Consider the following 55,705-nt stretch of genomic DNA (forward strand, 5'->3'; position numbering starts at 1 on the left):
ACCCGGCCGCCGTCGAGGCCGCCGGCAAGTCGCCGATCTCGCCGATCGTCGCCCTGGAGGCCTCGCCCGAGTCGCTCGACGACGCCGTGGAGAGCGGCGAGGTCGCGGTCGGCGACGCCCTGTTCAGCTGGCGCTGACCCCTTTATTACCGACACACCCGCCCCGCGGCACTCGACGGGGCGGCCCGGCACAGCGGTACCCGCGGGGCCGCTTCTCTCAGCGGAGACATGAGACATGGAGAAGACGCTGCGCGGCGTGGGTGTCAGCCACGGGGTCGCGATCGGCCAGGTGCGGCACATGGGCACGGCCGTGCTGGAGCCGCCGGCCACCCAGATCCCGACCGAGGATGCGCCGCGCGAGCAGGCCCGCGCCCAGGCCGCCGTCGAGGCGGTCGCCGCGGACCTGACCGCCCGCGGCAACCTGGCCGGCGGCGAGGCCCAGGCGGTGCTGGAGGCGCAGGCGCTCATGGCACAGGACCCGGAGCTGATGGCGGACGTCGCGCGCCGGATCGCCGTCGGCAGCAGCGCCGAGCGCGGCATCTACGACGCCTTCGCCGCCTACCGCGCGCTGCTCGCCTCGGCCGGGGACTATCTGGCGGGCCGGGTCGCCGACCTGGACGACGTGCGCAACCGCATCGTGGCGCGGCTGCTGGGCGTGCCGATGCCGGGTGTGCCGGACAGCGACGAGCCGTACGTGCTGTTCGCCCGCGACCTCGCGCCCGCGGACACCGCGTTGCTCGACCCGACGCTGGTGCTCGGCTTCGTGACCGAGGAGGGTGGGCCGACCAGCCACAGCGCGATTCTGGCCCGGGCCATGGGCGTGCCGGCCGTGGTCGCGCTCCCCGGGGCGACCGACGTCGCCGAGGGCACGGTGGTCGCGGTGGACGGCAGCTCCGGTGACGTGCTGGTGGAGCCGTCCGCGCAGAAGCAGGAGGAGCTGCGTCGGGTCGCCGCCGAGCGCAAGGCCGCGCTCGCCGCCTCCTCCGGCCCGGGGCAGACCTCGGACGGACACCGGGTTCCGCTGCTGGCCAACGTGGGCGGTCCGGCCGACCTACCGGCCGCGCTGGAGGCCGGTGCGGAGGGCGTCGGCCTGTTCCGGACGGAGTTCCTCTTCCTGGACGACTCGGCGACGGCGCCCGGTGAGGACAAGCAGGTCGAGGCCTACCGGAAGGTCCTGGAGGCCTTCCCGGAGAGCCGGGTCGTGGTGCGGGTGCTGGACGCGGGCGCGGACAAGCCGCTGGACTTCCTGACCCCGGCGGACGAGCCGAACCCCGCTCTGGGCGTGCGAGGTCTGCGGACGCTGCTGGAGCACCCCGACGTCCTGCAGACCCAGCTGCGTGCGCTGGCGAAGGCCGCCGAGGGGCTGCCGGTGCACCTCGAGGTGATGGCCCCGATGGTGGCCGACCGCAAGGACGCCCGGGACTTCGCGGACGCGTGCCGCGAGGCCGGTCTGGACGCCAAGTTCGGCGCCATGGTGGAGATCCCCTCCGCTGCTCTGCGGGCACGCTCGATCCTCCAGGAGGTCGAGTTCCTCTCACTGGGGACCAACGACCTCGCCCAGTACACCTTCGCCGCCGACCGGCAGGTCGGCGCGCTGGCCCGGCTGCAGGACCCGTGGCAGCCCGCCCTGCTGGACCTGGTCGCGAGCTCCGCCGAGGCCGCGCAGGCCGTCGGCAAGAGCTGCGGCGTCTGCGGCGAGGCGGCGTCCGACCCGCTGCTGGCCGTCGTGCTGACCGGTCTCGGCGTCACCAGCCTCTCCATGGGCGCGGCGTCGATCCCGTACGTGCGGACCACGCTGGCCAAGTACACGCTGGCGCAGTGCCGTCGGGCGGCCGAGGCGGCCCGGGCGGCGGACAGCGCCGAGGCGGCGCGGGCCGCGGCGCAGCAGGTGCTCTCGGGCGAGTAGCCGTCGATCGCAGGTGTCGAAGAGGGCGCCCCCACCGCCGGTGGGGGCGCCCTTCGCCGTGTCCGGGGGCCGACACGCCCCGGGCGGGGGCCGGGTCAGCCCCGGGCGGCCTGGCGGTCGAGCCGGAGCTGCTCGAAGAACCGCAGGTGGTCGAGGTTGTCGACGGAGCCGGGGTTGACGGCCTGCTCCAGCGGGGTTCCGGAGAGCAGGCGCTTGACCGGGACCTCGATGCGCTTGCCGGTGAGGGTGTGCGGGAGGCCTCGGACGGCGATGACCTCGTCGGGGACGTGGCGCGGGGAGAGCTCGGTGCGCAGCGAGGTGCGGATGCGGCCGATGAGGTCGTCGTCGAGGGCGGCGCCGGGGGCGAGGACGACGAAGAGCGGCATCCAGTAGCCGCCGTCGGGCTCCTCCAGACCGATGACCAGCGATTCGGCGATCTCGGGGAGCCGCTCGACGACCTCGTAGATGTCCGAGGAGCCCATCCGGACGCCCTGGCGGTTGAGGGTGGAGTCGGAGCGGCCGTGGATGACGACGGTGCCCCGGGAGGTGACCGTGATCCAGTCGCCGTGGCGCCAGATGCCGGGGTACGTGTCGAAGTAGCTGTCGTGGTAGCGGGTGCCGTCGGGGTCGTTCCAGAAGCCTGTGGGCATCGACGGGATGGGCTTGGTGACGACGAGTTCGCCGACGGTGTCGGTGTGCGGGCGGCCCTGGACGTCCCAGGACTCGACGGCGGCGCCGAGGCACGGGGCCTGGATCTCGCCGAGGTAGACCGGCAGGGTGGGGACGCCGCCGACGAAGCAGGAGCAGACGTCGGTGCCGCCGCTGACGGAGGCGAGCCAGACGTCCTCCTTGACCTCGTCGTAGATCCAGCGGAAGCCGTCGGGCGGGAGCGGGGAGCCGGTGGTGCCGATGCAGCGGACGGCGGAGAGGTCGAGGTCCCGGCCGGGGTGGAGGTCGGCCTTGCGGCTGGCGATCACGTAGGCGGCGGAGGTGCCGAGGACCGTGGCGCGGGTGCGGGCGGCCACGGACCAGAGGGCGCCGGTGTCGGGGTGGCCCGGGCTGCCGTCGTAGGTGACGATCGTGGACCCGGTGAGCAGGCCGGCGAGGAGGAAGTTCCACATCATCCAGCCGGTGGAGGTGTACCAGAGGAAGCGGTCGGCCGGGCCGAGGTCGAGGTGGAGGCCGGCCTGCTTGAGGTGTTCGAGCAGGATGCCGCCCTGGCTCTGGATGATGGCCTTGGGCAGGCCGGTGGTGCCGGAGGAGTAGAGGACCCAGAGCGGGTGGTCGAAGGGGACGGGCTCGAAGACCGGCGCGGCGTCGCCGGCGACGAGGTCGTCCCAGTGCAGGGCGCCTTCGGGGGCGGGGGCGCCGAGCAGGGGGACGTGCACCACGGTGCGCAGCGTGGGGAGTTCGCGGCGCAGCTCGGCGACGACCTCGGTGCGGTCGTGGTCCTTGCCGCCGTAGTGGTAGCCGTCGACGGCGAAGAGGACGGCGGGCTCGATCTGCTGGAGGCGGTCGAGGACGCTGCGGGCGCCGAAGTCGGGGGCGCAACTGGTCCAGACGGCGCCGACGGCGGCGGTGGCGAGGAGGGCGACGGCGGCCTGCGGGATGTTGGGCAGGTAGGCGCTGACGCGGTCACCGGGGCCGATGCCCCGGTCGCGCAGGGCGGCGGCGAGCGAGCCGACCTGGCGACGGAGTTCGGACCAGGTGAGGGCGGTCGGTTGCTCGGTGGTCTCGTCGAGGTGGAGGATGGCCGGCTTGTCGGCGTTGGCCTCGTCCTCGGCTGCGCGCAGGGCGTGCTCGGCGTAGTTGAGGCGGGCGCCGGGGAACCAGCGGGCGCCGGGCATGGCCGGGTCGGCGAGGACGGCGTCGGGGGCCCGGGTGAAGCGGACGTCGAACCACTGGGTGACGGCGGTCCAGAAGCGGTCGAGGTCCTCGGTGGACCAGGCGTGCAGGTCGGCGTAGCGCCGCTCGGCCTGCTGGTCGTCGTCGGCGGGGGCGAGCGGTGCGGCCGGGGCGCCGTGGTGCCGGGCCGCCCAGGCCTGGAAGGCGACGATCCCGGTGCTGGCGGCGCGGGCGGGATGCGGGCGCCAGAGCGGCTGGTCCTGGGGTGGGGTGCTCACGGTGGTGGTCTCCCGGCCGGTGGAGGGACGGGCGCGCTTGTGGCAGGGCCCGTCCGGTTGGGGCTGTCGGTGCAGACCCTGCCACGTGATCGCCTGGTGCGCCAGGGGCTGCTCCGGGGGCGCGCGCCTGGTCAGCCCGGGGGCCGGGGGTGGTCAGCGGGGGGTGAACTCGCCGCTGAACCAGGCCCGGGAGACACGGGTGTGGAAGCCGAAGGCGAGTGGGGTCTCCGGGGTGGCGAGCAGCCAGCCGTCGGTCTCCTCGGTGGGCCTGGAGGGCGGGAGGTCGGCCAGCGGGCGGGCGGGGAGCAGGCCGAAGAGACAGAGGAAGCCGCCGCCGGTGTCGGAGTCGGTGGCGACCAGGGTGATGTCCGCGGCGTCGGCCAGGATTCCCGTCTCCTCGCGGAGTTCGCGCACGCACGCCTGCTGCCAGCTCTCGCCGTAGTCGACGTAGCCGCCGGGCATGGCGAGTAGGCCGTAGCCGGGTTCGATGGTGCGGCGGATGACGACGAGGGTGGGCTCGGCGTCCTCCTGGGTGACCGGGAGGAGGGTGACCACGACGGGCAGCGGGTTGCGGTAGCTGATCTCGGAGCAGCCTGGGCAGGTGCGCGGCCAGGCCTCGGTTCCGGGCGGGTAGGGCACGCCGCACCAGTGGCAGTGGGAGTTGGGCCGGTTGCTCGTCCTGCTCACCTCTTGAGTGGTCATGGCCGGATGGTAGTGCGCCGGGGTGCGGCCGAGGAGGCCGGTCAGCGGATCTCGTCCTCGCGGGTGGGGCGCAGCAGTGCGGGGTGGAGGAGGCGGGCGTCGCCGGCGCGGTAGGTACGGGCGCGCGGGCCGCCGCGGGTACCGCCGCGTTCTGTGGTGGTGCCCGTGCTGTCGACGAAGCCGGGGACGGAGAGCACCTTGCGGTGGAAGTTGCCGGGGTGGAGCCTCTCGTCCCAGACGGCCTCGTAGACGGCGCGCAGCTCGGGGATGGTGAAGTCGTGCTGGAGGAAGGCGGTGGCCAGCGGGCTGTATTCGATCTTCGCGCGGGCACGGTCGAGGCCGTCGGCGAGGATGCGCGCATGGTCGAAGGCCAGCGCGGTCGGTGCGGGGCCGGTCTCCGCGGCGTGCGGGGCGGCCACGGTGGGCTCGGTGGCGGGACCGGTGTGCCCCCCGACGCCACCCCCGTGGGTGTCGGCGGGCACACCGGTGGCTGGTGACCGGCCGCTGCGGGGCCGGAGGTCGAGGGCGGTGACGGGGTGCCAGGCCGCGGTGGCCGCGTCGGAGCCGGCCTCGGGGTCGGGCAGGTCGGGGGCGAAGGCCAGGTAGGCGACCGAGACGACGTGCATCCGCGGGTCGCGGTCCGGGTTCCCGTAGGTGCCGAGCTGTTCGAGGTGGATGCGGCTGAGGGCCGCCTCGGCGTCGGCGGTGCCGTGCAGGCCGGTCTCCTCGGCGAGCTCGCGCACCGCGGCCTCGTCGAGGTCCTCCTTCCCCGCCCGCAGGAATCCGCCGGGCAGCGCCCAGGCGCCCTGGTACGGCGGGGCGGCGCGCTCGACGAGCAGGACGTGCAGGCTGCCGTGGCGCAGGGTCAGGGCGACGACGTCGACGGTGACGGCGACGGGCGTGTAGGCGCGCGGGTCGTAGGCCGCGAGCCACGCGCTCTCGTCGGTGCCGGTGTCGGCGGGGCGCTGCTCCGCGGCCATGGTCGGCTCCTCTCCGTGCGTGGTCGTCGTTCTCGGACTGAGCACAACGTAGCGACCCCCGGGGGTCGCGGCAAATGATTTCGCAGGGGGCGGGCGCCGGGACGCTCCCTAAGCTGTGGAGCAGGGGGTTTCGGTTCGGGAAGGGGCTCGTGGTGGCCGGGGACGACTTCGCGGCGGCGCTGGCCGCCGGTCCGCTGGTGCTGGACGGCGGGATGTCGAACCGGCTGGCGGAGGCCGGGCACGACCTGTCCGACGCGCTCTGGTCGGCGCGGCTGCTCGCGGACGATCCGGCGGCGGTCGTGGCCGTGCACCGGGCGTACTTCGACGCGGGGGCGGACGTGGCGATCACCGCGAGCTACCAGGCGAGCTTCGAGGGGTTCGCCCGGCGCGGGGTGGGCCGGGTGCGGGCGTCGCGGCTGCTGGCGAGCGCGGTGGAGCTGGCGCGGGAGGCGGCCGGGCGGCCGGCGGCGGGCCGGCGGCGCTGGGTGGCCGCGTCGGTGGGGCCGTACGGCGCGGTGCTGGCGGACGGCTCGGAGTACCGGGGGCGGTACGGGCTGTCGGTGGCCCAGCTGGAGGCGTTCCACCGGCCGCGGCTGGAGGTGCTGGCGGCGGCCGGGCCCGACGTGCTGGCGCTGGAGACGGTCCCGGACGCGGACGAGGCACGGGCGCTGCTGCGGGCGGTGCGCGGGCTGGGGGTGCCGGCCTGGCTGTCGTACAGCATCGCGGGCGGGCGGACCCGGGCCGGCCAGCCGCTGGCGGAGGCGTTCGCGCTCGCGGCGGAGGCCGAGGAGGTGGTGGCGGTCGGGGTGAACTGCTGCACGCCGGCGGACGCGGAACGGGCGGTGGCGCTGGCGGCTCGGGTGACGGGCAAGCCGGTGGTGGTGTACCCCAACAGCGGGGAGGGCTGGGACTCCGGGGCACGGGACTGGCGCGGTGCGCCGACCTTCCGTCCGGCGCAGGTGGCCGGGTGGCTGGGCGAGGGCGCCCGGCTGGTGGGCGGCTGCTGCCGGGTGGGCCCGCGGGAGATCGCCGCGCTGGCCGCCGAGGTGGCGCGCGTCCGGCGCTGAGGTGAACGCGGGGAGGGTGATTACCGAGGGGGAAGGTGCACGGACCGGGGGCGGCCTGGCAGACTCGTCCCGTTACCACTGCGGTCGACAATGTCGACCGCCTGTCAGCCCGGAGGTACCGAATGCCCGGCCCGATCCAGTCGCTCTCCCGGGCCGCCGCGATCATGCGCCTGCTGGCCGGCGGTGAGCGCCGCCTGGGCCTGTCCGAGGTCGCGACGGCGCTGGACCTCGCCAAGGGCACGGCGCACGGCATCCTGCGCACCCTCCAGCAGGAGGGGTTCGTCGAGCAGGACCCGGAGAGCGGCAAGTACCAGCTGGGCGCGGAGCTGCTGCGGCTCGGCCAGAGCTACCTGGACGTGCACGAGCTGCGCGCCCGGGCGCTGGTCTGGGCGGACGACCTGGCCCGGGCGGCCGGCGAGACCGTCTACCTCGGGGTGCTGCACCAGCAGGGCGTGCTGATCGTGCATCACGTGTTCCGGCCGGACGACACCCGGCAGGTGCTGGAGGTCGGCTCGATGCAGCCGCTGCACTCCACCGCACTGGGCAAGGTGCTGCTGGCCTACGACCCGGTGGCCCGGGGCGAGCTGGGCGAGGGCCCGTTCGAGCCGTACACCGCGCGGACGCTGACCGAGGCCGCGGACGTGGACGCGGAGGCGGCGCTGACCCGCGAGCGCGGCTGGGCGGACTCGATCGAGGAGACCTGGGAGGGCGTCGCCTCGATCGGCGCCCTGATCCAGGACCGGCGGCGCAATCCGGTGGGCGCGGTCTGCATCAGCGGCTCGGTCGAGCGGGTCTGCGAGGACGGCTTCGTCAAGCCCTCGCTGGTCGCCTCGGTGCGCAGCGCCGCGCGGGCGATCTCCCGCGACCTCGGGGCCGGGCGGTTCTGAGGCCCGGCCCCTCCGGCCGGTCCGGCGGCCGTTCCCCGGGCGCGCGAGCGCACCGGTAACACCGTGTTCACGCCGAGGCGCGGACGGGCGTCACGCCTGTCCGCGCCTTGGCGTTTTGTCCGCATTCGGCCATATCCGCTCGGTAACTTCGCGTGAAGGGTCACAGCTGCGTAACCCGACCTTGACGCGAAGGCGGCACGGGGAGGAAGCTTCCGCATGACGGTCGACATTGTCGAACGATGGCCGAGCAGACCACTCCCACAGAGCGCTCACCCGCACAGCGGTCGATCGGCCACCTGCCCCCACCCGCACCTCCGGGCCAAATGGACAAGGGAGTCTTTGTGTCCGCGTTCTCCAACGGCGACATCTTCGTCGGCGAAACCCTCGGCACCGCCGCCCTCATACTCCTCGGCGGCGGCGTGTGCGCCGCTGTGACGCTCAAGAAGTCGAAGGCCATCAACGCCGGCTGGCTGGCGATCACCTTCGGCTGGGGCTTCGCGGTGATGATCGCCGCCTACATGTCGGCCTCCAAGTCCGGCGCGCACCTCAACCCGGCCGTCACCCTCGCCCTCGCCGTCAAGAGCGGCGAATGGGGCGACGTTCCGCTCTACCTCGGCTCGCAGATGCTCGGCGCGATGATCGGCGCCGTCCTCGTCTGGGCCACCTACCTCGGCCAGTTCCAGGAGAACGAGGAACCGACCCTGGGCATCTTCTCGACCGGTCCCGAGATCCGGAACCCGATCCAGAACATGCTCACCGAGATCATCGGCACCTTCGTGCTCTGCTTCGCGATCCTCACCCAGGCGGGCAACGAGGGCCTCGGCAAGTCCGGCCTCGGCATCCTGATCGTCGCGTTCACCGTCGTCGGCATCGGCCTCTCGCTCGGCGGCCCGACCGGCTACGCCATCAACCCGGTCCGCGACCTGGGCCCGCGCATCGTCCACTCGCTGCTGCCGATCCCGAACAAGGGCGGCTCCGACTGGTCCTACGCCTGGATCCCCGTGACCGGCCCGCTCGTCGGCGGTCTGCTGGCCGGTGGCCTCTACAACATCGTCTTCTGAAGCCGGCCATCTTTCCGGAACAGGGCTTCACCCAGCCCGAGCACGGGGACTGACCCGACAGTCGGACCCACCCACCCCCGAACCCCCGAATGAGCCGAGGACCCTCATGACCTCCACTGGCACCGGCAACTACATCGCCGCGATCGACCAGGGCACCACCTCCAGCCGCTGCATCATCTTCGGCGCGGACGGCCGGATCGTCGCCGTCGACCAGCAGGAGCACCGCCAGATCTTCCCCCAGCCCGGCTACGTCGAGCACGACGCCGCCGAGATCTGGACCCGGGTGCAGTCCGTCATCCGCGGCGCCCTGGAGAAGGCCGGCCTGACCAGGGACGACATCCGCGCGATCGGCATCACCAACCAGCGCGAGACCACCGTCCTGTGGGACCGGAACACCGGTGAGCCGGTGCACAACGCGCTCGTGTGGCAGGACACCCGCACCGAGGGCCTCTGCCGCGAGCTGGGCCGCAACGTCGGCCAGGACCGCTTCCGCCGCGAGACCGGCCTGCCGCTGGCCAGCTACTTCGCCGGCCCGAAGATCCGCTGGCTGCTGGACAACGTCGAGGGCCTGCGGGAGCGCGCCGAGGCCGGCGACATCCTGTTCGGCACCATGGACACCTGGGTGATCTGGAACCTCACCGGCGGCGTGAACGGCGGCAAGCACGTCACCGACGTGACCAACGCCAGCCGCACCATGCTGATGAACCTCAAGACCCTGGCCTGGGACGAGAGCATCGCCGAGTCGATGGGCGTGCCGATGGCCGTCCTGCCGGAGATCCGCTCCTCCGCCGAGGTGTACGGCGAGGCCGTCGGCGACCTGGCCGGCGTCCCGGTCGCCTCCGCGCTGGGCGACCAGCAGGCCGCGCTGTTCGGCCAGACCTGCTTCAACGAGGGCGAGGCCAAGTCCACCTACGGCACCGGCACCTTCCTGCTGCTCAACACCGGCGAGAAGATCGTCAACTCGTACCACGGCCTGCTGACCACCGTCGGCTACCGGATCGGCGACCAGGCCCCGGTGTACGCGCTGGAAGGCTCGATCGCCGTCACCGGCTCGCTGGTCCAGTGGCTGCGCGACCAGCTCGGCATCATCTCCACCGCCGCCGAGATCGAGACCCTCGCCAACACCGTCGAGGACAACGGCGGCGCCTACTTCGTCCCGGCCTTCTCCGGCCTGTTCGCCCCGTACTGGCGCTCCGACGCCCGCGGTGTGATCGCCGGCCTGACCCGGTACGTCACCAAGGGCCACCTGGCCCGGGCCGTACTGGAGGCCACCGCCTGGCAGACCCGCGAGGTCGTCGACGCCATGCAGAAGGACTCCGGCGTCGAGCTCACCGCGCTCAAGGTCGACGGCGGCATGACCAGCAACAACCTGCTCATGCAGAACATCGCCGACGTCCTGGACGCCCCGGTCGAGCGCCCGTACGTGGCCGAGACCACCGCGCTGGGCGCCGCCTACGCGGCCGGCCTGGCCGTCGGCTTCTGGAACGACCTCGACACCCTGCGGGCCAACTGGCACCGCGCCGCCGAGTGGACCCCGCGCATGGACGAGGCCACCCGGGAGCGCGAGTACAAGAAGTGGCTCAAGGCCGTGGAGCGCACCATGGGCTGGGTGGAGGAGGACGAGCAGAACTGACCGCAGAGCCGGTCAGGGGCCCCGGGGCCCCGACCGGCTCGCCCCCGTTTCACCGGCCCGCCGCACCGGGCCGACCGGCCTCTCAGCAGGGGCCGCACCGCACACCGAGAGGAGTAACGGCGCCGCCCGACCCGCGGCGCCGTAACACACACCATGGCAACCATCCCGACCCTGGGCGCCGAGCGCACCGCCGGCCGCACCGCCTCCCGCGCCGAGACCCGCGAGCTGCTGGGCAAGGCCACCTACGACCTGCTGGTGATCGGGGGCGGCATCCTCGGCACGGCCGTCGCGTGGACCGCCTCCCAGGCCGGCCTCAAGGTCGCCATGGTGGACGCCGGCGACTTCGCTGGAGCCACCTCCAGCGCCTCCTCCAAGCTCGTCCACGGCGGCCTGCGCTACCTGCAGACCGGTGCCGTCAAGCTCGTCGCCGAGAACCACAAGGAGCGCCGCGCGCTCTCCACCGACGTCGCCCCGCACCTGGTCAACCCGCTGACCTTCTTCGTGCCGGTCTACAAGGGCGGCCCGCACAGCGCCCCCAAGCTCGGTGCCGGCGTCTTCCTCTACTCCGCGCTCTCCGCCTTCCGCGACGGCATGGGCCGCGTCTCCACCGCCGCGCACGCCGCCCAGCAGGTGCCCGCGCTGCGCACCGAGGGCCTGCGCTCGGTCGCCGTCTACGGCGACCACCAGATGAACGACTCGCGCGTCGCCGTGATGACCGTGCGCGCCGCCGTCGACGCCGGCGCCGTGGTGCTCAACCACGCCGAGGTCACCGGTCTGCGCTTCACCGGCGGCCGGGTCACCGGCGCCGAGCTGAAGGACCGTCTGGACGGCACCGAGTTCGGCGTCGACGCCCGCCTGGTCCTCAACGCCACCGGCCCCTGGGTCGACCACCTGCGCCGGATGGAGGACGCGGGCGCCGCGCCGTCGATCCGCCTCTCCAAGGGCGCGCACGTGGTGGTGAAGCGCCGCGCCCCGTGGCGCGCCGCCCTCACCATCCCGATCGACAAGTACCGCGTCTCCTTCGCCATCCCCTGGGAGGACCACGTCCTGCTCGGCACCACCGACGAGGAGTACACCGGCGACCCGCAGGACGTCCGGGCCACCGAGGCCGACATCGACCAGATCATGGGCGAGGCCGCGCACGCCATCCGCGACGAGCACCTCGACCGCGACCTGATCACCTACTCCTTCGCCGGCCTTCGGGTCCTCCCCGGCGGCCCCGGCGACACCGCCGCCGCCAAGCGCGAGACCGTCGTCACCGAGGGCAAGGGCGGCATGCTGTCGGTCGCCGGCGGCAAGTGGACCACCTACCGGCACATCGGCCGGACCGTGCTGGAGAAGCTGGCCCACGTGCCCGGCACCAGCCTCGGCGAGGACATGTCCCCGATCGCCCCGACCGTCCCGCTGCCCGGCGTCGGCGCCCCGAACGCCGTCGCGCACCGGCTGCTGATCGACCGCGAGCCGGGCTCCCGCATGGAGCCGCTGGTCGCCAAGCACCTGGCCAGCCACTACGGCACGCTCTCCTTCGAGATCGCCCGCCTGATCGACGAGAACCCGGAGCTGGGCCGGCCGATCCACGAGGACGGTCCGGACGTCTGGGCGCAGGTCGCCTACGCCGCCGACAACGAGTGGGCGTACACCACGGACGACGTGCTGCGCCGCCGCACCACGATGACCGTACGCGGCCTGGACACGCCGGAGATCCGTGCGCAGGTCGACGCCTTCCTCGCGAAGCGCGGAACCAAGTAGGCACCGCCCCGCGCAGCGCACCGGTGCTCATCGGTGGGGAACGGGCGGGCGTCCGGGAAGTCCGGGCGGCCGCCCGTTCGTGCTGCCGCGGTCGTGGCGCGGTCACACCGCCACGCCGTCACACCGGCACGCCGGCCTTGATCACATGGCGCAGGTGGCGCTCCGGCCGGGTGAGCACGGCGAGGTCGGCCAGGGGGTCGCCGTCGACCACCAGCAGGTCCGCGTGGGCGCCCGGGGTGAGGGTGCCGATCTCCCCCGCCATCCCGAGCAGCCGCGCCGCCGTGACGGTGGCCGAGCGGATGACGTCCGCGGCCGGTTGCACCTCGGCGCGGAGCCGGAACTCCTCCAGCTGCGCCGGGTGCAGCGGGCCGAGCAGGTCGCTGCCGTAGACCAGGTTCACGCCCGCGCGGTGGGCGCGCTCCAAGGCGGCCAGCCCCTGGTCCCGGACCTCGGCGAGTTTGCCGATCGAGGCGGGCGGCAGGCCCGAGGCCGCGCCGAGCTTCGCCGTCTGCTCGTAGGCGACCAGGGTGGGGACCAGGAAGGCGTCCCGCTCCCGCAGCAGCGCGGCATTGGCGTCGTCCAACAGGTTGCCGTGCTCCACGCAGCGCACCCCGGCCCGCAGCGCCCGGTCGATGGCGCGCGGGTGGTAGGCGTGCACGGTGACGTAGCGGTTGTGGTTCTCCGCCTCCTCGACGGCCGCGCGGATCTCCTCCTCGCTGTACTGGACGGCCGCGATCTCGTCGTGCGGCGAGGCGACGCCCCCGGAGAGCAGCACCTTGAGGTGCGCGGCGCCCTTGCGGAACTCGTCCCTGGCGGCGGCCCGGACGGCGTCGACGCCGTCGGCGATCCGGCCGAAGTGCGGGCGGGCCTCGCAGCAGGGCAGCGCGTCCTCGCCGAGGGGGCGCAGGTCACCGTGTCCACCGGTCTGGGAGAGCGCCTTGCCGCCGTGGACGAGCCGGGGGCCGGGCACGAGGCCCTCGGCGAGGGCGCGGGCCATGCCGTGGTCGGCGCCCCCGACGTCCCGGACGGTGGTGAAGCCCCGGCGCAGCATGCGCTCGGCTTCGGCGAGGGCGCGGACGGTCGCGTAGCCGGGGGTCCAGTCGGCGACGTCCCGCAGATCGAGGCTGGTGACTAGCAGGTGGACGTGCGCGTCGATCAGGCCGGGCAGCACGGTGGCGCCGCGGACGTCGATCACCCGCGCGTCCTCGCCGGCTGCCGGCGGGCGTCCGGTGCCGGCGGCGGCGATCCGGCCGTCGGCGACCTCCAGCCAGGACGGCTCGGTGCGGGTGCCGTCCTCGGGGTGCAGCAGGTGGGCGTGGGTGATCAGCAGTCGGCTCATGGCGCGGTCCCCTCCGGTTCGACGCGACCCGCGCTCGGTACGGGTCCACGTTCCATACGACTCGAATTCAATACGACCCGTATTGAATACACCATGTATCGTACTGGTGTGAACCCTCCCCCGGTCCGACCCACCGATCCCCGGCCGCCGCGCCGCCGTACCCACACCAGGGCCCGGCTGCTCACCGCGGCGAGCGAGCTCTTCCTCACCGTCGGCTTCGCCCGGACGAGCATCGAGGACGTCTGCGCCGCCGCCGGGTACACCCGCGGCGCCTTCTACTCGAACTTCGGCAGCAAGGAGGACCTGCTGCTGGCGCTGTTCGACGCGCAGGCCGCGGGCCGGATGGCCGAGCTGGAGCGGCTGGCAGCCGCCTGCGAGGCGCTCGCGCCGCAGGAGCGCGCCCGCCGCCTGGTCGACGCGCTGCTGCGGGTCGAACCGGACGAAGCCGGCTGGATCCTGCTCTTCCTGGAGTTCCGGCTGCTCGCCGCCCGCACCGCCGGGCTGGCCGACCGGGTCGCCGCGCACGACCGCACGGTGTCCGGGGCGCTCGCCGCCGTGCTGGCGCGGGCGCTGCCGGAGCTGGTGCCGCCGGGCGCCTCCGCGGCGCAGGCCGCCGCGGTGATCCTGGCCGCGCGGGAAGGGCTCCTGGCCCGGACCGCGGCCGGCGGCGAGACGGCGGAGGAGCTGCTGGCCGCGACGGCCGCCGTCCTGGGCGGAATGCTCGGCTGAGCACCCCGGAACGCACCGCGGGGCGGCACCCGGTCGATTCGGGTGCCGCCCCGCGGGGTGACGTGCGGTGCGGTGCAGGCCGGTGGGGGCCTGAGGCCGGGACGGCCGTCGGGCCTGTCCGGCCGGTCTTGCCGGACAGGGCTCAGATGACTCAGACGACCAGACTGAGCGGCAGGATCAGGACGATCGCGACCACGGATATCACCGTCTCCATCACCGACCAGGACTTCAGCGTCTGACCGACGCTCATCCCGAAGTACTCCTTCACCAGCCAGAAACCCGCGTCGTTCACGTGCGAGAAGAAGAGCGATCCGGCGCCGATCGCCAGCACCAGCAGGGCCGCGTGGGTGGAGGACATGCCGGCCGCGAGGGGCGCCACGATCCCGGCCGCGGTGATGGTGGCGACCGTGGCCGAGCCGGTGGCCAACCGGATCAGGACGGCGATCAGCCAGCCGAGCAGCAGCGCCGAGATGTGCCACTTGCTCGACCACGTGCTGACCGCGCTGCCCACGCCGACGTCGATCAGCGTCTGCTTGAAGCCGCCGCCCGCGCCGACGATGAAGACGATGCCCGCGATCGGGCCGAGCGACGAGCCGACGGTGGCGGAGATCCGTTCCTTGGAGAATCCGGCCGCCCGGCCGAGCGTCACCATGCCGAGCAGGGTCGCTGCGAGCAGCGCGATCAGCGGCGAGCCGATGAAGTCGAACACGCGCTGGAGCAGGGCCTTCGGGTCGTCGATGACCACGTCGGCGAGCGCCTTGCCGAGCATCAGGACCACCGGCAGCAGGATGGTCGCCAGGACCGCGCCGAAGGACGGGGTGCGCTCGTGCTTCACGGTCTCCACCGGCGTGGTCGTGGCCGGGACCTCCAGCGGGCCCACCCAGCGCTCGGCCAGGCGGGCGAACAGCGGGCCGGCGACGATCAGCGTCGGGACGGCGATGAGCAGGCCGAGGGCCAGGGTGATGCCGAGGTCGGCCTTGAGCGCGTCGACGGCGACCAGCGGGCCCGGATGCGGCGGGACGAGGCCGTGCAGCACCGAGAGCCCGGCCAGGGCGGGGACGCCGATCCGCATCAGCGGGACGCCGCCGCGGCGCGCCACCAGCAGCACGATCGGGATCAGCAGGACCACGCCGACCTCGAAGAACAACGGCAGGCCCAGCACGGCCGCGATCAGCGCCATCGCCCAGGGCAGTGCACGGGCGCCGGAGCGCGCCAGCACGGTGTCCGCGATGGTGTTGGCCCCGCCGGAGTCGGCGAGCAGCTTGCCGAGCATGGCGCCGAGGCCGATCAGCAGGCCGACGCCCGCGACGGTGGCACCGAAGCCGGTGGAGAAGCTGGCGAGCAGCCTGTCGAACGGGGCGCCGGCGACCGCGGCCAGCAGCCCGGAGCCGAGCGTGAGCGCGAGGAACGGGTGCAGCTTCAGCTTGGTGATCAGCACGACGATCGCGCCGATGCTGAGCAGCACCGCGACCAGCAACCGGGTGTCGCTGCTGGTGTGCGGCAGGGCGGCCGGTGGGGCGGCCGCCAGCAGGGTGAGGGACAGGCTCACGCGAGGTCTCCATTGACGGGCCGCAGCAGCGCCACGGCCAGCTCGACGAGTTCTTCGGGGGACGGGCCGACGTCCAGGACGGCGCCGCGCTCGTCCGCCCCGAGAGGTTCCAGGGCGGCGTACTGCGAGGCGAGCAGCGACGGCGGCATGAAGTGGCCGGTGCGATGGGCGAGCCGGTCCTCGACCAGCTCGGTACCGCCGCTGAGGTGCAGGAAGAAGGCACCCGGGCAGGCCGCGCGCAGGATGTCGCGATAGCGGTGCTTGAGCGCCGAGCAGGTGACCACCCCGCCGGTACCGGCCTCCGCCCGCTCCCGGAGCCAGCCGCCGAGGGCGCGCAGCCAGGGGGCGCGGTCCTCGTCGTCGAGCGGGGTGCCGGCCGACATCTTGGCGATGTTGGCCGGTGGGTGGAAGTCGTCCGCCTCGGCGCGGGGGAGGCCGAGGCGGTCGGCCAGGAGGCGGGCCACGGTGGTCTTGCCGACACCGGAGACGCCCATCACCACGACGGTGAGGGGCGCCGCGGGGGTGCCGTGGTTCTCGACGCTGAGAGCCATAGAGGGGTGCTCCTTCGTTGCTGGCCGCCACTATCGCCCCAAAGATATGACGTATTCAAGACCTGGAAACCAAATCGTCATACTTTTAGGGGCCGACCGGTGGGCGGTCGGGGCGAACCCCCGGGGAGCGGGCGGGGCGGGGCGTCTAGGCTGGGCGGATGGAGATCCAGGGGCTGCCCGGCCGACTGCTTGCGGAGCTCGGGCCGGCGATCGCGTCCGGGGAGATTCCCGAGGGCGCGGTGCTCCGCGGCGAGGAGCTGGAGGAGCGGTTCGGGGTCTCGCGGACGGTGGTCCGCGAGGCGGTGCGCATCCTGGAGGGGATGCGCATGGTGGCCCCCCGCCGACGGGTCGGCATCACCGTGCAGCCGAAGTCCGGCTGGGACGTCTTCGACCCGCTGGTGATCCGCTGGCGCCTGGCCGGGGCCGACCGCCCGGCCCAGCTGCGGTCGCTCGGCTCACTGCGCCTCGCGGTGGAGCCGGCCGCCGCGGCACTCGCCGCACAGCATGCCAGCGACGACGAGCGACGCGAACTCAGCGCGCTGGCGGTGGAATTGACGATGACTGCGCGGGCCGCCGACCTGGAGACCTTCCTCCGGCACGACATCGCCTTCCACGCCACCGTACTGAAGGCCTCCGGCAACGAGATGTTCGCCCACCTCGGTGACACCGTCGGGGCGGTGCTCACGGGCCGCACCGAGTACCATCTGATGCCCCATCAGCCCGAGCCGTACGCGATCCGGTTGCACCGCGAGGTCGCGGAGGCGATCTGCGCGGGGGACGCCGGACACGCGGAGCAGGCGATGCGCACGATCGTGGAGGGCGCCCTGAAGGAGCTCAACCAGCAGCTGGGCTGAGGGCGTCGGCGTCGGCCCGCGATCGCCGGCCCCGGCGGCGGCGACGCGGCGGCCCGAGCCGCGGGGCTTTCCGGTGCAGATCACACGATTTGACGGAACTTCGGCTGATTGGCGCGCATAGTCCGGTTGGTGCAGGGCAGAGTGGTGCGCAGGAGCGCGTTCCGTGCGCCCGTGCCACCCGTCCTGCCATCGTGACCGCGCTGGGGGTCGCCCGATGTCCGTCGCACGCCGTCGCCGCCGTCTGCCCGACGAGGTACGCGTCGCCGCCGTCCGGGCGGTGCTCTGCCTGGCGTTCACGCTGGTCGGCCTGCTGGTCGCGGCTCTGGCCTCGTACGCGGACAGCTGGCTGTTGACGCCCGCGCTGATGGCGATGGGGCTCGGCGTCTTCGGCACGATGTGGTGTCTGCTGGAGATCCTGATCTCGCGCCAGGTGGCGGCCCAGCGGGTGCGCGGGCCGAACTCGGCCTCGCCGATGGCGGGCAGCCGGGCGGCGGCGCCCGTACCGCAACCGCCTCCCCGCCCGCACCCGGCGGCACCGCCCGCGCGCCGGCCCCAGGAGCGGCAGCAGCAGGTACGGCAGGCCCCGGAGCGGCAGCCGCCGGATCGACCGTCGCCGGGGTCGCCGCAGCACGACCGGCCGCCGCAGGGCGGTCGGCAGTCGCGCGTGCCGATGCCGTAGCCGTTGCGGGTGCCGTGGCCGCTCCGGTGCCCGCGACGGCCGCGCCGCGGCCGGGACACGGGTGCCCCGCTCCTCGGCGGAGGAGCGGGGCACCCGACGCCCGTCAGGAGGCCGGGGCGTCCGCAGGGCGCTTGAACATCCGGGTGGCGGTGATCTCGCCGTGGATGGTCGGGCCGTCCGGGTCCGGCGCGGCCGGCAGGCCGGGCCGCAGGTGCTCCTCCACCGAGATGTACTTCAGCCCGGCCCGCAGGTCGGCGTCGTTGCGAAGCCGGATGACCAGCGGGAACTCGGCGAGCGCGGTGGTGTCGAACAGGCCGGTGGTGTAGATCAGCTGGACGCCGAGCGCGTCCGCGACCGCCCGCTGGAGCTCCAGCAGGTAGGTGGCGTTGGCGCGGCCGATCGGGTTGTCGAGGAAGAGCGTGCCGGCGTGCCGCAGCTGGGACTGGCCACGGTCGTTGGCGCGCAGCGCGGCCATGGTGCAGTAGAGCGCGATGGCCGCGGTGAGCAGCTGGCCCCCGGAGAAGACGTCGGACATCTGGCCGACGCCCACCCGCTCGGCGCGCAGCACCGCGTCGGGCTTGAGGATCTCGACGCTCACGCCGCGCGGGCCGATCGCGGCGGCAACGCCGCGCAGCAACAGGGACATGCCGTCACGGCGGAGGTCGCTGTTCTTCTTGACGGCGGCCCGGGTCGCCTCGTCGATGACCTCGCCGAGCCGTTCGACCAGGGTGGCGTGGTCCGGGTCCTCGAAGCGGATCCGCAGGAACTCCTGGCCGGACCACTCCCCCAGGCCCTCGGGCAGGCGGGAGAGCCGCTGCGCGGCACGCAGGGTGGCGAGCGAGGACTCGACCAGGCCGCGCAGGCGGTCGACGATCGAGCCTCGGTTGCGCTCCAGCTGGGCGAGCTCGTCGGTGAGCACGCGCAGTCGGGGCGCGAAGGCGGCGGCCCAGGCGGCCGCGTGGTCCGGCAGGGCGGACGCGGGCAGCTCGCGGATCTGCTGGCGGGCGGGGGTCCGGACGGCCTCGTAGCGGGCCGCGTTGGCGTGCCGGACGAGGGCGTCGGAGGCGTCGCGGACGGCGAGCTCGGCCGAGGAGAGCTCGCCGGCCGCGGTGCGCAGGGCCCGGCGGGCCTCGGCGGCGGCGGTGCGGGCGTCGGTGAGCGATCCGAGGTACGGCTCGACCGGCAGGCCCTCGTCGTCCTGGTGCTCGCGCAGGCCGTCGCGGAGCTGGCCGGCGTGCTCGTCGAAGTCCGCGGCGGCGGCCTGGGCGGCGTCGAAGGTGCGCTGCAGGTCGGCGTAGGCGGTGCGGGCGGCGTCGACCATCTCGCGGCGCTCGGCCAGCCGGCTGCTGGCGGTGCGCAGCAGGACCTGGGCGTGCTCGGGGTCCGTGGGGACGAGGTCCTCGGGCAGCTCGGTGTGGGCGTCGCCGTCCGCGGGCGCGGAGCGCTCGGCCTCGCCGCGCAGGCGGCCGAGCTGCTCGCTGGCGGCGGCCGCACGGGCCTCGATGGTGGCGACCAGCTCCTCGGCACGGGCGGCGGCGGCCTGGCGGGCCGGGCCGTCGGCACCGTCAGGGCTGCCGAGCAGTTCCTCGGCGCGGGTGCGGACCTTGTTGGTGAGGCGGTCGAGCTCGGCCGCGGCGGTGGCCTCGTCGCCCTCGGCACGGGCCTGTTCGGCGCGCAGGTCGGCGCCGACGCCGACCTTCTCGTAGAGCTGGGAGGCGGCGCGGTAGGCCTCGCGCAGTGCGGGCAGCGCGGCGGGCACGGTGGTGTCGGGCTCGTCGGACTGCTCGCCGGCCGGGATCTCGGCGCGCTCGGCGCGCAGGGTGCGCGCGGTGCGGCGGGCGTCGTCGGCGGCGCGCTGGGCGGCGCGGCGGTCCTCGTCGCAGGTGCGGGCGCGCTCGGCGCAGACCGTCTGGCGGCGGTCGCACTCGGCGGCGTCCTCGGCGAGTTCGCGCTGGCGGCGCGTCCAGCCCGCGCGCTCGCGCAGGCGGAAGGCCAGGCCGGAGAGCGCGTCGGCGCGGCGGCGGGCGCGCTGGGCGTTCTCGCGGTGCTCCTCGTGGGTGACGGCGGCGGCGGCGTGGGCGGTCTCGGCCTCGTCGTGGTCGGCGCGCAGGGTGCCGAGCGCCGCGGTGGCCTGCTCGGCGTGCTCGCGGGCGGCCTCGGCCGCGGCGGCCAGCTCGGCGAGGGTGCCGGGCGGGCAGCTGGCGTGCCAGGAGGCGAGGCGCGCGGCGAGGGCGCGGTCGCCGCCGAGGCGGGCGGCCAGCTCACGGATGTGCTCCTCGCGGGCGGTGGCGCGGGCGCGCAGCTCGCGGCGCTCGCCGTCGGCCGCGGACTCGTCGTGCATGGCCGGGTTCGGCGGGACGAGGAAGAACGCCGGTTCGTCGGTGATCGGGGCGATCAGGGAGGCGGCGGCGCCGACGGCGACCGTGGAGCGCGGCAGCAGGGCGGCGGCCTGCAGCGCCTCGCGGGCTCGCTCCAGCGAGGTGGGGTCGGTGATGACCACGCCGTCGACCAGTTCGGGACGGGCGGCGAGGATCGCCTCGTGGTCGGCCGGGTCGACGGACTGCGCCAGGTAGCGCCAGCCGGGCAGCGCCGGGATGCCGTGCTCGGCCAGGTACTCGACGGTGGCGAGGACGTCCGGGCCCGGCGGCAGCAGGCCGCCGTCGCCGAGGGCCGCGAGGATGCGGGCGTCGTCGGCGGCGGCGGTGCGCAGGTCGAACAGGGTGCGCTCGGCGGTGGCGATGGCCTCGTCGAGGAGCTCTCGCAGGTGCTCGGCGGAGCGGTCGAGGACGGCGGGGGTGAGGAAGCCGGCGTCCTCGTCGGCGTTGTCCTGGTAGGGCGTCAGGGAGAGCAGGTCGGCCAGGCGCGGCTCGGTGGCGAGCAGGGCGGCGGTGCGCTGCTCGGCGGCGAGGGCCTGGGCGGCGGCCTTGCGGGCGTCGTTGGCGCGTGCGGCGGCGAGCTCGGCGCGGCCGGTGGCGGCGGCGGCCTCGCGCAGCCGGGTGGCGGCCGACTCGGCGGCGGTGCGGGCCTGGGCCAGGGCCGCACTGGCGCTCTTCTCGACGTCGGCCGCGTGCAGGGCGGCGCGGGCCGGGTCGACGTCCCCGTCGGCGTCGATGAAGCCCGCCTCGACGGCGGCCGCGGTCTCCTGCTCGACCTCGGCGAGGCGCTGGCGAAGGTGTTCGGCCTCGCTGCGCGCCTTCTGGGCGGCGGTGGCGGCCTCGGTGGCGTCCGACTGGGCCTTGGCTCCGTCGGCCTGCAACTCGCCGGCGCGCTCCTCCTCGGTGTCGGCGCGGGCCTCGGCGGCTGCGGCGGCGGCTTCGAGGGCGCGGGCGAGGACGGTGGCGGCGCGGGCGCGGGCGGCCAGCGCCGGCGCGGCGTCGAGCTCGGCCTCGCGGATGGCGACGGCGACCCGGGCCACCCGGTCGGCGGCGGCGCGGTGGCGCAGCACCGCCTCGGCGGCCTGCCAGGCGGAGTGCAGGGTGCGGGCGTCGGTGAGCTCGCGGCGCAGGGCGGCGGCCTCGGTGGTGGCGGCGGCCAGGCCGAGGGTGGCGTGCCGGTGGGTGAGTTCGGCGGTGATCAGGGTGTGCCGGGTGCGGTCGGCCTCGGCGGCGGTGACGGCGCTCGCCGCGGCGGCGACCTCGACGGCGAGGTCCTGGGCGCGGTCGCGCTCGGCGGCGGCGCGGGAGGCCAGGGCGTGGGCGAGGCGGCGGGTGCGGCGCTCGGCCGTACGGTGGGCCTCCCGGACCGTCTCGCGGGCGGTGGTCGCCTCGGCGATCCGCTCCAGCAGGTCGAGCGAGCCGGCGGTGAAGTCGCGTTCGGCGGTGAGTTCGGCGCGGCGGCCGAGCTTGGCGGCGAAGCCGTGGACGAGGTCGGCCAGCCCGTCGGTGTCGCGGGTGTCGGTGACGGCGCGCAGCAGCAGGTCGGTGAAGTCACTGTCGTGCTTGACCGCGAAGAGTCCTGCGGCCTCGCCCTCGTCGGCGTTCATCTCGCGCTGGTAGCGGAAGAGCTCGGGGTCGAGGCCGAGGTCGCCGAGGTGCTCGGTCCAGCGGTCGTGGCCGTCCTCGAAGACCAGGTCGAGGTGGGGGTGGGCCTTGCCGGCCTCGGTGAGGGCGTCACGGAAGCCCTTCATGGTGCGGCGGCGGCCGCGGGCCTTCTGGTCACCCGCCAGGCTGACCCGCTCGGCGACCGGGAGGGAGTCCAGGGTCAGGCCCGGGCCGGGGCGGAAGGAGTACCAGGTCTCGGCGAACTTGCGCGGGTCGGAGGAGACCTGGCGGCCGCGCCACTCGCTGACCTTGCCGACCACGATCAGCTCGCCGGTGACGGTGTGCTGCCACTCCAGGGCGACGTGGCCGCAGTCGTCGGCGAGCAGGAACTTGCGCAGCACGCCGGAGCTGGCACCGCCGAGGGTGTTGCGGTGGCCGGGGAGCATCACCGAGAAGATCAGCTTGAGCAGGACGGACTTGCCGCCACCGTTCTCCAGGAAGAGCACCCCGGCCGGGGCCGGGCGGCGGACCGGACCGTCGGTGTCCTCGCCGAAGAGGCCGATCTGCTGGGGCGCCGGGTCGGCGACGGGCTCGCCGACGCCGCGCAGGTCGAGCACCGTGTCGGCGTAGCGGGCGCCGGCCGGTCCGATCGAGTACAGGCGGACCCGGTTGAGCTCGTACATGTGCGGCGGTTCTCCAGGAAGCGGGTGGGTGGTCGGACGGTCGGGGGTGGCGTCTCGGGGCCGGTGCCCGGTGCCGGCGCCGTTGGGGGCGGTGCGGGGCGGTGCGGCGGGCGGGCGCCGTCGGCGGTGCGGTGGGACGGGCCGGGCGGTGCGGTGGCGGGCCGGTGGGCGGGTGCGCCCGGTCCGGGTGCCGTGGCTCCGTCCGGCGCCGTTTGCGGGAGCCGCCGCTCCGGCACCGGCGGTGCGGGAGCCGCCGGCGCGGGCGGTTCCGCGGCGGAGCCGCCGGTCGGGGCGTCAGAGCGAGTGGAACGGCAGGCCCGCGTCGGCGACCAGCTCGTCCCCGGTGTCCGGCGGCAGCAGGCTGGCACTGCCGTCGGAGACCGGGACGACGCCGAGGTCGAGCAGTTCGGCCATCGCTGCGCTCCCGGCCAGGTCGCGGACCTGGAGCTGGTAGCGGGCGGTGGTGCGGTAGGTGCCGCCGGCGTCGTCCGCGACCTTCTGGAGGAACCCGGAGTCGACCAGGAACACCACCGCCTTGGCCACGATGCCGATGGTGGAGCCGGAGAGCCGGCGGGCGTCCTTGGTGGCGCCGGTGGCGGTCCGCCGGGCCCAGACCCGCCAGGCGGCCTCCAGGCCGGGGGCGTCGCTCTGCGGGTCGGTGTTGGTGCCCGCGGCATCGGCCTGCTCCTCCAGCCGGCGGCAGGCCTGGCGGACGAAGGCGTCGACGCCGTTGACGGTGATCCGGCCGAGGTAGCCGTCGTCGGCGAGGTCCTCGGGGCGGGGGAAGGCCATCGCGGCGACCGCGAGGTGGGCCAGGCCGTGCAGGAATCGGTCGGTGGACTCGGAGGCGGCGCGGCGCGAGTAGTCGCCCATCCGGACGGCGAAGACGGAGTCCTCGGCGGCGGCGACGGCCATGCCGGCGCGCGGCGACACCTCCAGCACGACCAGGCCCATGCCGGTGGCGACGGCGTCCGCGAGCCGGGCGAACGGCGGGTCCTCGCGGTGGCGGCGGACCAGCTCGGCGTACTCGGCGTCGCGGGCCGGGAGCAACTTGGCCTGGAGACCGAAGGAGACCAGCCGGGCGGCGTCGGCGACGTCGGCCGGGGTGATCGCGGCCGGGGCGGCGGGCTCGGTCTCGGGCGCCCAGGACGTGTCGTGGTGGGTCGTCACGGGCGGTGCTCCTCGCGGGTGTTGCTGCTGGTACGGGTGGTCCGGGCGGTGCCGGGGGTAGCGGTGGGTCCGAGGCTGCCGGCTCTGAGGCGGCCGACGGCGGCGTTGCCGCCCGGGGTGCCGACGGGACCGTGGGACGGCCCGGTGACGGTCCGGCGCGGTGCGGACGGCCGGCGGTGCGTCGGCGACCCGGCCGTCAACTGGCGTCCTTGCGGTCGGCGGCCATGCCGGCCGCGTCCAGCAGGGCGCTGCCCACGATGAGGTCGGCTCCGCCGAACTCCGGGTCGCGCAGCGGGGTGCCGTCGTCCACCGCGAAGAGCAGCCGCTCCTCGCCCTGGCGGTAGGCGGTGCCGACCGGAGGGCTCGCCGCGTGCACGGCCAGCAGTGCGACCAGGTACGGAAGCTCGGGGTCCTGCTTGCGGGCGTCGGCGAGCAGGCCGGAGAGCCGGCGGGGCGCGTCGGCGGGCAGGTCGAGCAGTTCCAGCGCGGCTTCCAGCTGCGCCTCGGAGAACCGGCTGTCGTCCGGGGTGGCGACGAGGTCCGGGTCGGGCAGCTCGGCGCCCAGGTGCTCGCGCTCCACCGGTGGGGTGAGCAGCAGGTCCACCAGGTCGGCGACCCGGACGGAGACCGGCGTGCGCAGGCCGGCGCCCCGGGCGAAGAACGCGCCGGTGGGCCGGACGGCCTGCTCCACGGGCAGCCGCAGCACGGGCGCGAGCAGCTGTCCGTAGAGGTCCATGCCGCTCCGGGCACCCGGCGTGGCGAAGGCCTGGCGGTCCTGCTCCGCGCGGAACAGCGGACCGGCCTCCAGCAGGCGGGTCTGCAGCTGGGTGTGGCGGCGGATGCAGTCCTTGACGATGTCGACCAGCTCGGCGGCGCGGCGCTTGTGCTCGGGCTCCTCGGCCTCGTCACGGGCCTTGCGGATGTTGGTGAGAATCGCGTTCTCGTGCCGGTAGCGGTCGGCGATGTGGTCGAGCGCCTCGTCGATGAGGTCGGGGATCGCCTGCATCCAGTCCACGGCACGGACGTTGCGCCGGGTGGCGTCGAGGGCGCGGCGCAGCGTCTCCGCGTACTGGACGGTCCGGTAGCGGGCCTGCTCGGCCGCGAGCTGGGCGTCGGCCAGGCGGCCGCGACGGATCAGCACCTCCAGCTTGACCTCGGCGGCGATCTGGGCCGAGGTGACGTCGGTGTCGAGCGCGCCGACCAGGACGTTGACCGCCTCGTCGGTGGTGCGCAGGTAGACGCCGCCATCGGGGCCGGGCACCTCCTCGATCAGCTTGAAGTCGTAGTCGCGGCGGACGTACTCGCCGTCCGGGCCGAAGGTGCCGTAGACGGCCCGGAAGCCGCGGTCGACGCTGCCGACGTTGATCAGCGATTCCAGCACCCAGCGGGCCACGCGCTCGTGCTCGGCGGTGGGGCGGCCGGCGGCCTGCGCGGCGACCCGGGGCAGCAGGCGGACCAGCACTATCTCGCGGTCCGCCCCGGTGTCGAAGTCCATGTTCAGGGTGACCAGGTCGATCGCGGCCAGGCCGACCTCGGCCATCGCGTAGCCGCCGTACTCGCCTGCCAGCATGACCTTGCGGCTGTCCAGGTCGTGCAGCGGGGCGGTGCAGGCCAGCGCCTTGAGCCGGCGGGCGAGGCCCTCGTCGGCGGCGGGGCCGGGCGCGGGCCGCGCGGCGGCGGAGGCGGGCCCGGCGGGCGGCCGGAGCCCGTGCTCGGTGGGCGGGTCAGCGATGGCGGTCACGGTGGACAAGGTTAGAGGTAGATACCGACATCGACCGAAACGGACCTTGCGGACGGGCCGGGCTCGGGCGGGCCGGACCGCCGATAGAACTGGATTTCGAGGAAACCCGGCGGCGAGCCACCCGTCCCGGTCATCATGCGTCCTATGATCACCAGACTGGTACGCGGCGGCCTCGCCGCCGCACTGACCGCGACGTCCATCGCCGCGGGCGCCTCCGCCGCCGCCGCGACGCCCGCCCGGGCCGCGGCGACCGGCCCCAACGTCAGCGTCACGCAGGCCGGCAACTATCCGATCTTCCCGGTCGACAACACCAACTTCGCCGTGACCTGGACGTCCGACGGCACCGCCGACCTGACCGGACCGACCCGGCTCACGGTCGACCTGCCGCCCGGGCTGACCACCAGCGGCGCCGCCTTCACGGCCGTGCCGGCCGACTACACCTTCACCCAGACCGTGTCCGCCGACGGGAGGCGGCTGGAAGCGGTGTTCACGGGGACGCGCGCGCCGGGGCGCAGCGACTTCATGAAGGTGTACGTCGCCTCGCACGGCACCAGGCCCGCCGGCGCGATCACCGTCACCGTGGCCAACGCGGGCGACGCCGACCCCTCCGACAACGTCTCCACCTACCTGCTCGGCAGCGGTCTGCAGCCGCGGACCACCGCGCCCGCTCCCGCCGTCACCGGACTCGGCACCACCACCGGTCCGGGCGCCGGCGGCACCGCCGTCACGGTGACCGGCACCCACCTGACCGACGGGTTCGTGCTGTTCGGCGGCGTCCCGGCGAGCGGCACCTGCACCGACACCGCCTGTACGGTGACCACGCCGGGCGGCTCCGGCAGCGTCCCGGTCACCCTGGTGACCCCGGGCGGCTCGGCCGCGGCGCCGACCGCCTTCGACTACACCGGCGCGCCGCCCGCACCGCCGGCGGCTCCGACCGTCACCAACCTGACCACGAAGAGCGGCCCGGCCGCGGGCGGCACCCAGCTGTACGTCCAGGGGTCGGACCTGACCTACGGCTCGGTCGCCTTCGGAGGTGTCCCGGCCGCGCACGTCTCCTGCGGTCCCGCCTTCTGCTCGGCCACCGCACCGGCCGGGACGGGCACGGTGGATGTGACGGTCACGACGGCCGGCGGGACCAGCGCGCCCGTCGCCGCCGACCGGTTCACGTACACCGCTTGACTTCCGCTCCCCGCCCTAAAGGGCGGGGATTCCTACCACGGTCGTCTGACCGTCTCGGTGGGTTCCTGCTTCTTCGCGCTGTGCGGGGACGGGTCCCCGGCTTACCCGCGCTCGACAGGCTGACACCGCCAGTCCGGCGGCCGTGGCTATGTTGACGGCGGCGTTGACGTCCCGGTCCAGCCAGACGCCGCACGCCTGGCACTGCCAGACGCGGATGTTCGGCGGCTTGGGGCCGTCCTTGACGCCGCAGTGGGAGCAAACCTGTGAGGTCGGCTCGAAGCGGCCGATCTTGATCAGGTTCCGGCCGTACTTCGCGGCCTTGTACTCCAGCATGGTGACGAACGCCGACCATCCGGCGTCGTGCACGGACTTGGCGAGCCGTGTGCGGGCGAGTCCCTTGACCGCCAGGTCTTCCACCGCGATTGCTTGGTTCTCGCGAATCAGTCCGGTGGAGACCTGGTGGTGGAACTCGCGCCGGGCGTCGGCCACCCGTGCGTGGTTGCGAGCGACCTTGTGACGGGCCTTCTCGCGGTTCTTGCTGCCCTTGGCCTTACGGGACAGGGCTTGCTGTGCGCGTTTGAGCTTCTTCTCTGCGCGCCGGAGGAACTTCGGGGCGTCGATCTTCCGCCCGTCCGAGAGGACGGCGAAGTGTCCGAGGCCGAGATCGAGACCGGTGACCGGTTCGGTCTCGGGAAGGATCTCGGGGTCCGTCTCGACAACGAAGCTGGCGAAGTACCGGCCTGCGCTGTCCTTGATCACCGTCACCGAGGATGGCACGGACGGCAAGGCGCGGGACCACTTCACCCGCACGTCGCCGATCTTCGGCAGCGATAGGTCGCCGCCCGGTGTGATCTTCCATCGGGCGTTCGCGGTGAAGCGGATCGCCTGCCGGGTGTCCTTGCGGGACTTGAACCGGGGCGGTCCCATCTTCGGGCGCATGCCCTTGAGGCCGTCGAAGAAGTTCCGGTAGGCGGTGTCCAGGTCCCGGAGGGACTGTTGCAGCACCACGGCGGACACCTCGCCGAGCCATGCCCGTTCGGGGGTGTTCTTCGCGGCCGTGAGCTGCTTGGACAGCTCGCCGGACGGGATGAACGGCAGCCCGGCGGCGCGGGCGGTCTCACGTGCCCGGAGGGCATCATTGAAGGCCACCCGTGCACACCCGAACGCCCTGGCCAGCGCGGAACGCTGAGGCCCGTTCGGGTACACGCGGAAGCTGTACCTGAGCTGCACGGTCAGCACCGTACCATTTTGGTTTATGGCTGAGTATCAGAACATCCGCACTGGTCGGCACTGCGCTTTCGCCCTGCATGCGCACTTGGTTTTCGTGACGAAGTACCGTCACAAGGTGTTCGCCGAGCGGCATCTGACCCGGCTCGAAGAGATCATGCGGGACGTGTGCGCCGACTTCGAGGTGGAGTTGGTCGAGTTCAACGGCGAGAACAACCACGTCCACCTGCTGGTGAACTTCCCGCCGAAGGTCGCCCTGTCCAAGCTGGTCAACTCGCTCAAAGGCGTCAGCTCGCGCCGGCTGCGGCAGGAGTACCCCGAGCTGGTCAAGCACTACTGGCGGGCACAGCGTCTGTGGTCCGGTTCGTACTTCGCCGGATCAGTCGGCGGCGCGCCGCTGTCGATAGTCCGGCAGTACATCGAGCAGCAGAACCGTCCGGCTTGACGGTCTGCGGTGGGCACCGTCCACAGTGCGGGAGGGTGCCCACCGCACAGGTCAGAGCAGGGTTCAGAATCGCTTCACCACCGGGCTGAAGCCCGGTGCACTGCGATTAGTCCAGGTAGCGACACCTCCTCCGGACCGGTGGCCGGACCCGTTTCGGGTCCGGCCACCGGCGTCTGCGGGGCATTCCGCTCTACTGGCGATTCGTCGACATGTCGTTCGGCATCGTCGGCGTCGTCCCGCTGCCGACCGTGCTGCGCGCCCTGCGGTCGCTGGAACGGCACGGCGCCGCGGGTGGCGCGGGTGGGGCCGGGGTCGGCCCGGGAAGCGGTGGCGCGAACCCGGGCCGGGATGGTGCGGGCACCCTCCGAGCGGCCGGCTGAACCGGTCACCGCACCACCCTCGGACCACGGGCTGATCCGTCCGGGCGAACGGCCGGGTGCCGGGTACCGCGGTGCGCGCGGGCCCGGCCGGGGCGGGCGGCGTCGGCGGTGACACGCAGGCCCTACCATCTGGCTCAAGAGCTGCTGGGAGGCGGACGGGCGTGGCCGATGCGGTGATCGATCTCAATGCGGACCTGGGCGAGGGGTTCGGACGCTGGACGCTGACCGACGACGAGGCGCTGCTGTCGGTGGTGACCAGCGCCAACGTCGCCTGCGGCTTCCACGCCGGTGATCCCTCGACGATGCGCCGGGTCTGCGCGCTGGCCGCCGAGCGCGGCGTACGGATCGGCGCCCAGGTCTCCTACCGCGACCTGGCCGGCTTCGGCCGACGGACGATGGACGTCCCGCCGGAGGAGCTGGCCGACGAGATCGCCTACCAGATCGGCGCCCTCCAGGTCTTCGCCCGCGCGGCCGGGTCCCGGGTCTCCTACGTCAAGCCGCACGGCGCCCTCTACAACCGGGTGGTGGGCGACTCCGAGCAGGCCGAGGCGGTGGTCGCGGGCGTCCTGCGGGCGGGGGCGGTCTGCGACGGCCCGCTGCCGGTGCTCGGCCTCCCCGGCTCCAGGCTGCTCACGGTCGCGGAGGGCGTCGGGCTCCCGGTGGTCACCGAGGCCTTCGCCGACCGGGCCTACACCTGGGCCGGCACGCTCGTCCCGCGCCGAGAGCCGAACGCCGTCGTGCACGACCCCGAGACGGTGATCACCCGCGCCGTCGGCGTGGCCCGGGACGGCCTGGTGGAGGCCGTCGGCGGCGAACCGATCGCGGTGCAGGCACGCTCGCTCTGCGTCCACGGGGACACACCCGGCGCCGCGCAGCTCGCCTGGCGGATCCGCGGGGCGCTCGCCTCGGCCGGGGTGCGGGTGGAGGCCTTCGCGTGACGCCCGCGGGGCGGGGCGGGGGGCGGGCTCCGGGCGGTTCCCCGGGCGCGCACGCCTCCCCGGGCGCGGGCGCCTCCCCGGGCACCGCCACCGGCGGCCGCCCCGGCACGCCGGACGACGCCGGACGCGCGCCGGTGATCCGTACCGTCGGGGAGAACGCCCTCCTGGTCGAGCCGGCCGATCCGGCCGAGGTCGGCGCCCTGTACCGCTGGCTGCGCGAGCGCCAGGCGGAGGGCGGGCTGCCCGCCGTCGAGGAGATCGTCCCCGCCGCCCGGACCGTCCTGCTCGACGGCGCCGCCGATCTTCCGGCACTCACCGCCCTGCTGCGCTCCGCCCGTCCGACCGCCGCGGACACCGCGCCCGGACCGCTGATCGAAGTCCCGACCGTCTACGACGGCGCCGACCTCGCCGAGGTGGCCGAGCTCTGGGACGCCTCTCCCGAGGCCGCGGTGCGGATCCACACCGAGCCCGAGTACGTCGTCGCCTTCTGCGGGTTCGCGCCCGGCTTCGGCTACCTCACCGGCCTGCCGCAACGCTACGAGGTGCCGCGCCGCGCCACCCCGCGCGGTTCCGTCCCGGCCGGGTCGGTCGCCCTGGCCGGCCCCTACACCGGCGTCTACCCGCGCTCCTCCCCCGGCGGCTGGCAACTGCTCGGCCGCACCGGCCTGGCGCTCTGGGACGTCGACCGGGAACCGGCGGCGCTGCTCGCGCCGGGCGTGCGGGTCCGGTTCACGGCGGTGCGGGGCGACCGTGGCTGAGCTCCGGGTCGTCCGACCCGGTCCGCTGACCACCGTCCAGGACCTCGGGAGGCGGGGCGTCGCCCACCTCGGTGTGCCGCGGGCCGGCGCGCTGGACGAGCCCGCCCTGCGGGCGGCGAACCGGCTGGTCGGCAACGCGCCGGACGCGGCCGGCCTGGAGACCACGCTCGGCGGCTGCGCGGTGCGTGCCGTCGGGCCGGTGCTCGTCGCGGTGACCGGTGCGCCGTCGGCCGTGCGGGTGGGCGGCCGGACCGCCGCGTGGGGCGCGCCCGTCCCCGTGCCGGACGGCGCAGTGATCGAGATCGGCGCCGCCACCCACGGCGTCCGCGGCTACCTGGCGGTGGCGGGCGGGATCGCCGTTCCCCCGGTGCTCGGCAGCCGCTCGGGCGACCTGCTCTCCGGGCTCGGACCGGCCCCGCTGACCACCGGAGACCGGCTGCCGGTCGGCGTCCCGACGCCCGGCCGGGCGTCGCCCGATCTGGTGCCGCTGCCCGGGCCGCCCGCCGAGCTGGTGCTGCGACTGCGGCTCGGGCCGCACGCCGACTGGTTCGAACCGCGGTCGGTCGCCTGGCTGGCCCGCGACCACTACACGGTGGCCTCGGCCGGCAACCGGATCGCCCTGCGGACCGAGGGTCCGGCGGTCACCCGGGCGCGCCACGCCGAGCTGCCGAGCGAGGGCATGGTGCTGGGCGGCGTCCAGATCCCGCCGGACGGGCGGCCGGTGGTCTTCCTCGCCGACCACCCCACCACGGGCGGCTATCCGGTGGTCGGCGTCGTGCCACGCGCCGACCTCCCCGCAGCCGCCCAGGCCCGCCCGGGAACACCCCTGCGGTTCGTCCTCCTCCGGGAGCGGTGACCGGCGCCTTCGGTCCGCAGCGACCCGCCGTGCCCCCGTGGCACGGCGAGCCGATGCGGAACGTCGCACCCTTCCGGCCCGCTGTGGCGGGCCGCCGTCGGCGCGTCACGCCCCGGTGACGCGCCGTGCCAGTGCGCGGGCCGTGGACCTCGCGAAGTCCTCGGGGTTGTCGAGCATGATGTTGTGGCCGGAGTCCGGGACGGCCACCAGCTCCGCGCCCGACTCGCGCAGCCGGTCCGCGCCGGCCGGCTCGCCGTCGGCCTCCGGATAGAGGAGCGTCCGCGGGATCTCCAGGTCGAGCAGCATCTCGCGCATGGTGGGGACGGTGCCCCGCGTGCGGTGGATGACGCTGCGGTAGAGGGCCTCGGGGCCGGCCAGCCGCATCGTGGACCACCAGAACTGGCCGACCCACTCCTCGACCTGCGCCCTCCCGCCGGCCAGGAACTCCTCTTCGGTGAAGGTCGCGATCCCGCTGCCGCCCGGGGTGCGGGTGGGCTCGACCGGGTCCAGCGTGGCGTCGGCCAGGACGAGGTCGGTGACCAGCTCCGGGTGCCGGTGGGCCAGCACGATCGCCACCCCGCCGCCCATGCTGTGCCCGATCACCTCGACCTGCTCCAGCCCGGCCGCCCTGACCGCCGCCGCCACCGCGTCGGCGTGGGACTCCAGCGTGTACGGGAAGTCCACCGGACGGTCGCTGATGCCGAAGCCCAGCAGGTCCATCAACAGCGAGCGCCGCCCGGTGAGCAGCGGGTGGGCCGCGGCGGCGGCGAAGTAGACCGGCGAGGTGGCTCCGAGGCCGTGGAGGTAGAGCCGGGCCGGTTCGGCGCCGGGCAGTTCCACCCAGCGGATCAGGTCGCCGTTCGGGGTGACCGGGGCGTAGCGCATCTTCGAACTCCTCCTCGGGACAGGGGCGACGGCTCCGGGCGCGTGGACATCGCGGCCGGGGCGCCCACCGCAGCACGGAGAACATACCTCGAAGTCGAGGTATAGCGATAGCGAGATATAAGGACCCGGCCTCTGAGAGAGTGGCCCCATGCTGAAGCTCGCGATCCTCGGGTTCCTCCACGACCGCCCCCTGCACGGCTACGAGCTGCGCCGCCACCTCGCCGCACTCACCGGACACGTCCGGCCGATCAGCGACGGCACGCTCTACCCGGCGATCAAGCGACTGGAGACCGACGGCCTGCTGGTGCGCGAGACCGAGCCCGGGACCACGGCCGCCCCCCGCCACACCCTCCACCTCACCGAGGCCGGCCGAGCCACCCTGCTCGGCCGGCTCCGCGAGCCCGAGCAGCTGGACATCAGCGACGAGAACCGCTGGTTCACCGTGCTGGCCTTCCTCCGCCACCTGGACACCGAGCCCGCCGCCCAGGCCGCGGCGCTCCGCCGCCGCCTGGACTTCCTCAGCGAGCCGGCCAGCTTCTTCTACGACGGCACACGCCCGATCGGCGCCGAAGAGGTCGGCGACCCGTTCCGCCGGGGCCTCCTGCTGATCGCCCGCGCGACCTCCGAGGCGGAGCTGACCTGGCTGCGCGAGACGCTGGCGGAACTGGAGCGCACCGACCGCTGAGGCCACACCCGGCACGCCCCCGGCCACCCCGCCCCGGCAGTAGCAACACCCGCGGCCCGCATCGACCGTTCGACGGTCGGTGCGGGCCGCTGCGGTGTCCGGTGCACCCGCGGGCGTTCGGCGCCGGAAGTGGCGCGTCGAAGCCCGCCGGGGGCGTCAGTGCTGGTGGTGGGCGTGGACGACCGCGTGGCCCCGACCACGGCCGATCATCCACTTGTTCACCGGGACGGTCAGCGCGAAGGCGAGGACGAGCGAGCCCGCCAGCGCGACCCAGAACAGCAGGTCGCCGAGGCCCGCGTCCATCGCCCCCGGGACGGCCATCATCACGCCGTTGTCGATCAGCTCCATGACCAGGATCGACACGGTGTCGGCGGCCAGCGCGACCTTGACGGCGGCACCGACGTCCAGGCCGGCCTTCAGCACGCCGCGCATGGTGAGCGCATAGCCGAAAACGAAGGCGAGCAGCACCGAGAGCACCACGGTCGCTCCGTTGTGCAGGCCGAAGGCCGTGCCGAGGACCATGCCGAGGACCTCGCCGATGGCGCAGCCGGTGAGGCAGTGCAGGGTCGCCTGCGCCGCGGTCCGCCAGCTCGCCCCGCCGACACCGTGCCCGGCGTGACCTGCATGAGCCGCATGAGCCGCATGAGATGCATGACCGGCGTGTTCGTGGCCCTCGTGGCCGGCGTGCTGGTGGTGGTGCTCGTGCTGTGCCTGGTGCGCCATGTCGTCCTCCGCGTGATCCGCCGCCGCGCCCACCGGCGCCGCGCCCCTCGTTCCGACACCATGCAACTTATACCCCCTGGGGGTATTCAGCAACCCTCTCACGGCCCCGCGCGACCCCTTCCTCGAGCTCCTCAAGGCGGTCTTCCCCACTCCGCCCCCACGTGTTCCGATGGGCGCGTGGCCGACGAACGACGCAAGGGATACGACGGAAGCGGACCGGGCGCGATCACCCCCGACGGCTGCGCCGTCGAGATGTACTCGCGACTGCCCCTGCACGGCGAGCCCGAGGTGATCGCGCAGGCGCTGCCCGCCGGCGCACACATCCTCGAACTCGGCTGCGGCACCGGCCGGATGACGCACCCGCTGATCGAGCGCGGCTTCACGGTCACGGCCGTCGACGAGTCCGCCGAGATGCTGGCCCGGGTGCGCGGCGCCCGCACGGTCCGCAGCCCGATCGAGCACCTCGACCTCGGCGAGCGCTTCGACGCCGTCCTGCTGGCGTCCTTCCTGGTGCACGCCGGCGACCCGGCCGTCCGGCGGGGCCTGCTGGAGGCCTGCCGCCGGCACGTCACGGACGACGGCTGCGTGCTGCTGCAGCGCGAGGGCGAGGACTGGCAGGACGACGTGCCGCGCGAGCGGCCGCTGGGCCCGGACGGGCTGGTCCGGATCACCTCGGCCACGCCGGTCGGGGACGGGGTGAACTCGGTGTTCGTCGAGTACGAGTTCCCCGACGCCCGCTGGACCCAGACCTTCCTGTCCCGGCCACTCACCACCGCCGAGTTCGAGCAGGCACTGGCCGAGGCCGGACTGACCGTGGACGCCTACCTCACGGACGACCGGGTCTGGGTGCGGGCCCGACCGACCTCCGCCTGAGCGGGCGGGCCGGCCGCCACCCGGGCCGGGTCCGCCCGGGCCGCGCACGTCGTACACATCGCACACGTAGCACCCTTTCCGCACCAGGCGAAGCGGTCCGGAACGGGGGCGCGCGAAAGCCCGTCATCTCCACCGCGTAGCATCGGGCGCGCGCCGGGCCTTCGCACGGCCCGAGCATCGGGCGGGACCGGCCCTTCGCATGCCATCGGCATGTGCCTCGCGCATGCCGCAGCGCATGCTCCCGCACCGACCACCAACAAGGACCGCTGATGCGCATCGAGCGACGGATACCCCGGGCGGGTGTCCGGTGATCGAATGGTTCCACGGGGCCGTCCTCGGCCTGATCCAGGGGCTCACCGAGTTCCTGCCGATCTCCTCCAGCGCCCACCTGCGGGTCTTCCCGGCCCTGCTGGGCTGGAAGGACCCGGGTGCAGCGTTCACCGCCGTGACCCAGCTCGGCACCGAGACCGCGGTGCTGATCTACTTCCGGCGCGACATCGCCTCGATCGTGAAGACCTGGACGCTCTCGCTGTTCCGGCCCGCGCTGCGCTCGCACCAGGACGCCCGGATGGGCTGGTTCGTGATCATGGGAACGCTGCCGATCGGCATCCTGGGCAAGCTGTTCCAGGACACCATCGAGACCAACCTCCGCGACCTGCGGATCATCGGATCCACGCTGATCGTCTTCGGTGTGATCCTCGCCGTGGCCGACCGCACCCGCGCCGTCCGGTACGCCAGGCCGATCACCGACCTCACCCTGCCGCACGCCGCCTGCTACGGCATGGCCCAGGCGCTGGCACTCATCCCGGGCGTCTCCCGCTCGGGCGGCACCATCAGCGCCGGCCTGCTGCTCGGCTACAGCCGCGAGGCGGCGGCCCGCTACTCGTTCCTGCTCGCGATCCCCGCGGTGCTCGCCTCCGGCGTGCTGGAGCTGTTCAAGATCGGCGAGGGGCCGGCGCCCGCGTGGGGCCCGACCGTCCTGGCCACGCTGATCGCCTTCGCGGTCGGCTACGCGGCCATCGCCTGGTTCCTGAGGTACATCTCGAACAACAGCTTCATGCCGTTCGTGATCTACCGGGTGGCGCTCGGCATCCTGATCATCGTGCTCGTGAGCGTCGGCACCCTCGCGCCGGACGCCGGCGTCGTCAAGTAGCCTCCGCGCAGGACACGGAGCGCGACGCAGAGTAGAACGCGATTCCACCCCACCGGACCACCGGGACCACGGCAGGAGCCGTGGAAGCCGAAGCGGGCCGGGCACCTTTCCCGGGTGCCCGGCCCGCTTCGTCGTACCCGCTTCGTCGCACGAGTTCGCCGCACCGCATCCGTCGTACCGGATCCGCTGCCGGCTATCGGCTGCGCTCCCGGGCGGCGGTCAGCCGACCGCGCACGGCGGCGTGGACCTCGGCCTCCTCGGCCGGGTCGGCGGCGAGCCGGCGCAGGCGCTCCAGCACGCGGGCGTCGCCGGTGGTGGCGACGTGCCTCGCGGCGAGCTCCCGGGTGGACTCCTCGCAGTCCCAGAGGCACTCGACCGCCGGCCCCTCGGGGAAGTGCACGTCGGTCGCGGCCAGCGCCCGGGCGGCGCGTCCGCGCAGTTCGGACGAGGCCGCCTCGCCGTAGATGTGGCGCAGGACCGGGACGGCGTCGGCGGCGGCCAGCCGCCCCGCGCCGTCGACCAGTGCCCCGAGCCCGGTGCCGGTCACTCCGCGGACCGAGATCCAGCGGCGCAACCCGGCTACCACCAGCGGCGCGTCACAGGGCTCGCCGGCGTCGGCGAGCAGCTGGACGGCGGCCTCTCCGAGGGCGCTGTCGGCGCCGCCGGTGTCCGGGGCGGCCCAGCGGCGGGCGTGGGCCAGGGCCTCGGGGCCGCGCATCCGGCCGAGGAGTTCCAGGGCCGCGCGGACGATCCGGTCGTCGACGTCCGCGGCCGCGGCCTCGATCAGGCCTGCGGCGGCCGGGTCGCGCCGGTCGACGAGGTAGCGCAGGGCGGCGCGGCGGGCGCCGGGCAGGCCGCTGCGGGCCGCCTCCAGCACCTCGGGCCGGTCCTCGGGGCGGACCACGGCGGCCAGGCAGCGCGCGGCGGCGGCCGCTCTGCGGTCCACGGCGTCGGGGGCGGCCGGATCGACGTCGCGGCCGGGCTCGGGCCGGTCGGGGCGGCCGGTGAAGGCGCCGACCCCGGCGCCGCCGAGTTCGCCCTGGTCGGCCCAGACCAGCACGTCGGCGGTGGACCAGCCCGGGGTGACGCCGCTGCGGTTCAGCTGGCGCTGCCAGACGTCGAACGGGGACTGCTCACTGGCCGCGGCGACCCGCGGGTGGTAGGCCGCCCAGAGCCGCCACGGCCGGGGCTCGTAGGCGCCGCGGATGAACTCGCGCAGCTCGGCGTCGCCCTCGGGGCCCGGCGCGAACCGGTCCAGCACGGCGGTGCCCAGCAGGAGAAGGCCGCGGTCGTCGTCCCGCAGGGCGAGCTCGTCCAGCGCCCAGGCCCAGTTGGTGCCGGTCGCGGCGTACTCGCGGAGCATCAGCAGCGCGTCGCGGCGACCGTAGGCCGCGAGGTGGCCCAGCACGGAGAGCGCGAGGCCCGTCCGGGTCTCGTCGTCGTCGAGCAGGTCCTCCGGGGAGTGGAGGTGGTCCTCGATGCCGTCGAGCGGAGCCTCCAGCTCCATGTAGAGGCGCGCGTAGTAGAGGGAGCGGTTCTCGACCTGCCAGTCGGCTCGCGGATCCCTGGTGACGCACTCCTCCAGTGCGGCGATGGCTTCGGTGCGGTCGGCGGCCAGCGCATGGAGCTGCCCGTCACCGCGACCTCGCTGAAGGAGGCCGAGGAGGCTGGCACTGGGTGCTATCACTGGCTCGAACATGAGGTCAGCATCCGTTGCGGCGGTCGTAGTGGCAACGGGATTTCCGTCGCCGGGGTCTCTGGTCGGTACTGCGGTGGGCGCCCGGGCGCCGGAATCACCGAAGGTTACCGCCTCGGGCACCCCGCCGCACACAGGGCGACGGACCGTTCTTCCGCAGTGGCATATGCCGGAGGAATTTTGCCAAGGATCTGCCCCAAATCCCCCACGAGGGTGACTGCGCTGTGCGACAGTCTTCTCACCACCCCGGCAGGCCCTCACCGCCCGCCACAGCCGAGCGATGGAACCGCCATGATCATGCCGAATGCCGCCGCCCACCCCGTGGGCACCGCTCCGGCGGGTGGGCGTGCCGGGGGGCGGACGGGCGGCGGCACCGGCGGTTCCGGGGCCGGCCGGAACGCCTCCGGGGCGGCCGACGACGCGGGGGGCGGCAGAGTGGACGGCACGGCGCAGGCGCCGTCCGGCCCCGGAGTCGGCTCGGCCGAGTGGGACCTCCTCACCGACGACGTCCGGTGGTCCGCCGAGACCTTCCGGCTGCTCGGCTGCGACCCGGGGCACGGCCCGCTCAGCCTCGACCGCCTGCCCGACCGTCTCGACGAGTGCGACCGGCCGCAGCTGCGCCGCATGATGACCGACGCCCTCGTGCACGGACGACACGCCGGCGGGACCCTCCTCGTCCGCCGGCCCGACGGCGGGCACGACACGATCGAGTACGCGGGGGAGCCCGTCCTCGGCAACGACGGGACCGTCACCGCCCTGCGGATGCGGCTGCGCGCGGCCGCCCCGGCCGACCCGGTCTGACGACGCCGCTCCGACCGCACCGCACCGCCGACCGTCTGCGGGAGCCCCGACCGCCCCAGGCGGCGCCCTGGGGGCCGTCCGCGCCCGCACACCCGCGGCCCGGCCGACGCCCCGACCACCGATGAACCACCGCGCGGCCCCGCCCGACCCGCTCAGGCGAGCCTGGGCCGGTTCTTCTCGTCCGCCCGACGCAGCTCGCGCCCCATCTCCGCGCGGAGCTCGTCGACCTCCGGCACCCCCCGGTACCGGGCGGTCAGCCGGTACATCTCGCGCAGCCGGTCCCAGGTGCGGTGCGAGGAGTTCTGGCCGATCAGGTTCATCACCATCTTGGCCTGGAACTCCGCCGCGTCCGGTTCGCCGGTGAGCCAGTGCAGCGAGGCCAGCGTGATCCGGTCGAACAGCGCCGACCGCAGCTGCCCGGTGCCCTCGCGCAGGCCGATCACCCGTTCCGCGTGCCGGCGGGCCTGCGGGGCGGCCGCCGGGTCGTGCTCGGCCAGGGTGCGCAGCACCAGCGCCTGCATCCCGCGCAGCTCGGCCTCGTCGAACACCTGCATCCAGGACGGCGGGGGCTCCGGCGCGTCCTCGGCGAACAGGTCCTCCGCCTCGCCGAGCAGGCGCCAGGTGTCCTGGGAGTGCCCGATCGAGGCGTGTGCCCAGGCCTCCACGGTGTTGAACATCGCTCTGGTCCGGGGCGACAGCCGGCCGCCGTTCGCCTTCGCGGCCGCCATCAGGTCGAGCGCGTCGTCGGCCCGGCCGAGGTGCACCATCTGCCGGGCGGCCCGCGAGATCGCCTCACCGGCGCGCGGACGGTCGCCCGCCTCCTTCGCCGCCTGGGCGGCGATCACGAAGTACTTCTGCGCCGTCGGCTCCAGGCCGACGTCGTGCGACATCCAGCCGGCCAGCACCGCGAGGTTGGCCGCGACCAGCCACAACCGCTGTTCGACCACCGGGTCGTGCCGGCTCGTCAGCAGGCCTCCCACCTCGTTGAGTTGGCCGACCACCGCCTTGCGCTGCAGTCCGCCGCCGCGTGCCGCGTCCCAGGCGCGGAACACCTGCACCGAGCGCTCCAGCGCCTCCACCTCGTCGAGCCCGACCGGGCCCGCGTCGTACACGTCCACCACCGGCAGGGCGCCGCCCTGTCCGGTGACCACCGGCCGGGGTCCGGCCGCCGAGGCCGCGTAGGCGACGGCGTCCCCGCCCAACCAGCCCCTGAGCGAGTCGGCGACGACCGCCCCGGCCGTGAGCGCGGCTCCCGCGCCCACCAATCCACGTCGGTTCAGCATGAGGTCCATTCCCGTGAACTCGGTGAGGACCGCGGCCGTACGATCCGGCTCCCATGGATGTGTTGCGGGCTGCGCCGCTCCGGTCCTGGTGGGCCGGTGTCGCTCAAGACCGAGGTCCTCAGTGGTGACGACACGGCCGAGCCGCTCCGTGAACACGGCAGCCAGTACCCTGGGCACCGGATCGCGCGGGATCTCGCCCTGCTCGATCCACCGCCTCACCCGCGAGGTGTCCGTGGACAGTTGCTGCTGTCCCAGCGAAGCACCGCGCCGGTTGACCAGCCGCGCGAGCTCGCCCTTCGACCATCCGGTCATGACGAACAGGTCGGCGAGTCGGGTGTTGGGTCCCCTGCTCAAGTGAAGCCCCCAGGTTCCTCGGCTGGTTCGAGGCTAGAGGCTCCGTCATGTGCCAGGCGAGCATTCGCCAGGCTTCGCCAGGGTCCGCCACATTACGAACCAGTGCCGTCCGGGTGTGATGTAGGGGTGCGCCACCTCGCCCCTCGGTTCGGGCGGCGCCCCAGGCCGGCGGCGGGTTCACCCCCGCCCGGGTCACGGGGCGTCCCCGGTCCTCACCCGAGGGGGTGGCGCGGCCGGGTGGCGCGGGGGCGCCGGGCACGGCCGCGGCAGTCCGGCCGACCGCATTCCCCAGGGTGCGGACGGCCGGTCCACCGCAGCAGGGGGCCACGGCCCCGTCCGTGCCCGGCGCCCGCGCTCCACCCACTGCACCGAACCAGGGCCGCCGTCACGCCAGGAAGCACACGGCACCGGCCCTCCCCCGCACCGCGGGGCTCACCCGCCGACGGACAGGAAGGGACCACCCTCACCCCATGTACTCCTCAGCGACCTCCCCCACGCCGACCGCGACCCGCACCGCGCTGCGCCCCCCCACCGCAGCCAACGGCCGTCCCGGCCCGAAGCTGGTCCCGCCGCCGGGCCGCCCCGCCCCGCAGCGGGGCGGCGACGGCCGGTCCGCGGACGCGCGGGGCCAGGCCGCCCGTACGGCGCTGGGGCTGCGCGCCCCCGAGGCCGGGCAGTCGGCGGCCCGGATCCCGACCGCCCGCATTCCCGCCACCCGCGTCCCGGCCACCCGTCCCGGTGACGGCCGGCCGCTGCGGGCTCCGATGCGCCCCGGCCAGTCCGGCGCACCGGAGCGGATCGACCCGTCGGCACTGCAGACGCCCGCGGTACGGGCCGCGCTGGCCGGTGTCGCGCGGATATGTCCCGCCTTCACCCCCCGGCAGGTGCTGCGCGAGGGGAGCCGCCACATCCTGGTGGCGGGCACCATCGGGCGGGCCCCGGTGGTCGCCAAGTGCCTGGCGCCGCAGGCGGTGCGGAGCGAGTACTTCGAGCAGCTGGTGGCCGACTTCCACCACGAGGTCGCGGTCTACCGGGCGTTCGTCCGGCACCGCCCGCCGGTGCGGCTGCCCCGACTGGTGGCGGCCGACCACGACCGCTGCGTGCTCGTCATGGAGCGCGTCCCCGGCCGTCCGGCCGCCCGGGAGCGCCACCCGGTCAACGCGCCCACCCCTGGCGAGGTGCGGGCGCTGCTCACCGCCGTTCGCACGCTCAACCTGTGGCGGCCGCCGACCGACGTGTTCCAGCCGCGGCTGGACTACCAGCTGGAGATCGCCCGGTACCACTCGGTGGGTCAGCTCACCGACCGGGACGCGGGCGACCTGCGCGGCCTGCTGCACGGCCTGAGCCAAACCCCGCTGCAGCTCTGCCACGGCGACGCCCTGCTCAGCAACATGCTGCTGGCGCCGTCCGGTCCGGTGCTGGTCGACTGGGAGCAGGCCGGCTGGTACCTGCCCGGCTACGACCTGGCGGTGCTGTGGAGCGTGCTCTCCGGGGACACGGCGGCGCGCCGGCAGATCAGCCAGCTCGCCCAGAGCGGCGGGACCATGGCCCGGGACGCGTTCCTGGTCAACCTGGTGCTGGTGCTGATGCGGGAGATCCGGCTGTACGACGTGCCGGGCGCGGGCGAGGAGCAGCGGATCATGATCCGCCGGCTGTACGACGACGCCGCGCTGGCCCGCCGGGCCGTCCGCGCCGCCGTCGGAACACGCTGAGCCGGTGCGCCCGGGCGGACCACGCGCGGGCGGTGCACACCGAGGCGTGCACCCAGGCGCGAACCCTGCCGGCATCGCGCGTCCCGGTGCGCCGTTCTCAGGCCCGATCGCGGGGCCCGGTCCTCAGGGCCGGGCCCCGCGGGCCAGGGCGGCCCGGCCGGCCGCGTCCAGGACGGCCTCGTCCGAGGTGAAGTGCACCCGGCTGCTGAGGACGTCGCGCAGGTAGCGCTCCAGCGGGTGGCGCCGGCTCAGCCCCGGGTCGCCCGTGAGCGTCACGGCCTGCTGGACGGCGGACACCGCGGCGCGGGTGGCCAGCAGGTGGGCGGGGCCGGTTCGGGCGACGGCCTCCGGTTCGGCCCGGTCGACCCGCGGCGCCAGGCCGTTGACCAGCTCCTCCGCACCGATCAGCTGGGCCTCGATCTCGCCCAGCGCGCACCGGTGGCGGGGCAGGCCGCCGAGCGGCTCGGCGAGGTCGGCAAAGGTGCGTCGGTGCAGGAACCGGACCAGCCAGTCCGCCGCGGAACGGGCCACCCCGAGGGCGACCGCGGCGAGGGCGAGATCGCGCCAGGCGCGGGTGAGTTCGGCCGCGGGGACGGCACCCTCGGCACCCTCGGCTCCCTCCGCGGCCGGCCCGGGGCCGCCGGCGGGCGGGGCCTTCGCCACCGTCAGCCCGAGGGCGAGCTCGGCCGGCACCCGGACCGCGTCCAGTACCACGTCGTGGCCGGCGCTGGCCCGCAGGCCGAGCTGGTCCCAGGTCGGGTCGACCTCGACGCCCTCGCTCTCGCCCCGGACCAGGAAGGTGCCCACCCGCGGCTCCGGCTCGTCGGTCCGCGCCGTGACGGCCATCCAGGCCAGCGCCTCGGCGCCGGCGACGTACGTCTTCCGGCCGCTGAGCAGCCACCCGCCCTCGGCGTCCCGCCGGGCGAGCGTCGCCGGGAGCTCCCCCGGCCGGCCGCCGGGCTCCACGTGCAGGGTGCTGACCAGCACCGGTCCGCGCCGGGACTCGGTGAGCAGCCTGCGGTAGCCCGCGGCCGGCCAGGCCGCCACCCGGGCCTGCTCGGCGTGCCGGAGCAGGGTGAATGCGGTGACCAGGGCCACCGAGGCGTCCCCGCGGCCGAGTTGGGCGAGCACCCGGACGGTGTCCGCGAGCGTGCCGCCCGGCCCGCCGTACCGCCGGGCGACGGTGAGGGTGAGCAGTCCGGCCTCGTGCACCGCCTCGATGCCCTGGTACGGGAAGGTGGCGTCGCGATCGTGCTCCTCGGCGCGGGCGGCCAGCAGGTCGACGACCCGGGGCAGTCCGGCCAGGGCCGTGGCGACGGGCGACTGGTCGGCAGACGTGGTGGTCATGGTGCTGGTGCCTCCGGGCGGCAGCGTGGGCTCGGCTCTTCGGGCGGCACGCCGAACGGGCGCGCGGTGCCGGTGGGCGGCCCCGGAGGTCGGTGGGAGTGCGCCCCTGGATCGGCGGCGGCCCTTCCGGCCAGTCGCCCGCCGCCTCGGGGACGGTTCCCCTCAGCGCCCCGGACACACCGCACTGGCCGTACGCCGCAGGTCCGGACGGCTGCGACGGGTCGGCGGCGGGAGACGGCTCGACATGCTCGCGACTGTACGAAGCGGTGATCGAAACCGTCAAGCAGCGCCCGGGACGCACCGGCGACCCGGCCGCCGGGCGGCCGGGCGGTCCGGTCAGCCCTGCTGGAACATCTCCGCCGGGAGCGGCTTCAGGAGCTGGTAGAGGTCGTCCGAAATCGGTCGGTCCCAGGAGGCGATGGTGACCTGGACGCCGTCGCTGCGCCCGAACTGGGAGCAGAACACCCGCCCCTCGCTGACCTTGACCTTCTTCACGATCAGCAGGTCGTCCCCGAGCATCACCGGGAAGTCCTCGGCCGAGACGAACTCGACCGGTTCTTCGTTCTCCAGCGCCGCGAGCAGTTGCCGGACCTCGAAGGGCACGTCGTCCCCGGTGTCACGGGCGGGCGAGCCCTCGGGGAGGTTGCCGATGAACATCGCCGGGCCTCTGCCGCCGAACAGGTCGTAGCGCAGGAAGATCCCCTGGCAGGAGCCGTCCGGGCCGGTCATCATGGCCGCACCGAAGTCGCCGGGCCAGTCCCCCGGGTCCATCGCGAGCACGTCGAAGTCCGGGCCGGCGGGCTGTCCGGAGCGACGGCGGAGAAAAGACATGGGAACATCGTACGTGCCCGGCACACCGCGCTCGCGGGGTGGGTCGGGCACCGGTCGGAGATCCACGCTCAGAGACCAATGTTGACTCTGAGCAACCGTCCGGGCTACGTTCGGTTCAGCACGACAGCCGTTCTGGGTTTCACCCTCCGGGGGGACGGCACGTCGCAACGCGGCCCTACACGCGTATCCCTCACCGTGCACATATGTCGTGCCGAACAGCCGAGCACCCAGCTTCGTCGTCGCGCACAGCACACACAAGCCAACATTTCGATGCCACACAAGCAAGGTCCGCGGGGCCCCGGCCCGTCGCTCCCGCGGATCTGCTCGGGACGCCGCCGCGTGGGGGCGTGCGGGTCCCGAGCACCCGGTACCGGGTCCGAGTCGCTCTCGGAGCCGGTGCCAGCCTCCCGGCGACTGCCGACCCCTCGCGGGGTCGGGACCGGCCAACGCACCCCCGGTGCGCAGGGGATGACTGGGAGGCAGGCCTGGCAGCGCTGCCGGGCTGCACAGCAGGCGCCGTGTCTGGCCGCGTGGGGGCGGTGGGCACGGCGTCTGCCTGTGCTCATACTCTGAGCTGCGTTTGTCTAACAGTCAACAGAAAATATGACGGGGTACGCTCAAACGAGATCAGACCGATGCGCGTCCGATGCAGAGGTGGACGGACCCCGCTCGGGGCCCGTCCACCGGCGGCTCAGGTGAGGTCGAACTCGCCGTCCCGCGCACCGAGCACGAAGGCCCGCCACTCGCCCGGGGTGAAGACCAGGATCGGCCCGTCCTCCTGGCGGCCGTCCCTCATCCCGATGTAGCCGTCCACGAACGCGATCTGGACATCGCCGACGCCCTGGCTGGAGCACTGCCAGGTGGCACCGGTGAAGTCGACCTTCGGCTTCCCGTTGGGCGCGAGCTCCGGCACCAGGTCCGCCGGCTCGGCGGCCGATTCCACGTCAGTTCCGATGTTGGCTGGCACTGCTGCTCTCCTCCCGACGGTGTCCCGGTCAGCCTAGCCACCCCTCGCCGCCCCGGTCAGCGAGTTGCCGGGGTCTCCCCAACGCCCGGGCCTGCGGCCGGCACACCACCCCGCGACCGGGCGCGGTGTGATACGGCGTGGGGCAGCCCGGAACCCGCCCTGAGCGTGTCCCGGCACGGCGGGCGGCGGGCGAGCTGCCAGAGTGTGGGAAACCCCCCACCGAACGCCCCCCGAGGAGCCGCCGATGAGCCGCCGGGACGGCACCCGCGCCGACGTCATCCCCATCTCCGAGGCCCCGTCGGCGCACCCCCCGGCGCCCCGCACCCCGCCCTCGCGCACCCCGCTGCCCCGACCGACCCCCGGCCGACCGCCCGCGCACGGCCGGGTCGGGATCGTGCTGGTCTCGCACAGCCAGGAGCTGGCCGACGCCGTCCGGGCCCTCGCGCTCGCGCTGGTGCCCTCCGACTCCCCCGCCCCGGTCGCCGGCACCGGGGGCGACGCGCACTCCGGGCCCGGGATCAGCGCCGTCCTGGTCGCCGCGGCCACCCGCCGGGTGGACCAGGGACACGGTGTGGTGGTGCTCGCCGACCTCGGGAGCGCGGTGTCCACCGTCCGCGCGCTGCTCTCGGAGGCGGACGAGCACGGCCTGCCGTTCCCGGTCCGCTTCGCCGACGCGCCGTTCGTGGAGGGGGCGGTCGCCGCCGTCGCCACCGCCACCGCGGGCGGGGACCTCGCGGCGGTGCTCGACGCGGCCGAGGAGGCCTACCGCCAGCACAAGGACTGACCCGGGGCCGGGCGCGAGCACCGGTCGGTGCGAGGACGGGCCCGGGGCGGCACCCGGCCGTCGGCCGGGGTTCACCGAATGTTCCGCCGGCCCGGCGCGCCGCCCGTGCGGTCCCCGGACGGGCCTCAGCACTTCTCGCCGTTCCCGCCCACCCGGGGTGACCGTCCGGCTACCATCGGCGCAGGACCGGCCGAGCGGGCCGGGTGGTCGGAGGGGGGAACCTCAGCCATGCGCGTGGTCGTCACCGGCGGGGCCGGATTCATCGGTGCCAATCTGGTCCGGGCCCTGCTGGCCCGGCCCGAGATCGACCAGGTGCGGGTGGTGGACGACTTCTCCACCGGCTCCAAGGCCAACCTGGCCGGCGTCGACGCCGTGCTCCACGAGGGCAGCATCCTCGACCCGGCACTCCTGGACGAGGCCTTCGCGGGCACCGACGCGGTGGTCCACCTGGCCGCGCTGCCCTCCGTCCCGCGCTCGGTCGCGGACCCGCTGGCCAGCCACCACGCCAACGCGACCGGCACACTGGAGGTCCTCCAGGCCGCCCGCCGCGCCGGCGGCCTGTACGTCACCGCGGCCTCCTCGTCCTCGGTCTACGGCGCGAACCGGGACCTGCCCAAGTGCGAGACCATGCGCACCGCGCCGATGAGCCCGTACGCCGTCTCCAAGCTGGCCACCGAGGCCTACCTGGCCGCGTACCACCACTGCTACGGCCTCGGTGTGCTGCCACTGCGCTTCTTCAACGTCTTCGGCCCGCTGCAGCCGGCCGGGCACGCGTACGCCGCGGTGGTGCCGGCCTTCCTCGACGCCGCGCTGGCCGGGCGACCGCTGACCGTCCACGGGGACGGCGGCCAGAGCCGGGACTTCACCTACGTCGGCACGGTGACCCAGGTGATCACCGAGGCGGTGGTCCGCCGCGTGGTGCACGCCGACCCGGTGAACCTGGCCTTCGGCACCCGCACCTCGCTGCTGGAGCTGGTCGGCGAGCTGGAGCAGGTGCTCGGCCACGAGGTCGAGGTCGCCCACACCGAGCCGCGGCCGGGCGACGTCCGGGACTCGCAGGCCGACAACTCCCGGCTGCGCGAGCTGTTCCCGGACGTCCGGCCGGTGCCCCTGCGGGAGGGGCTGGAGCGCACGGCGGAGTGGTTCCGGACGCCGTAGTCCGTCCGGCCCCCGTCAGGGGCGCTGCACGCCCTCCCAGGCGAAGAAGGCCGCCCCCTCGGACTCACGCGCCTGGCGCAGCCACTCGTGCTCCTGCTCGGCCATCGGCGGCAGCTCGTCCAGGCCGTACCAGCCGACCGCGAGCGACTCGTCGTCGTTGACCCGGGCCTCCCCGCCGACCGCGCGGCAGCGGAAGACGGTGACCAGGTACTGGGTCACATCGCCGTTGGGGTAGGTGACTTCGGGCGAGACGCCGACGGCGGCCAGCAGCTCGGGGACGACCGCCACGCCGGTCTCCTCCAGGCACTCGCGCACCGCGCCGTCGGCCGGCTGCTCCCCGGGTTCGAGGATCCCGCCGGGGAGCGCCCAGCGGCCGTCGTCGGCGCGCTGGAGCAGCAGCACCCGGTCCCGGTCGTCCAGGACGACGGTGACGGCTGCGCTCAGCCAGAGCTTGCGGGTGCCCACGACGGAGCGGAGTTCGGCGAGGAACGCGGGAATGGCCATGCCCCGAGCCTAGGCCCCCGCCCGGGCGCCCGGGCGGCTACCTACGCAGCGGTCTGGCCGGGGAGCCCACCACCACCTCGCCCGCCGGGACGTCCCCGGTCACGACGGCGGCCGCGCCGACGAACGCGCCCGCGCCGATCCTGCGGCCCTGCAGCACCACGGCGTTGCTGCCCACGGTGGCGCCGTCCGCGAGGTGCACGGCACCGGAGACGTTGCCGCCCGGGTAGACCGTCACCCGCTCGCCGAGCACGGCGTCGTGACCCACGGTCGCGTTGTAGTGGACCTGACTGTGTGCGCCGAGGCGCACGCTGCTGGACACGTACGCCCCGCCCATCACCAGGCAGCCCGGGCCGAGCACGGTGTCGGGGGCGATCAGGGCCCTGGGATGGACAAGGGTGGCCGGTACCGCGCCCCGGCCGTCCAGCAGCGCGGCGAGCCGCTGCCGGACGGCCGGGTCGGCGATGCCGACCAGGTAACGGGCACCGGGCGGGACGTCCGTGGGCCGCCGGACCGGAAGGCCGCGGACGGTGGCGCCGTGCTGACCGTCGTCGAGGAATCCCGTGACCGGGACGCCGGCCGCGAGCGCCGTGTCCAGCGCCTCCCGGCCGACGCCTCCGGCGCCGGCGATCCAGAGCTCCCGGGGGTCGGGCCGGTCGGCCGGGGTCGGTGGGGCGGTCGGGCCGTCGGTGGAGGACATGCCGGTCATCCTGCCCGGTTCCGGGTTCAGGACGCCTCCTCGACGGCGGCGTGGACGGGCTGCGACAGCCGGGGTCCGGTGGCCTGCCGGGGCAGGCTGATGGTCGGGAACGGAACGACCGGCGCGGGCCCGGCGGCGGTCCCGACGTGGTCGGACGCGGACTGGCCGGTCACCGGCTGGTCGGGTGCGGGGTGGCCGGCCGGGGTCTCGGCGGCTTCGGTGGGCGCCGGGAAGCCGGGGTTGACGCCCCCGGCCGCCGTGATGCCGCTCGGCCGCAGCAACACCCCGACGGTGCGGACGAGGATGCGCAGGTCCAGAAGGAGCGAACGGTGTTCGACGTACCAGAGGTCGAGCTCGATCCGCTCGGGCCAGCCGATGGAGTTGCGGCCCTGGACCTGTGCCCACCCGGTGAGGCCGGGGCGGACGTCGAGCCGGCCGCGCTGGCGGCGGGAGTAGTGGACGACCTGCTCCGGGAGGGTGGGCCGGGGGCCGATCACGCCCATCTCGCCGCGGGCGACGTTCCAGAGCTGCGGCAGCTCGTCCAGGCTGGTCCTGCGGAGCAGGTCGCCGAGCCGGGTGATGCGGGGGGCATCCGGCTCGTCGGCGTGGCGCCTGTCCCGCATGGTGCGGAACTTGAGGATCTCGAACTCCTTGCCGTGCCGACCTGTCCTGGTCTGGCGGAAGAGCACCGGTCCGCCCATCGTGCAGCGGATCAGCAGGGCGATCACCAGGCCGAGCGGTATCGCGACGATCCCGGCCAGGACGGTGACCGCGAGGTCCCCCCCTCGCTTCATGACGGTCCTTCCCCCTGAGTCTGATGTGGTGGGTGGGCTCAGCCGACCGTCCAGGGCAGGGCCTTGGCGCGGGCGACGGCCGCGTAGGTCTCCAGCGAGACCCCGGCGACGGCGCGCTGGTCGAAGTGTGCCGAGGCGCGGCTCCGTGCTGCGGCGCCGAGCCGGTCACGCAGGCCGGGCTCGGTGAGGAGCCGGTCCAGCGCGCTGGTGAGGGCCCGGGCGTCGCCGGGCGGGGCGAGAAGCAGGTGCTCGTCGTGGGTGCCGATCTCGCGGCAGCCGCGGATGTCGCTGAGCACCATCGGCAGGCCGCCGGCGGCGGCCTCCATGGCGGAACGCGAGAACCCCTCCCGGTAGGAGGGGAGCACGAAGACGTCGAGGGCCGCGTACACCGCGGGCATGTCGCCGCGCGGGCCGAGAAACTCCACGCCGGACTCGGCGCCGTGGGCGTCGGACTTGTCCGGGTCGTCCGGGCCGATCCAGACGAACCGGGCCTTGCCGGCCAGCGCCCGGGCCGCCTCGGCGTACTCGCGGATGCCCTTCTCGGCGACCCGCCGGCCGACCCCGCCGACCAGCAGCTCCCCCGGCCCGACGCCGAGTTCGGCACGGAGCAGGGCACGGCGGCGGTCGCGCTCGCCGGGGCCGGTGACGAACCGGGTGAGGTCGACGCCGTTGCCGACCACCCGCGAGCGGCGGGACGGGACGACGCGGGCCAGGGTCCGGCGGTCCTCGCCGTTCTGGTACAGCTCGGCGTGCGAGAAGCGCGCCGCGAAGGCCTCCGCCCCGAGCACGAACGCCCGTTTGGCGAACGGGTCGTGGGCCTGTGCCCAGAGGCCGTGGCAGGTGTTGACCACCACCGGCACCCGGGCCAGCCGGCCGAGGATCCGCCCGAGCACGCCGGTCTTGGGGTTGTGGGTGTGCAGCACGTCCGGGCGGATCCGGCCGAGCACGGCCAGGAGTTCGCGGGCGGCGGCGATGTCCGCGCGGGGCTGCCAGGCGCGGGTGAGCGCCGGGAGCGGCTCGTGGCGGACGCCGATCGCCTCGATCGCGGGGACGTACGGGCCGGGCGCGCTGATGCCGTAGGCCTCGAAGCCGGCCTCCAGGTCCACCTTGAGCTCGGTGGCGAGGAGCAGGTGCAGGCTCATGTCGACGGTGGTGAGGTGGGCGACGCGCAGCGGCCGCCCGCCCGGCCCGCGCAGCCGGGCCGTCGGCGCGGGCCGGGCGGGCACGGTGGGATCGGGCGTGTCCGCGGCGGGCTCAGGCACGGGCACCCACCGCCTTGGCGGCGGCGACGATCCGGGCGTAGGCGCGCTCGGGGACCAGCCGGCCGTAGAGCTTGGCGCGGAAGAAGTCGATCGGGTCGGTGCGGCGCACCGGCACCCGGCGCAGCCGGACCGGGTCCGTCCCCGGGGTGTTGCGGCCGACCTCGCCGGTGGCCGCGGTCCGGAACCGGGCCCGCAGTGCCGGCTCCATGTGCGGCACTGGCACGCCCCAGGTGTAGGCGTAGTGCCGGGGCCGGACGCCGAGGTGCTGCTCGACGTCGTCGTTGCAGGCGTCCAGCTCGGCGGTGCTGAGCAGCTCCGGCCGGGCGTGGCTGCGGGTGTGGTTGGCGACGGTGCAGAGGCCGGAGCCGGTCATCTCACGCAGTTGCTCCCAGCTGAGCGCGGGAGCGCCGGCGGTCTTCGCGGTGGAGCCCTCCCAGCGCATCTCGCCGCCGACGTGGCCGCTGGCGAGGTAGATCGTGAACGGGAGGCCGCGCTCGCGCAGCAGGGGCCAGGCGTGGTCGTAGACGTCGGCGAAGCCGTCGTCGAAGGTGAGCACGATACCGGGGGTGCGGCGGCCGGCCTCGATCCGGTCGACCGCCTCGTCCAGCGCGACCACCCGGCCGGGCGGCAGCTCGGCGAGCAGGTCGGCCTGGGCGGTGAAGTCTGCGATGGTGACGTCCAGCTCGTCGGGGCTGCCGCCGCTCACGCGGTGGTAGATCAGGACGGTGGCACCCTCACCGGGCCTGGCTCCGACGCGGCGTGCCAGTCCGCGCTTGACCCGGGCGCGCATGCCCCCACCCGTTCCGGCCGCCTCGACTGCCCCGGACACGGCGTTGCCGCTCATCGCTCCCCCCTCTGCGGCACCCTCCCCGGCGCCGTCAAGTGGCCCTTCATCCGCCGCAGTTGACCTCTCTGGGCCGGCCGGACGAAATCACAGTAGGGGGAGATGTGGGGCTGCTGCCCCGGATTTGTGAAAGAAGCGAGAAGGAGTTGGCGGATGGGCTGAAAACCGGCCGATCGGACCGGCCGGAATCGAGCGGGAGCTCAGTCACCGCGTGGACATACCGGACACTCCGACGGTACGGGCACCCCTGGAGCCACAAACACCCCGGGAGCCACAGCGACTGCGGGCGGTTCGGGACGCACGGCGGGTCGGGGTCCGGCAGCGCGCGGGTCAGAGCGTCGCGCCGCGCCGGTAGCGCACGACGGCGAACGCGATCCGGCCGAGCAGCAGCACGCCGGCCGCGAGCGAGCCGGCCACAGCCATGGCCCAGGCCGGACCGTCACTCTCCGGAACCGCCACGGCCACCACGATGCCCACCGCCAGGCAGGCCAGGCCCACCACGGCGAGCGGGATCTGGTGGGTGACCAGTGCGCCACCACGCCACAGGTGCTGCATCCGGGTCGCACCGTGCGGGCGGGGGTGATCACGTTCCGCGTCTGCCATGAGCCCAAGGTACCGCGAGGAACCCGGACCGGCAGCCCGCGGGGAGTGACCCTCCGGGCACGCTCGGTGACGGAACCGGGCGGTTCGGAGCTCCGGCGCACGCCCCGGAGGCATATGTTCCGGGCCCGCGAAAAATCCTCGGCTGTCCGGTACAACCATCTACGCGTAGTAGCTGTCTCCACTACATTGAGCGATCCAGGAGCCGTCCGCGGTGCGGGTTGGGAGTCCCCGCCGAGGACCGGAACTACCCAGGGGGCGGAGCCGCCGTGCCCTGGTGTCGGAGGCAGGGCTCCGTCCTCCGGCGGTACCGCCACGCCGCACAGGCGACCGAGGGGGAACCGTGCCGCATTCCCAGTCCACCACGTCGATCTCCAGGGCCAGGGCCAGGTCCGTGGTCCGCACCCTGCCGAGCGTGACCGTGCGCTCGCTGCCGCAGGCGGCTGTCGGGCAGCCGGCCGCCCGGCAGCAGTCCTCCGTCCGACCGCAACCCGTTCGCCCGCAACCCGTTCCACGGCCGACGAAACCGGCGCCCATGGCCTACGCGGGGGCGCCGGCGGTGCCTGCGGCGCCGGCTGGCCCGGGGGGTCACCAGCCGGCCGCCGGGCGGCCGACCGTGGCGGCCGATCCCTGCCGGCCGGACGGGCGGGGTGAGTGGCTGCGCTTCGCCCCCGTCCAACCGCTGTTCCGGGCGCGGGCCGCGCAGCGGCTCGCCGTGCTCGCCTACCACGGTGTGACCGACCCGCGGTCCTTCGGCGCCCAGCTGGACCGGCTGCGAAGACTCGCCACACCCGTCTCCCTGGACGCCGTCCAGCAGGCCGTCACGGAGCGCCGGCCGCTGCCGCCGCGCAGCGTGCTGGTGACTTTCGACGACGCCGACCGCAGCGTCCTCACCCACGCCCTGCCCGCCCTCAACGACCGCGGGATCCCGGCCGCCGCCTTCGTGATCTCCGAGTTGATCGGGACCGAACGGCCGTTCTGGTGGCACGAGGCCGACTTCCTGGCCCGGCACGGCGGGCGCGCCCGCTCGCTGGACTGCGGACACCCGTCGCAGCTGCTCCGGCGGCTCAAGGCGATGCCCGACCCGGACCGGCGGCGCAGCCTGCACGAGCTCCGGGTCAGTGCGGACCGGCGTCCGCCCCGGCAGGAGCAGCTCACCCCGGCCGACCTGCTCGCCCTGCGCGCGGGCGGCGTCGCCATCGGCAACCACACCCAGGGGCACCCGTGCCTCGGCCGCTGCGACGACGTCACCGTCCGTGCCGAGATCACCGGTGCACACGAGGCGCTCACCCACTGGCTGGGCGAGCCGCCGGTGGCCTTCGCCTACCCCGACGGCGGCCACGACCCGCGCGCGGAAGCCGTCCTGCAGGAGCTCGGCTACCGCCTCGGATTCCTCTCGGACCACCGGTTGGGCCCGCGCCTGCCCCACCACCCGCTGCAGATCAGCCGGCTGCAGGTGGACTCCACCACCAGCACCCGCCGGTTCGACACCATCCTGTCCGGCCTCGAACCGGCCTACCGCCGCTGGCGCGGCCACGCCGTGGCCTGACCTCCCGTGCGGGGGGAGTCGGCCGAGCCGACGTCCCGCGCACGGGGCGTACCGGGACGCACCGGTCAGGGTCCACGCCGGGAGTCGGGCGGGCCGGCGCCCGGTGCGGGTCGGTGGTCAGGCGGCGGGAGCGGGGGTGGCGAGGGTGAGGCCCTGGGGGTAGAGCCGGGCGACCGGGGGGAAGGGGGCCGGGACGCCGGCGTGGAGGACGGTCACGGTCGCCTCCCCGGTGCGGCCGGGATCGGCGACGCGGCGCAGCGCCTGGGCCGCGACCGCGTCGGCAGACCCGTGCAGCGTCAGCCCGGGGGCCGCGGTGGAGACGACGGCCGCGCAGATGCGGTCGGCCACCAGCTCGTAGTGCGTGCAGCCGAGCACGATGGCCGCCGTACCGGCCGGGGTCCGGGCCGCGGCGTCCGCCACGGCCGCCTCGATCGCCGCGTCGTCGCCGTGCTCGACGGCGTCCGCCAGCCCTGGGCAGGCGACCTCGGTGACCGCGGCCGTCCCGGCGAAGTCGCGGATCAGGCCGCGCTGGTAGGCACTGCCCGTGGTGATCGGGGTGGCCCAGATCGCGACCGGACCTCCGAGGGCGGCGGCCGGCTTGATGGCCGGGACCGTGCCGATGACCGGCAGCGCGGGCTCCAGCTCGGCCCGCAGCACGGCCAGCGCGTGCACCGAGGCGGTGTTGCAGGCGACCACCAGCACGTCCGGTTCGAGGTCCGCCGCGGCGCGCGCGCAGCCCAGGGCGAGCGCGGCGACCTCCTCGGGCGTGCGCGGGCCCCAGGGCATCGAGGCGGGGTTGGAGGAGAGCACCAGATCGACGTCCGGCCGCAGCGTCCGAAGGGCGGCAGCCGCGGCCAGCAGGCCGATTCCCGAGTCCATCAGTGCGATCTTCATGGACCAAGACATTAGTCGATGCCCCGCCACGGGCCCCCGGTGCGGCAGACTGCCCGGGTGACCGTCCTGCTGTGGATCGCCCTGCTCTCCCTGCTGGTCTGGCTCTGGCTGGCGTGCTGCCACGGGTTCTTCTGGCGCACCGACCTGCGGCTGCCGCCGCGCCGCCCGCCGGCGCGCTGGCCGCACGTCGTGGTGGTGGTCCCGGCCCGGGACGAGGCCGAGGTGCTGCCGCTCAGCCTGCCGAGCCTGCTCGCTCAGAAGTACCCGGGGCGGGCCCGGGTGGTCCTGGTGGACGACCACAGCTCGGACGGCACCGGAGCGCTCGCGGCCTCGCTCGCCGCCCCCGACGGGCTGGAGCTGGCCGTCACCACCCCTCCCCCTCTGCCGCCGGACTGGACCGGCAAGCTCTGGGCGCTGCGGCACGGCGTGGAGCTGGCCGGTCCGGACGCGGAGTACCTGCTGCTGACCGATGCCGACATCGCGCACGGGCCGGACTCGCTCGCCGAGCTGGTGGCCGCGGCCGAGAGCAACCGGCTGGACCTGGTCTCGCAGATGGCCCGGCTGCGGGTGGAGACCGGGTGGGAGCGGCTGATCGTGCCGGCCTTCGTCTACTTCTTCGCGCAGCTGTACCCGTTCCGCCGGTCCAACCGGCCGGGCGCGCGGACGGCCGCGGCTGCGGGCGGCTGCTCGCTGGTGCGGCGCGAGGCCCTGGAGCGGGTGGGCGGGGTGGCGGCGATCCGCGGGGCGGTGATCGACGACGTCTCGCTGGCCCGCGCGGTGAAAGCCGCCGGCGGCCGGACCTGGCTGGGCCTGGCGGACCAGGTGGACAGCGTCCGCCCGTACCCGCGCCTGGCACAGCTCTGGCGGATGGTCTCGCGCAGCGCTTACGCCCAGCTGCGGCACTCGGTGCTGCTGCTGGCCGGCACGGTGCTCGGGCTGGCGCTGGTGTACCTGGTGCCGCCGGTGGCGACCCTGGCCGGGGCGGCCGCCGAGCGGTGGGCGACGGCCTCGGCGGGCGGGGCGGCCTGGGCGCTGATGGCGGGAACGTACCTGCCGATGCTGCGCTACTACCGGCAGCCCGCGCCGGCCGCGTTGCTCCTGCCGTTCACCGCGGCGCTCTACCTGCTGATGACGGTGGACTCGGCGGTGCAGCACTGGCGCGGACGCGGAGCTTCGTGGAAAGGCCGGACGTACTGAGACGTCTGGTCCACACTGTTCGAATGGACCGCCAAACGATCTCCCGCCTCGCCCATGCCCACCACCCGATCGCCGCGCCGATCGCCGACGAGTCGGTGGCCCGGCTGCTGACCCGGGCCACCGGGCACACCGAGACCGGCCGGGTGCTCGACCTCGGCTGCGGCGAGGGCGGCTGGCTGGTCCGGGCGCTGGCGGCGCGGCCGCGGTGGCAGGCGGTCGGGGTGGACCTGGACGCGGCGGCGCTGACCCGGGCCCGGGAGGTCGCCCTGGCCCTCGGGGTGGAGCGGCGGATCGGTCTGCACCACCTGGACGTCCAGGAGTTCAAAGCCGTCGAGCCGTTCGACCTGGTGCTGAACGTGGGGGCGACGCACGCCTTCGGCGGGCTGCTGCCGACCCTGGCCGCGGCCCGCGGGCACCTGGCGCCGGGCGGTCTGGTCGTGGTCGGCGACGGCTTCTGGGAGCGGGAACCCGGGCAGGCCGCGCTGGACGGGCTCGGCGCGGACCGGGAGGAGTTCGCGGATCTGGCGACCACGACCGACCGGGTGATCGCGGACGGCTGGACGCCGGTGTACGGCCATGTCAGCACGCCGCAGGAGTGGGACGACTACGAGTTCTCGTGGACGGGCTCGCTGGCCGCGTGGGCGCTGGACCACCCGGACCACCCGGACGCGGCGGCCGCCCGAGAAGCGGCGGACCGGCACCGGTCCGAGTGGCTGCACGGGTACCGCGGAACCCTCGGCTTCGTCACCTACCTGCTGCGCCGCGACTGACCGGCGGTCCTCCGTCCGGCCGGCCGGTCCTCCGGTCGGACGGAGACCGTCGGTCGGCCCGGACGGAGGACCGAGCCGGGGCCCCCGACACGACCGCGGTCGGAGGCCGGGGTCGGAGGCCCGGGTCAGAGGCGGCCCAACAGGCGCAGGGCCGCCGGCTTGGTGAACTCGTACCTG

At 74.6% G+C, this 55,705-nt stretch carries 51 protein-coding genes (2 of these 51 running past the window's edge); 26 read left to right on the forward strand and 25 right to left on the reverse strand.

What is annotated here, in order from left to right:
• Positions 1 to 137 carry the final stretch of a PTS sugar transporter subunit IIA gene (locus tag ACF9IK_RS06185; RefSeq protein ID WP_395293219.1) on the forward strand. It extends 313 nt beyond the left edge of the window, so 137 of the gene's 450 nt are visible here — the last part of the coding sequence; its start codon lies beyond the left edge, outside the window; it ends in the stop codon at positions 135 to 137.
• A gap of 97 nt (positions 138 to 234) precedes the next feature.
• A complete protein-coding gene (gene ptsP / locus ACF9IK_RS06190; RefSeq protein WP_395293220.1) occupies positions 235 to 1,905 on the forward strand; it encodes a phosphoenolpyruvate--protein phosphotransferase in 1,671 nt (556 codons plus the stop codon).
• A 95-nt stretch (positions 1,906 to 2,000) separates the two neighbouring features.
• Here ptsP and ACF9IK_RS06195 read toward each other — a convergent pair whose 3' ends face one another.
• From ACF9IK_RS06195 to ACF9IK_RS06205, 3 genes are all read right to left on the reverse strand, one after another.
• Positions 2,001 to 4,028, reverse strand: a complete 2,028-nt coding sequence (locus ACF9IK_RS06195; RefSeq protein WP_395293221.1) for an acetoacetate--CoA ligase — start codon at positions 4,026 to 4,028, stop codon at positions 2,001 to 2,003.
• Between the two features lie 153 nt (positions 4,029 to 4,181).
• Positions 4,182 to 4,730 carry an NUDIX domain-containing protein gene (locus ACF9IK_RS06200; protein ID WP_395293222.1) on the reverse strand — a complete coding sequence of 183 codons (549 nt, stop codon included), beginning with the start codon at positions 4,728 to 4,730 and terminating at the stop codon, positions 4,182 to 4,184.
• Positions 4,731 to 4,771: 41 nt separating this feature from the next.
• The gene (locus ACF9IK_RS06205; RefSeq protein WP_395293223.1) at positions 4,772 to 5,710 is read right to left on the reverse strand and encodes an NUDIX hydrolase; all 939 of its coding nucleotides are present in this window, start codon (positions 5,708 to 5,710) and stop codon (positions 4,772 to 4,774) included.
• 152 nt (positions 5,711 to 5,862) lie between these two features.
• Between ACF9IK_RS06205 and mmuM the strand changes: the two genes are divergently transcribed.
• The 5 genes from mmuM to ACF9IK_RS06230 all read left to right on the forward strand — a co-directional run bounded on the left by mmuM (position 5,863) and on the right by ACF9IK_RS06230 (position 12,107).
• The gene (gene mmuM, locus ACF9IK_RS06210; RefSeq protein WP_395293224.1) at positions 5,863 to 6,777 is read left to right on the forward strand and encodes a homocysteine S-methyltransferase; all 915 of its coding nucleotides are present in this window, start codon (positions 5,863 to 5,865) and stop codon (positions 6,775 to 6,777) included.
• A gap of 122 nt (positions 6,778 to 6,899) precedes the next feature.
• On the forward strand, positions 6,900 to 7,664 hold the full coding sequence (locus ACF9IK_RS06215) for an IclR family transcriptional regulator (protein ID WP_395293225.1): 765 nt from the start codon (positions 6,900 to 6,902) through the stop codon (positions 7,662 to 7,664).
• Positions 7,665 to 7,987: 323 nt separating this feature from the next.
• On the forward strand, positions 7,988 to 8,725 hold the full coding sequence (locus ACF9IK_RS06220; protein ID WP_395293226.1) for an MIP/aquaporin family protein: 738 nt from the start codon (positions 7,988 to 7,990) through the stop codon (positions 8,723 to 8,725).
• Positions 8,726 to 8,831: 106 nt separating this feature from the next.
• Positions 8,832 to 10,358 (forward strand): glycerol kinase GlpK, encoded by a 1,527-nt coding sequence (glpK, locus tag ACF9IK_RS06225; RefSeq protein WP_313766677.1) that lies wholly within the window; start codon positions 8,832 to 8,834, stop codon positions 10,356 to 10,358.
• 153 nt (positions 10,359 to 10,511) lie between these two features.
• A complete protein-coding gene (locus ACF9IK_RS06230) occupies positions 10,512 to 12,107 on the forward strand; it encodes a glycerol-3-phosphate dehydrogenase/oxidase (protein WP_395293227.1) in 1,596 nt (531 codons plus the stop codon).
• Positions 12,108 to 12,225: 118 nt separating this feature from the next.
• Here the strand turns inward: ACF9IK_RS06230 and ACF9IK_RS06235 are convergent, their stop codons facing one another.
• Entirely contained in the window at positions 12,226 to 13,446 is a 1,221-nt protein-coding gene (locus tag ACF9IK_RS06235; RefSeq protein WP_395293228.1) for a metal-dependent hydrolase family protein, read from the reverse strand.
• Positions 13,447 to 13,554: 108 nt separating this feature from the next.
• On the opposite strand from ACF9IK_RS06235, the gene ACF9IK_RS06240 reads away from it, so the two are divergent.
• Complete coding sequence (locus tag ACF9IK_RS06240) at positions 13,555 to 14,175, forward strand: TetR/AcrR family transcriptional regulator (protein WP_395293229.1); 621 nt, start codon at positions 13,555 to 13,557, stop codon at positions 14,173 to 14,175.
• Positions 14,176 to 14,326: 151 nt separating this feature from the next.
• Here the strand turns inward: ACF9IK_RS06240 and ACF9IK_RS06245 are convergent, their stop codons facing one another.
• Positions 14,327 to 15,718: a gluconate:H+ symporter gene (locus ACF9IK_RS06245; protein ID WP_395298479.1), complete on the reverse strand. Its 1,392-nt coding sequence runs from the start codon at positions 15,716 to 15,718 to the stop codon at positions 14,327 to 14,329.
• 2 nt (positions 15,719 to 15,720) lie between these two features.
• On the reverse strand, positions 15,721 to 16,275 hold the full coding sequence (locus ACF9IK_RS06250; protein ID WP_395293230.1) for a gluconokinase: 555 nt from the start codon (positions 16,273 to 16,275) through the stop codon (positions 15,721 to 15,723).
• Positions 16,276 to 16,433: 158 nt separating this feature from the next.
• Between ACF9IK_RS06250 and ACF9IK_RS06255 the strand changes: the two genes are divergently transcribed.
• Both ACF9IK_RS06255 and ACF9IK_RS06260 read left to right on the forward strand, forming a co-directional pair.
• Entirely contained in the window at positions 16,434 to 17,129 is a 696-nt protein-coding gene (locus ACF9IK_RS06255) for a FadR/GntR family transcriptional regulator (protein WP_395293231.1), read from the forward strand.
• 214 nt (positions 17,130 to 17,343) lie between these two features.
• A complete protein-coding gene (locus ACF9IK_RS06260) occupies positions 17,344 to 17,808 on the forward strand; it encodes a hypothetical protein (protein ID WP_395293232.1) in 465 nt (154 codons plus the stop codon).
• 103 nt (positions 17,809 to 17,911) lie between these two features.
• Here ACF9IK_RS06260 and ACF9IK_RS06265 read toward each other — a convergent pair whose 3' ends face one another.
• The 3 genes from ACF9IK_RS06265 to ACF9IK_RS06275 all read right to left on the reverse strand — a co-directional run bounded on the left by ACF9IK_RS06265 (position 17,912) and on the right by ACF9IK_RS06275 (position 25,382).
• Positions 17,912 to 22,471, reverse strand: coding sequence for a hypothetical protein (locus tag ACF9IK_RS06265; protein WP_395293233.1), 4,560 nt, complete (start codon positions 22,469 to 22,471; stop codon positions 17,912 to 17,914).
• 294 nt (positions 22,472 to 22,765) lie between these two features.
• Positions 22,766 to 23,641, reverse strand: coding sequence for a hypothetical protein (locus ACF9IK_RS06270; RefSeq protein WP_395293234.1), 876 nt, complete (start codon positions 23,639 to 23,641; stop codon positions 22,766 to 22,768).
• 196 nt (positions 23,642 to 23,837) lie between these two features.
• Positions 23,838 to 25,382: a hypothetical protein gene (locus ACF9IK_RS06275; RefSeq protein ID WP_395293235.1), complete on the reverse strand. Its 1,545-nt coding sequence runs from the start codon at positions 25,380 to 25,382 to the stop codon at positions 23,838 to 23,840.
• A 144-nt stretch (positions 25,383 to 25,526) separates the two neighbouring features.
• On the opposite strand from ACF9IK_RS06275, the gene ACF9IK_RS06280 reads away from it, so the two are divergent.
• Positions 25,527 to 26,561 carry an IPT/TIG domain-containing protein gene (locus ACF9IK_RS06280; RefSeq protein WP_395293236.1) on the forward strand — a complete coding sequence of 345 codons (1,035 nt, stop codon included), beginning with the start codon at positions 25,527 to 25,529 and terminating at the stop codon, positions 26,559 to 26,561.
• Between the two features lie 15 nt (positions 26,562 to 26,576).
• On the opposite strand, the gene ACF9IK_RS06285 is transcribed toward ACF9IK_RS06280, so the two are convergent.
• Positions 26,577 to 27,791 (reverse strand): RNA-guided endonuclease InsQ/TnpB family protein, encoded by a 1,215-nt coding sequence (locus tag ACF9IK_RS06285; RefSeq protein WP_395298480.1) that lies wholly within the window; start codon positions 27,789 to 27,791, stop codon positions 26,577 to 26,579.
• 25 nt (positions 27,792 to 27,816) lie between these two features.
• On the opposite strand from ACF9IK_RS06285, the gene tnpA reads away from it, so the two are divergent.
• From tnpA to ACF9IK_RS06310, 5 genes are all read left to right on the forward strand, one after another.
• Positions 27,817 to 28,233, forward strand: coding sequence for an IS200/IS605 family transposase (tnpA, locus tag ACF9IK_RS06290; protein WP_395292292.1), 417 nt, complete (start codon positions 27,817 to 27,819; stop codon positions 28,231 to 28,233).
• Positions 28,234 to 28,442: 209 nt separating this feature from the next.
• Positions 28,443 to 28,613, forward strand: a complete 171-nt coding sequence (locus tag ACF9IK_RS06295) for a hypothetical protein (protein WP_395293237.1) — start codon at positions 28,443 to 28,445, stop codon at positions 28,611 to 28,613.
• Positions 28,614 to 28,774: 161 nt separating this feature from the next.
• On the forward strand, positions 28,775 to 29,551 hold the full coding sequence (locus ACF9IK_RS06300) for a LamB/YcsF family protein (protein ID WP_395293238.1): 777 nt from the start codon (positions 28,775 to 28,777) through the stop codon (positions 29,549 to 29,551).
• Between the two features lie 134 nt (positions 29,552 to 29,685).
• Positions 29,686 to 30,309 carry a 5-oxoprolinase subunit PxpB gene (gene pxpB, locus ACF9IK_RS06305; RefSeq protein WP_395298481.1) on the forward strand — a complete coding sequence of 208 codons (624 nt, stop codon included), beginning with the start codon at positions 29,686 to 29,688 and terminating at the stop codon, positions 30,307 to 30,309.
• On the forward strand, positions 30,302 to 31,165 hold the full coding sequence (locus tag ACF9IK_RS06310) for a biotin-dependent carboxyltransferase family protein (RefSeq protein ID WP_395293239.1): 864 nt from the start codon (positions 30,302 to 30,304) through the stop codon (positions 31,163 to 31,165). Before pxpB ends, ACF9IK_RS06310 begins: the two co-directional genes overlap by 8 nt.
• Positions 31,166 to 31,270: 105 nt before the next feature.
• On the opposite strand, the gene ACF9IK_RS06315 is transcribed toward ACF9IK_RS06310, so the two are convergent.
• On the reverse strand, positions 31,271 to 32,050 hold the full coding sequence (locus tag ACF9IK_RS06315) for an alpha/beta fold hydrolase (protein WP_395293240.1): 780 nt from the start codon (positions 32,048 to 32,050) through the stop codon (positions 31,271 to 31,273).
• A gap of 148 nt (positions 32,051 to 32,198) precedes the next feature.
• On the opposite strand from ACF9IK_RS06315, the gene ACF9IK_RS06320 reads away from it, so the two are divergent.
• Positions 32,199 to 32,735 (forward strand): PadR family transcriptional regulator, encoded by a 537-nt coding sequence (locus tag ACF9IK_RS06320; protein WP_395293241.1) that lies wholly within the window; start codon positions 32,199 to 32,201, stop codon positions 32,733 to 32,735.
• A gap of 156 nt (positions 32,736 to 32,891) precedes the next feature.
• Here ACF9IK_RS06320 and ACF9IK_RS06325 read toward each other — a convergent pair whose 3' ends face one another.
• On the reverse strand, positions 32,892 to 33,458 hold the full coding sequence (locus tag ACF9IK_RS06325) for a DUF4396 domain-containing protein (protein WP_395293242.1): 567 nt from the start codon (positions 33,456 to 33,458) through the stop codon (positions 32,892 to 32,894).
• Between the two features lie 177 nt (positions 33,459 to 33,635).
• On the opposite strand from ACF9IK_RS06325, the gene ACF9IK_RS06330 reads away from it, so the two are divergent.
• Together ACF9IK_RS06330 and ACF9IK_RS06335 are read left to right on the forward strand one after the other, a co-directional pair.
• On the forward strand, positions 33,636 to 34,331 hold the full coding sequence (locus ACF9IK_RS06330; RefSeq protein ID WP_395293243.1) for a class I SAM-dependent methyltransferase: 696 nt from the start codon (positions 33,636 to 33,638) through the stop codon (positions 34,329 to 34,331).
• Between the two features lie 310 nt (positions 34,332 to 34,641).
• Entirely contained in the window at positions 34,642 to 35,484 is an 843-nt protein-coding gene (locus tag ACF9IK_RS06335; RefSeq protein ID WP_395298482.1) for an undecaprenyl-diphosphate phosphatase, read from the forward strand.
• 193 nt (positions 35,485 to 35,677) lie between these two features.
• Here the strand turns inward: ACF9IK_RS06335 and ACF9IK_RS06340 are convergent, their stop codons facing one another.
• On the reverse strand, positions 35,678 to 37,183 hold the full coding sequence (locus ACF9IK_RS06340) for a HEAT repeat domain-containing protein (RefSeq protein WP_395293244.1): 1,506 nt from the start codon (positions 37,181 to 37,183) through the stop codon (positions 35,678 to 35,680).
• A gap of 288 nt (positions 37,184 to 37,471) precedes the next feature.
• On the opposite strand from ACF9IK_RS06340, the gene ACF9IK_RS06345 reads away from it, so the two are divergent.
• Positions 37,472 to 37,981: a hypothetical protein gene (locus tag ACF9IK_RS06345; protein ID WP_395293245.1), complete on the forward strand. Its 510-nt coding sequence runs from the start codon at positions 37,472 to 37,474 to the stop codon at positions 37,979 to 37,981.
• A gap of 152 nt (positions 37,982 to 38,133) precedes the next feature.
• On the opposite strand, the gene ACF9IK_RS06350 is transcribed toward ACF9IK_RS06345, so the two are convergent.
• Positions 38,134 to 39,618, reverse strand: a complete 1,485-nt coding sequence (locus tag ACF9IK_RS06350) for a DNA-binding protein NsdB (RefSeq protein ID WP_395293246.1) — start codon at positions 39,616 to 39,618, stop codon at positions 38,134 to 38,136.
• A 470-nt stretch (positions 39,619 to 40,088) separates the two neighbouring features.
• Between ACF9IK_RS06350 and ACF9IK_RS06355 the strand changes: the two genes are divergently transcribed.
• The gene (locus tag ACF9IK_RS06355; protein WP_395293247.1) at positions 40,089 to 41,330 is read left to right on the forward strand and encodes an aminoglycoside phosphotransferase family protein; all 1,242 of its coding nucleotides are present in this window, start codon (positions 40,089 to 40,091) and stop codon (positions 41,328 to 41,330) included.
• A 123-nt stretch (positions 41,331 to 41,453) separates the two neighbouring features.
• Here the strand turns inward: ACF9IK_RS06355 and ACF9IK_RS06360 are convergent, their stop codons facing one another.
• From ACF9IK_RS06360 to ACF9IK_RS06370, 3 genes are all read right to left on the reverse strand, one after another.
• The gene (locus ACF9IK_RS06360; protein WP_395293248.1) at positions 41,454 to 42,677 is read right to left on the reverse strand and encodes an acyl-CoA dehydrogenase family protein; all 1,224 of its coding nucleotides are present in this window, start codon (positions 42,675 to 42,677) and stop codon (positions 41,454 to 41,456) included.
• A gap of 336 nt (positions 42,678 to 43,013) precedes the next feature.
• On the reverse strand, positions 43,014 to 43,508 hold the full coding sequence (locus tag ACF9IK_RS06365; RefSeq protein WP_395293249.1) for a hypothetical protein: 495 nt from the start codon (positions 43,506 to 43,508) through the stop codon (positions 43,014 to 43,016).
• 691 nt (positions 43,509 to 44,199) lie between these two features.
• Complete coding sequence (locus tag ACF9IK_RS06370) at positions 44,200 to 44,424, reverse strand: DUF397 domain-containing protein (protein ID WP_395298483.1); 225 nt, start codon at positions 44,422 to 44,424, stop codon at positions 44,200 to 44,202.
• A 295-nt stretch (positions 44,425 to 44,719) separates the two neighbouring features.
• Between ACF9IK_RS06370 and ACF9IK_RS06375 the strand changes: the two genes are divergently transcribed.
• Positions 44,720 to 45,259 carry a PTS-dependent dihydroxyacetone kinase phosphotransferase subunit DhaM gene (locus ACF9IK_RS06375; RefSeq protein WP_395293250.1) on the forward strand — a complete coding sequence of 180 codons (540 nt, stop codon included), beginning with the start codon at positions 44,720 to 44,722 and terminating at the stop codon, positions 45,257 to 45,259.
• Positions 45,260 to 45,487: 228 nt separating this feature from the next.
• Positions 45,488 to 46,417, forward strand: coding sequence for an NAD-dependent epimerase/dehydratase family protein (locus ACF9IK_RS06380; protein WP_395293251.1), 930 nt, complete (start codon positions 45,488 to 45,490; stop codon positions 46,415 to 46,417).
• Positions 46,418 to 46,432: 15 nt separating this feature from the next.
• Here the strand turns inward: ACF9IK_RS06380 and ACF9IK_RS06385 are convergent, their stop codons facing one another.
• From ACF9IK_RS06385 to ACF9IK_RS06410, 6 genes are all read right to left on the reverse strand, one after another.
• Positions 46,433 to 46,921, reverse strand: a complete 489-nt coding sequence (locus ACF9IK_RS06385; RefSeq protein WP_395293252.1) for an NUDIX hydrolase — start codon at positions 46,919 to 46,921, stop codon at positions 46,433 to 46,435.
• A gap of 37 nt (positions 46,922 to 46,958) precedes the next feature.
• Positions 46,959 to 47,618, reverse strand: coding sequence for a NeuD/PglB/VioB family sugar acetyltransferase (locus ACF9IK_RS06390; protein ID WP_395293253.1), 660 nt, complete (start codon positions 47,616 to 47,618; stop codon positions 46,959 to 46,961).
• Positions 47,619 to 47,644: 26 nt separating this feature from the next.
• Positions 47,645 to 48,412, reverse strand: coding sequence for a sugar transferase (locus ACF9IK_RS06395; RefSeq protein WP_395293254.1), 768 nt, complete (start codon positions 48,410 to 48,412; stop codon positions 47,645 to 47,647).
• Positions 48,413 to 48,450: 38 nt separating this feature from the next.
• On the reverse strand, positions 48,451 to 49,674 hold the full coding sequence (locus tag ACF9IK_RS06400) for a glycosyltransferase (RefSeq protein ID WP_395293255.1): 1,224 nt from the start codon (positions 49,672 to 49,674) through the stop codon (positions 48,451 to 48,453).
• Positions 49,667 to 50,518, reverse strand: a complete 852-nt coding sequence (locus tag ACF9IK_RS06405) for a polysaccharide deacetylase family protein (RefSeq protein ID WP_395293256.1) — start codon at positions 50,516 to 50,518, stop codon at positions 49,667 to 49,669. Before ACF9IK_RS06405 ends, ACF9IK_RS06400 begins: the two co-directional genes overlap by 8 nt.
• Positions 50,519 to 50,848: 330 nt before the next feature.
• Positions 50,849 to 51,121 (reverse strand): hypothetical protein, encoded by a 273-nt coding sequence (locus tag ACF9IK_RS06410; protein ID WP_395293257.1) that lies wholly within the window; start codon positions 51,119 to 51,121, stop codon positions 50,849 to 50,851.
• A 613-nt stretch (positions 51,122 to 51,734) separates the two neighbouring features.
• Here ACF9IK_RS06410 and ACF9IK_RS06415 point away from each other — a divergent pair.
• A complete protein-coding gene (locus tag ACF9IK_RS06415) occupies positions 51,735 to 52,667 on the forward strand; it encodes a polysaccharide deacetylase family protein (RefSeq protein WP_395293258.1) in 933 nt (310 codons plus the stop codon).
• Positions 52,668 to 52,784: 117 nt separating this feature from the next.
• On the opposite strand, the gene ACF9IK_RS06420 is transcribed toward ACF9IK_RS06415, so the two are convergent.
• Positions 52,785 to 53,561 carry a glutamate racemase gene (locus ACF9IK_RS06420; protein WP_395293259.1) on the reverse strand — a complete coding sequence of 259 codons (777 nt, stop codon included), beginning with the start codon at positions 53,559 to 53,561 and terminating at the stop codon, positions 52,785 to 52,787.
• 18 nt (positions 53,562 to 53,579) lie between these two features.
• Between ACF9IK_RS06420 and ACF9IK_RS06425 the strand changes: the two genes are divergently transcribed.
• Positions 53,580 to 54,758 (forward strand): glycosyltransferase, encoded by a 1,179-nt coding sequence (locus ACF9IK_RS06425; protein ID WP_395293260.1) that lies wholly within the window; start codon positions 53,580 to 53,582, stop codon positions 54,756 to 54,758.
• 23 nt (positions 54,759 to 54,781) lie between these two features.
• Positions 54,782 to 55,528, forward strand: a complete 747-nt coding sequence (locus ACF9IK_RS06430; protein ID WP_395293261.1) for an SAM-dependent methyltransferase — start codon at positions 54,782 to 54,784, stop codon at positions 55,526 to 55,528.
• Between the two features lie 125 nt (positions 55,529 to 55,653).
• Here the strand turns inward: ACF9IK_RS06430 and ACF9IK_RS06435 are convergent, their stop codons facing one another.
• Positions 55,654 to 55,705, reverse strand: partial view of a glycosyltransferase family 4 protein gene (locus tag ACF9IK_RS06435; protein WP_395293262.1) — the 3' portion only. Its footprint extends 1,151 nt past the window's final position; only the last 52 of its 1,203 coding nucleotides appear in the window; its start codon lies beyond the right edge, outside the window; it ends in the stop codon at positions 55,654 to 55,656.

It is taken from the genome of Kitasatospora hibisci, assembly GCF_043950205.1.
Lineage (GTDB): Bacteria > Actinomycetota > Actinomycetes > Streptomycetales > Streptomycetaceae > Kitasatospora > Kitasatospora hibisci.

Excerpts from the sequence above, each read along its gene's own strand:
- ACF9IK_RS06200 (WP_395293222.1), bottom strand. The coding sequence starts at position 4,730 with ATGACCACTCAAGAGGTGAGCAGGACGAGCAACCGGCCCAACTCCCAC.
- ACF9IK_RS06250 (WP_395293230.1), bottom strand. The coding sequence starts at position 16,275 with ATGGCTCTCAGCGTCGAGAACCACGGCACCCCCGCGGCGCCCCTCACC.
- ACF9IK_RS06430 (WP_395293261.1), top strand. The coding sequence starts at position 54,782 with ATGGACCGCCAAACGATCTCCCGCCTCGCCCATGCCCACCACCCGATC.
- ACF9IK_RS06375 (WP_395293250.1), top strand. The coding sequence starts at position 44,720 with ATGAGCCGCCGGGACGGCACCCGCGCCGACGTCATCCCCATCTCCGAG.
- ACF9IK_RS06255 (WP_395293231.1), top strand. The coding sequence starts at position 16,434 with ATGGAGATCCAGGGGCTGCCCGGCCGACTGCTTGCGGAGCTCGGGCCG.
- ACF9IK_RS06420 (WP_395293259.1), bottom strand. The coding sequence starts at position 53,561 with ATGAAGATCGCACTGATGGACTCGGGAATCGGCCTGCTGGCCGCGGCT.
- ACF9IK_RS06405 (WP_395293256.1), bottom strand. The coding sequence starts at position 50,518 with ATGAGCGGCAACGCCGTGTCCGGGGCAGTCGAGGCGGCCGGAACGGGT.
- ACF9IK_RS06395 (WP_395293254.1), bottom strand. The coding sequence starts at position 48,412 with ATGAAGCGAGGGGGGGACCTCGCGGTCACCGTCCTGGCCGGGATCGTC.
- ACF9IK_RS06360 (WP_395293248.1), bottom strand. The coding sequence starts at position 42,677 with ATGACCACCACGTCTGCCGACCAGTCGCCCGTCGCCACGGCCCTGGCC.
- ACF9IK_RS06340 (WP_395293244.1), bottom strand. The coding sequence starts at position 37,183 with ATGTTCGAGCCAGTGATAGCACCCAGTGCCAGCCTCCTCGGCCTCCTT.
- ACF9IK_RS06365 (WP_395293249.1), bottom strand. The coding sequence starts at position 43,508 with ATGTCTTTTCTCCGCCGTCGCTCCGGACAGCCCGCCGGCCCGGACTTC.
- ACF9IK_RS06230 (WP_395293227.1), top strand. The coding sequence starts at position 10,512 with ATGGCAACCATCCCGACCCTGGGCGCCGAGCGCACCGCCGGCCGCACC.
- ACF9IK_RS06265 (WP_395293233.1), bottom strand. The coding sequence starts at position 22,471 with ATGTACGAGCTCAACCGGGTCCGCCTGTACTCGATCGGACCGGCCGGC.
- ACF9IK_RS06345 (WP_395293245.1), top strand. The coding sequence starts at position 37,472 with ATGATCATGCCGAATGCCGCCGCCCACCCCGTGGGCACCGCTCCGGCG.
- ACF9IK_RS06355 (WP_395293247.1), top strand. The coding sequence starts at position 40,089 with ATGTACTCCTCAGCGACCTCCCCCACGCCGACCGCGACCCGCACCGCG.
- ACF9IK_RS06280 (WP_395293236.1), top strand. The coding sequence starts at position 25,527 with ATGATCACCAGACTGGTACGCGGCGGCCTCGCCGCCGCACTGACCGCG.
- ACF9IK_RS06320 (WP_395293241.1), top strand. The coding sequence starts at position 32,199 with ATGCTGAAGCTCGCGATCCTCGGGTTCCTCCACGACCGCCCCCTGCAC.
- ACF9IK_RS06235 (WP_395293228.1), bottom strand. The coding sequence starts at position 13,446 with ATGAGCCGACTGCTGATCACCCACGCCCACCTGCTGCACCCCGAGGAC.
- ACF9IK_RS06410 (WP_395293257.1), bottom strand. The coding sequence starts at position 51,121 with ATGGCAGACGCGGAACGTGATCACCCCCGCCCGCACGGTGCGACCCGG.
- ACF9IK_RS06390 (WP_395293253.1), bottom strand. The coding sequence starts at position 47,618 with ATGTCCTCCACCGACGGCCCGACCGCCCCACCGACCCCGGCCGACCGG.
- ACF9IK_RS06215 (WP_395293225.1), top strand. The coding sequence starts at position 6,900 with ATGCCCGGCCCGATCCAGTCGCTCTCCCGGGCCGCCGCGATCATGCGC.
- ACF9IK_RS06425 (WP_395293260.1), top strand. The coding sequence starts at position 53,580 with ATGCCCCGCCACGGGCCCCCGGTGCGGCAGACTGCCCGGGTGACCGTC.
- ACF9IK_RS06325 (WP_395293242.1), bottom strand. The coding sequence starts at position 33,458 with ATGGCGCACCAGGCACAGCACGAGCACCACCACCAGCACGCCGGCCAC.
- ACF9IK_RS06315 (WP_395293240.1), bottom strand. The coding sequence starts at position 32,050 with ATGCGCTACGCCCCGGTCACCCCGAACGGCGACCTGATCCGCTGGGTG.
- ACF9IK_RS06295 (WP_395293237.1), top strand. The coding sequence starts at position 28,443 with ATGTCGTTCGGCATCGTCGGCGTCGTCCCGCTGCCGACCGTGCTGCGC.
- ACF9IK_RS06205 (WP_395293223.1), bottom strand. The coding sequence starts at position 5,710 with ATGGCCGCGGAGCAGCGCCCCGCCGACACCGGCACCGACGAGAGCGCG.
- ACF9IK_RS06385 (WP_395293252.1), bottom strand. The coding sequence starts at position 46,921 with ATGGCCATTCCCGCGTTCCTCGCCGAACTCCGCTCCGTCGTGGGCACC.
- tnpA (WP_395292292.1), top strand. The coding sequence starts at position 27,817 with ATGGCTGAGTATCAGAACATCCGCACTGGTCGGCACTGCGCTTTCGCC.
- ptsP (WP_395293220.1), top strand. The coding sequence starts at position 235 with ATGGAGAAGACGCTGCGCGGCGTGGGTGTCAGCCACGGGGTCGCGATC.
- ACF9IK_RS06220 (WP_395293226.1), top strand. The coding sequence starts at position 7,988 with ATGGACAAGGGAGTCTTTGTGTCCGCGTTCTCCAACGGCGACATCTTC.
- glpK (WP_313766677.1), top strand. The coding sequence starts at position 8,832 with ATGACCTCCACTGGCACCGGCAACTACATCGCCGCGATCGACCAGGGC.
- ACF9IK_RS06260 (WP_395293232.1), top strand. The coding sequence starts at position 17,344 with ATGTCCGTCGCACGCCGTCGCCGCCGTCTGCCCGACGAGGTACGCGTC.
- ACF9IK_RS06380 (WP_395293251.1), top strand. The coding sequence starts at position 45,488 with ATGCGCGTGGTCGTCACCGGCGGGGCCGGATTCATCGGTGCCAATCTG.